Consider the following 57,671-nt stretch of genomic DNA (forward strand, 5'->3'; position numbering starts at 1 on the left):
CGATTTTGACATTTTTTTTCCGTCTTCGGCAAGAACAAGCCCGTTTACTATGCAGTTTTTAAAAGCCGGTTTATCGAACAGGGCTGCGGCTAAAACGGTAAGGGTATAAAACCAGCCTCGAGTTTGGTCCAAACCTTCCGAAATAAAATCTGCCGGAAAATTTTTTTCGAAAATTTCTTTATTTTCAAAAGGATAATGCTGTTGGGCATAAGGCATTGAGCCTGATTCAAACCAGCAATCCAAGACTTCAGGTACCCGTCTCATAGTACCTGAGCATTTTTTACACGGAATTGTAATTTTATCCACAAAGTGCTTGTGCAAATCTTCGGGATAAATACCTGAAAGTTCTTTTAATTCTTCGCGGCTTCCTACGCAAATAGTTTCTCCGCAGTCGGGGCATTTCCAAATCGGAATCGGGTTTCCCCAATAGCGGTTGCGGCTTATTGCCCAATCGCGGGCTCCTTCAAGCCATTTGCCGAATCGTCCGGATTTAATATGTTCGGGCTGCCAAGTTATTTCGGAATTGGCGGAAAGCATTTTATTTTTTATTTTTTCTACGGAAACAAACCAGCTTGCAACCGCTCTGTAAATTAAAGGGCTGTCGCATCGCCAACAATGAGGATAAGAGTGTAGAATTTGCTCTCTTTTAAAAAGTTTTTCTTCGGTTTTAAGACGTTCTATAATTGCTTTATCCGCGTCTTTTACAAAAAGGCCTTTATAATCCGGTACTTCATTTGTGAATTTACATTCGGCATCTACCGGACAAACAGTAGGCACTCCCGTATTTTTAAAGATACGGTTATCATCTTCTCCGAAACCCGGAGCCGTGTGAACAATTCCCGTTCCGTCTTCGGTTGTAACAAAGTCTCCTATCAGAACTCTAAACGCGCCCTGCCCCGCTTCGGTATTTTTTCCGTCTTCGCCGGCTGCAAGATTTTTAAAATAAGGAAAAAGAGGTTCGTATCTTAAACCTTCAAGCTCCGAGCCTTTTTTCGTCCATATCTGTTTATATTCGCCGGCAGTTTTTCCGCAAGAGCACATTTCTTTTTGTTTTGTGTTTTCAGTTTGTTTTGCAAAATATGCCTCTAAGCGGGGAACGGCCATTATATAGTAATCCCCTTCATACTCAATTAAGGCATATTCTATGTCGGCGCCTACTGCAAGTCCCAAATTACTGGGCAGTGTCCACGGTGTGGTAGTCCATGCTAAAAGGTAAGTGTTTTCAGGTAAAGCATTTTCTCCGGTAAAAGTTTTTCCCGCTTGAGAATTTGTTACCGGGCTTAAAACCTTAAAGCGTACTGTAATTGCCGGGTCGTGAACATCTTTATAACCGCCTAAATTAAGCTCGTGGTTTGAAAGCACCGTAGAACATCGGGGACAATAAGGCAGAATATAATAGCCTTCATATAAAAGCCCTTTTTCCCAAAGAGATTTCATAACATACCAGATAGATTCCATATATTCCGGATTCATAGTCTTATAATCGTTTTCAAAATCTACCCAACGGCCCAATCTGGTTATCGTTTCCTTCCATTCTTTTACATAGCGCAAAACGCTTGCACGACATGCTTCGTTAAATTTATCTATACCGTATTTTTCTATATCGGTTTTGGAATTAAGGCCGAGTTCTTTTTCTATCAGATTTTCAACCGGAAGACCGTGACAGTCCCACCCGAAGCGGCGTTCTACGCGGAAACCCTTCATAGTTTTATAACGCGGAATAATGTCTTTTATTGTTCCCGGAACGAAATGTCCGAAATGCGGAAGTCCCGTTGCAAAAGGCGGGCCGTCAAAAAAAACATAATCCGAATTGTTGCTTCGCGCTTCTACCGATTTTTTAAAAATATTATTTTTTTCCCAAAATTTTAAAACTTCTTCTTCCTGTTTTGCAAAATCGGTTTTAGGGTCTACGGGTTTATACATCAATATCTCCAAAATAAAAAAAGATTCTATAAGTGATTATTATAGGAAAATTTAAGGAAATGTGCAAGGCGGATAATTATTTTAAATTGTCGGTAATAAACGGTTATTTTCAGGGCTGTTTTAATAAATAAACCGCATAATAATAGAGATTTTAAGTAAAAAGAAGCTAAAAATTCAATAAAATCGACTAAAATTCCGATAACTTATTTGACATATCTTTTTTATAATGGTATAATACATTGATAAAATAAAGTGTATTGTTATACAAAGGGGTTTTAAAGTGCCTAGAACACGAACATATAAACGTGCCGAAAATAATTTGGTAAGAGCTTTCGGCGAACTTTTTAAACAATGCTGGACAGGTTTTTCCGATGCCGTATTAAAATTTATCGGCGGCGGAAGAAAAAAGCTCACGATAATGGTAGTTCCTCACTCGCAGAAAAAAGTAATTAATTTTCAGACAAGTATTTTTTCCATTGTTTTTACGACAGTTCTTTTTATAGGAGTGATAGCTTCCTTTTTTTGGTTTACCGCCGAGTCTATAGCCGCTGCGGGAAAACTTTCCGCTTTAAAAGAAGAAACACGAAAAACTCAAGCCAGTCTTAATATCTTAAAAGAAGAATCGAATTCTTTGCTTAAAAATGCCAAGAATTTTCAATCCGCATTATCTTCAACTCTTTCTTCGCTCGGACTTCAGTCTATAATGGAAACTGCGAGTGAAGCCGATGAAAGCAGCGACCTTTCACGTTTGTTTAATGTAAAAGAGCAAGCGGAAGGCTCCGTAAAAGAAGCTGCCGAATTGCAAAAACTTTCTTCATACTTGCAGGATTCAGTTCAGCCCGTACAGGAATTGGGAAAATTAATGAGTACTCAAGCAGCTCTCTTTTCGGATATTCCGAGTCTTTGGCCTATCAGGGGCGGTATAGGGCATATTTCTATGGCGTTCGGGCAAAACCGCCACCCGTTTACAGGTCAATGGTACATACATACGGGTATAGACCTTTCTACCGGAAGAAAGGGAGACCCCATTATGGCAACTGCCGACGGACAGATTATTACAGTTGCTTCGGATTCCGGTTGGGGAAATTATATTCTTATTAAGCATAAGCATGGATTTTATACAAGGTATGCACACTTGGATTCATTTAGAGTTACCGTGGGAGAGCAGGTTCAAAAAGGACAGGTTATAGGTTATATCGGAAATACGGGGATTTCTACAGGGCCTCACCTTCATTATGAAGTTCATATAGGCTCCGATGTAGTTGACCCTATGAAATATTTGAATATTAAGCGTACCGGAAGAAATAAATAATATGGCGGGTTTTGTAGACGATGTTTCGGTAAATACGATTATAGGGCCGGGAAGTTTTATAAACGGCAGTTTGCGTGTACCCGGTTTTTTGCGTATTGACGGAGATATTGACGGAGATATTGATACTCCGGGGCGGGTAATAATAGCCGAACATGCCAGAGTACGAGGGAATATACATGCTTCTTCAATAAGCATAGGCGGAATGGTTCAAGGCGATGTAATTGCTCCTAATGGAGTAGTGATTTTGTCTACGGGGCTGGTTTTAGGTTCAATTTTAACAAAAAAAATCCGAGTTGATGAAGACGTTTTTTTGCACGGCTTTTGCTTTGCGGTTAATAATCAGGCCGAATTTGACAGGGTCGAAAAGGAATATAAAAACAAACAGGGGCTTGCAGCATCTGCGCTTCTTAATTCACGGTGAGGCTTAGAGAATGGGTAGCACTATAGATACCGCAAACTATGTTTCCGCATTAAATACTGCTGCGCCTCTTTTAACAAAAGAAACAAAATTATCAAAAAATCAAAATAAAAAACTTGAAGAGACAAGTAAACGCAAACCTAAAAGTTTTTTGAATACAATTTTGGATTCCGCACAAAAAGATTCTTTGGAAACCGATTATGAAGCGCGTCTTAAAGGCTTAAGTTCCGGAGAGCGTAAAGCGGCAATAGATGATATTTTGGCGGATTTGCAGGATAAAGTTTATTCCAGCGGGTCTAATTTAGCGGATAATATAAATACGGATACAATAAGCGAATATAAAAAGGCTGTTAAAACTTTTGTTAATTTTGCCGTTAAGCATTCGCTTGACGTTAAATCGATAATTTCCGGCGGGCTTAATCCCATAAAGCAAAGAAATTATACAATAGTAAAAATCATTGATGAAAAAGTGGAAAGACTTACAAAAGAACTTTTATTTAATCAACTTGAAAAACTCCAAATTTTGGAAAAACTGGACGAAATAAAAGGTCTTTTAATTAACTTGACTATGTAAATTTTGAGAGGAAATTATGACTTATAATGAAGATGAAAATATAGAAGATATAGCGGCTCTTGAAGATTCCGATGTGCCGCCTTTACGTAAAGCGGCTCACCCTGAAGATTTTCCTTCACCTTTGTATCAGCTTAAATTGGAATATTCTCAAGAAACCGTTTATGCGGTACTTCCTGCAGGGCTTGTTGTAAAACCGGGTGAATATGTACTTACTCCGACCCGTTACGGAAACGATATTGCCAAGTTTTGCGGTCAAGTAAAATGTCCTATAAACAGTTCTCCTGATGAGGTTGTTACGGTAATACGCAAGACGACCGCCGAAGACCTTTTTTTGCTTGAAGAAAATAAAAATAAAGAAAAAGAAGCGGGTGTAGTTTTTAAAGAAAAAGTTGCTTTAAATAACTTGGATATGAAATTTATAGGCTGCCATTTTTTATTCGATGAATCTAAGGTGTTATTTTTCTTCAGTGCGGATAACCGTATAGATTTTAGGAAACTTGTTAAAGATTTGGTTTCGGTGTTTAAGGTTAGAGTGGAATTAAGGCAAATCGGTGTCCGTGATGAATCTCGAATTATAGGAGGCTTGGGCTGTTGCGGCAGACCTTATTGCTGCCACGGCGTTACGGATAAGCTTAATCCCGTTTCGATTAAAATGGCGAAAGAACAAAACCTTTCTCTTAATTCCACTAAAATTTCGGGACAGTGCGGCAGACTGTTATGTTGTCTTGCTTATGAACATGAATGGTATTCCGATGTCCGTAAAGCAATGCCGCCTGAAGGTATAAAATTCGGTTACGACGGTACGACATTTAAGATAACGGAATTAAATCCGATAACTCAAATGGTATCGCTTTTAGGAGAAGACGGACGTATTTTGAGTATCCCGTCAAAGCGTATAAAAAACGTCGGCGGGAAGTGGCAAATACGCTGAATTTTTGTGTGCCTATTTTTCTTCCGCAGAACAGTCGGAAATACCGAGTTCTTTAAGATAGGCATAAAGCTTTTCGGCCGTTTTTTTGCTTATGGCATGCTCCATTTCGCAAGCGTCCATATCGGCAGTGTCGTAATCGACTTTTAAAACGTTAACCAAAAAAGAGCGTAAGGCATTATGGCGTGTTCTAACCTCTTTTGCAATTGTTTTGCCTTTTTTGGTAAGCGTAATTGTGCCGTAAGGTTCTTGTTCAATGTAGCCGTCTTCTTTTAGACCTACAAGCGATTTGTTTACACTTGCCCGTGATACGTTTAAAGCGCGGGCAACATCAACGGAGCGCACATGACCGTCATCTTGCTTTTTAGATAAATCATAGATACGCTCTAAGTAATCTTCTTTCGAGGAAGTAATGGTTCCTGCAATATGAGTTCGTTTGTTCATGTTTATATTATACACTATTTTCTTTGACAAAACAAGAACTTTTATGTATCATATTGTAAGAATATTTTGTTTTAATATTTGTAACTTGGTGTTTAAATTATGAAAAAATATTTTATTGCTGCAATTTTCGGTTTACTTTTCTCAACCGTATATGCCCACCCGCATATGTTTTTTACAAGCCGTGTGGAATTTATATTTTCCGGAGAAAAACTGCAAGGGGCATATGTTACATGGACCTTCGACAGGTTTTTTAGTTGCCGACATTATAGACGGGTACGATTTAAATAAGGACGGAGTATTTAATGCCGCGGAAACAAGCGAAGTTTATAATAACGCTTTTATTTATACTCAAAATTACTATTTCTTTATTTTTATGCGGCAGGGAAACGTGAGAACTTCACCTGAACATATTCTTAAATCCAAATTTTCTTTATGGCAAAAAAACGGAATAGTAAGTTACAGGTTTTATGTCGATTTAACGGCATTTAAAGGACGGGAGTTATATTTTGCATGTTATGACTATACTTTTTTTTGCGATATAACTTATCCCGAAAAGCTTGCGGTAAACTTTATTTGCGATAAAACAAAACTGAATCCCGTATATTCGATTGTGGAAAACAAAAATTATCCCGTGTATTATAATCCTACGGGTCCTATAGACGATACAACCGTTTATTATAAATGGGCTCCGGGTCTTCAAACATATTACCCCCGAGAAATTCACATAAAATTTTAAAAAGGGGTATTTATGCAAATTAATTTGAAAAAATACTGTATTTTTATTTTAATTCTTATTTACCTTTTGCCTGTAAGTGCAAACCCCTTTACGGGAACAAAAGATTCGCCAACACCCGTTTATCAGGGAAAACCTTCAGAATCCGTTTTAAAGGGGCAGCGTATTTTAAATCAAAAACTAGGTGACTATATTGCCTTGTGGAAGGAACATAAAAACTTTTCGGTTTTAATTTCCATATTGGGACTTTCATTTTTGTACGGAATAATTCATGCGGCAGGTCCCGGGCACCGTAAAACGGTTGTTTTTTCTTTTTATCTTACACGTAAGGCGTCTTCCATAGAGCCGTTGCTGACGGGGCTTACGCTTGCTGCCGTTCACGGCGGAACGGCCGGCATTATTATGCTGATTTTTAGCGGAGTTTCGGGAGCAATTTCGGCGGCGACCAACGATACCGCAATCTATATGGAAGGGTTTTCGTTTTTTGTTTTGATTATTTTATCATTTTACGGTATAATTGACGGAATTTTAGACCTTAAATCTAAAAAGAGCGGAGAATATAAACCGCTTAAGCTCGGAGCAGTTATTATAAGCGGAATGTATCCTTGTCCGGCTGCAATGTTTATTCTGGTATTATCGGTAAGCCTAAAAGTGCCGGGATTGGGTTTTTTAGCGGTTGCCGCCCTTTCGTTCGGTATGAGTATTCCGATAATCGCCGCGGCATATCTTGCATGGGCGGGAAGAACGGGGCTTTTTTACAAACTTAAAAATAAAGAAAAAACGGTTGCCGTTGCGGGAGCCGTCTTGCAAATTTCAGCCTACATATACCTTTTTATTTTTTCGGTACAAACCGCTATGCCGTTTATAATGGGGCTTTTAAAACAAAGTTAAGGCGGTTTACAAATTATAATAGGTGTGATAGACTTACTTGCACAAATGGAGTTTTTCCGTTTATACTTCGAGATTGCTTTTCGGCAAATACGCATATTGTATGTGCTTGAAAATATTTTTATGGGAGCTGATATGAATATAAAAAGAAATCTGTTTACGGTTTCGGCATTTTTTTTAACCGCACTTTTTACAGCATGTGCTACCGGCCAAAATGTATGGAAAAGCGATGTACATAATATCGAAAAAGACATCGTCTCTTCCAAAAAAGACGGGGTAATAATTTTTACCGTTTCCGATACCAACGAAGCGAGTAAAAAGCTGCTTGATGAGGTTTTTACCGAAGACTTTTTTTCAAAGGCGGGAAAACAATTCGTTTTTTATAATGTAAACATCGTAAAAGATGAAGCTTTAATGTCTAAAAAGGAATTGGAAAAAAACTATATTTTATTTTCCGATTACAATGTTCTTGAAGTTCCGCATATTTGTATGTTTAACAAAGACGGAGACGTCTACTGCTCGGAGCTTATTCCGTCTGAAATAAATAACTCAAACGATTTGATTAAATTTTTAAATGCCCGCCGGCCTAAAGGTGAATCGGTTTCGAATTTACGCGGCAAAATAGATAAAAGCGAAGGCATGGAAAAAATTAAAGCAATAGAGGAATTTTTTAATTCCGTATATTTTGTAGATTCCATAAAATATGTTCCTTTTTTTGAAGAAGGAATAAAAAGCGACCCTGAAAATAAAAGCGGGCTTACGGGTAAATTCCTTTTGGCAAAAAAACAACTTGTTATAGATGACCTTCTTTTGCAAAAAAAATACGGAGAAGCGATTGATGAGTTTAAAGAAACCTTGGGTACGAATATTTTAACCCCTGAAGAAGCTCAAGGGGTTTGGTGCAACATAGCTTATATCGCGGCTCTTTCGAAAAAATATCCGAAAACCGAAATCCTGAGTTTTCTTGAAAACGCCTTAAAATCGGCGCCTTCGGGAAGCAGGGCAGTCGATATAAAACAGGATATAGAATACTTAAAACGGCTTAACTGAGACCTGAAACGGTATTTTATTACGGATAAAATATTTTAAAAAAATGCTCCGTTTTAACCTGCATAAAATCCTCTTGTCCGGTTTGAGAAAAAGCATTATATTTTCCTATAAGATGGGCTCTCTTTAGGGGTACGGCTGTTCGAGCCTCTCAAATAGGACGTATCGAATGTCTCGACTAAGGCGTATTGAGCCTCTCGAACGGCTTTAAGTACAAGTTAGGCTGAGATTTTAAGATTTTAAAGCGGCTTAAATAAAAATTATAATCCGTAATTTAATCTTTATAAATTCATAATATGTTTTAAGCTGAATATGTAAAAACTCTTCGGCTTAAAAAAAATCATCTTAAAGACTTTTTAACAGGAGATACAATGAAACATAGATTTTCAATTAAATTAAAACTGCTCGTAATATTCGGTTTGTTGGCTTCAATTTCGGTTTTTGTTCTCGGATTTTTGGCAATACGGATTGCAGGAAAGGCCGTAACCGAAAAAATTGAAGCTCATTTAATAGACAAGGCAATCGATACCGCTCAAGTGGTTGACGGAAGAGTAAACGCCTTTTTTCAATTTTTGGAAGGCGTTGCCCGCACTCCTATTTTACAGGAAGGCGGGTCTTACGAAGAAAAGTCGCTTTATTTAAAAAAGGAAGCGGCATTTAACGATAAAATAAGAACTCTGGGTATAGCGGACCTTGCGGGTAATTTATACAAGGACGGTGCAAGAGCTACCGATGCAAGCGAAGAGTTATGGCATATACATTCAAAGCAGGGTAAAAATTTTATAGGCGAGCCTATCGTTTCAAAAGTAGACGGAGCTCTTATTATAATATTAAGCGTTCCGATTTACGGAGAAAATAAAAATATTATAGGTATATTAAACGCTACCGTTGACGGGCTTATCCTCTCGCATGATATTCAGGATATTGTTGTAGGTAAGACTGGTTATTGCTATATTTTGGGAAAAACCGGTATAGATATAGCCGATAAAGAGGAAAATATAGCTTGGGTAAAAGAACAAAGAAGTTCTGCGGAAGAAGCAAAGAAAAACGGCGAATATGAGTCATTGGCGGCATTTGATAAAAAGGCTTTGATTTCGGAACATTCCGATGTGGATTTCTTTTGGTTTGAAAAAGTTTATTTTATAGCTTCTTTTGCAAAGATAAAAAGTACGGATTGGACTGCCGTTATTATGGCTCCCGTAGGGGAATTTATGGGAACGGTAGAAACTTTGAAGCGTTCGATGTTTTTTATAGGTATTAGTATTTTAATTTCAGCCCTTGTTGTAGTTTTTTTAATAGCCCACGCGCTTGTAAAGCCCATATCAAAGGTAGTTGCGGCATTAAAAGATATTTCTCAGGGCGAAGGCGATTTAACGGTACGGCTCCCCATTCACGGTAATGACGAAATTACGGACCTTTCCCGATACTTTAACCAAACTATCGAAAAAATAGGGGCTGCCATTAAATCAGTAGGAGGTAATGCTAAAACTATGCAGAGCATAGGGGAAGAGCTTTCCTCCAACATGACCGAAACTGCAAGTTCTATAAATCAAATCGGTAATAATATAGAGGGCGTTAAGGAACAGGTTATGACACAGGCGGCAAGCGTTACGGAAACAGCCGCTACGGTAGAGCAGATTATCCGCACCATAAAACATCTTAATAACAGTATTGAAACGCAAGCCGCTTCGGTAGCTCAATCTTCCGCTTCCGTTGAGCAGATGGTTGCCAATATAGGTTCCATTACTCAAACCTTGGGGAAAAGCGACGGCGTTATTAAAGAGCTTGCGGCAGCTACCGCAGACGGTAAAGAAACTCTCAGTTCTTCAAATGTTATTACTCAAAAAATTGCGGAAGAATCGGGTTCCCTTATGGAAGCCAGCTCCGTTATTCAGCACATAGCAAGTCAAACAAATCTTTTGGCTATGAACGCCGCAATAGAAGCTGCCCATGCGGGAGATGCGGGAAAGGGTTTTGCGGTTGTGGCGGACGAAATCAGAAAGCTTGCAGAAGAATCTTCAGCTCAAGGAAAGAGTATCACATCTACGCTTAAAACATTATCGGGAGAAATTGAAATTCTTTCGGAAGCTTCAAAAACGGTAGAAGAAAAATTTAATGCAATTTTTTCGTTGGCGGAAAATGTCAAAGAGATGAGTAACCGCATTATGGAAGCCATGCATGAGCAGGAAAACGGAAGCAGGGAAGTGTTAAGTGCAATACGCAATATAAATGAGGTAACGGTGGAAGTAAAGGCGGGCTCCGAAGAGATGCTTAAAGGCGGTGAAGGCGTTGCCGATGAGATGAATAAGCTTGACGGGTTAACACGCACTATAACGGACAGTATGAACGAAATGGCTTCGGGGGCAATACAGATAAACAATGCGGTACAGGAAGTAAACGAAATTACTCAAAAGAATAAGATGAGTATCGAAGCCTTAGCTCAAGAAGTCGGCAAATTTAGAGTGTAGTTCTTTTAAATACGGGCCGGTTATCTTAGGTGTTGATTGATTACGGCAATATAAAATCCCTGCATGCCTTATGCTGAATTTTTTAAGGTATGCGGGGTAAGTTTTGCCGTTTTTTATTGTATTACGGAACGGCGGGGGAAACTTTAAGACATTGCCGAATTCTTATCGCTATATCTATTCATTTGCCTTAAATTCAAAAACTTTATCTTATAAGCCAAATGTTTTTTTACGGTGTGTAATAAAAAGAATAATCGAATCCGCAAAATGAGCCTTTAATTTTTCGATAGCCTCTTTTTTCCCGTATTTTGTCAAGACCGGAAAGGGCTTCATATAAAATAATAATTTCAGGTTTTTCTTTAAGCTCAAAAAGACGGAGCGGCACGAGAAAAAAGCTCTAATCGTATAAAATACCTCTTTTGTTTATTTTTTCTCGTGTCTTGTATCTTTTCTCCTGTTTTTAAAAATCATGGAACCGTTGCAACAATCCGAAGAGCGGGTAATCTCATTAAAGTACCGGCCTAAACTATTGCCGAACAGGGGGCTTAGGGGCGTAGCCCCTAAGCGGGTTTTTCGAAGAAGGCGGAGGGAAGAAAACTTTTATCCTGAAAAAAATATCTTCCCTCTCCATAACTCTTAGAAAGGTCTATCGGCCAAGTATTTATATTCTTGCCATCGCCTCTTTGCTCTTGCAACAGCCTTATCCAAGAGCATTTGTGCACGGGCCGGGTCCGCATTCTTTAAGGTTTTAAAGCGTACTTCTTTATAAATAAAGTCCGCAATATTAAAGTCCGGTTCCTTGCTGTCAAGTTGGAACGGATTTTTACCCTGTTCTGCAAGACGCGGGTCAAAGCGGTATAAGGGCCAAAGTCCGCAGGTTACTACTTCTTTTTGGTTTGTCATACCGTTTGTCATATTGATTCCGTGGTTAATACAATGGCTGTATGCAATGATGATTGAAGGTCCGTCATAGCTTTCGGCTTCGCGGAAAGCCTTAATAACCTGACTCATATTTGCTCCCATTGAAATATGGGCAACATATACATAGCCGTAACTCATAGCCATCATACCGAGGTCTTTTTTACCTATTTCCTTACCGGAAGCCGCAAATTTTGCAACGGCTCCGATGGGGGTTGCCTTCGACATTTGTCCGCCCGTATTGGAGTAAACTTCCGTGTCCATAACAAGAACATTGATGTTTTTTCCTGAAGCGAGTACATGGTCAAGACCGCCGTAACCTATATCATAAGCCCAGCCGTCGCCGCCCAAAATCCAAATGGAGCGCTTAATAAAGTGGTCGGTTAAAGAATTAAGCTCTTTTACAAGCTCGTCATTCGATTTGGCCAATTCTTTTTTAAGTTCCGCAACATAGCTTCTTTGGTCTTCAATAGCGTTATCGTCTTCTTGAGTATTTGCCAAAATCTTATCGATTATGTTTGCGGCAATGCCTTTTTCTTTTACCTTAACGGCAACTTCGCGTGCATACACTGCGAGCTTATCGCTTGTAAGCCTCATACCGTAACCGAATTCGGCCGCATCTTCAAACAGGGAGTTGGACCATGCAGGACCTCTTCCGTCGGCACGTTTTGCATAAGGTGTTGTAGGTAAGTTTCCTCCGTAAATTGAAGAACAGCCCGTTGCATTTGCAATAACGGTTCTGTCTCCGAATAATTGCGAAAGAAGTCTTACATACGGAGTTTCGCCGCAGCCCGCACAGGCACCGGAGAATTCGAAAAGCGGTTTTCTCATACAAATTCCCTTAGGCGTGCTTAAATTAAGATTCTTTGTATCCGGGTCCGGAATAGTATTAAAGAAGAAATCCCAATTTTCAACCTCCGCTTTTCGGTTTTCTACGAAGTTTTCCATATTGATTGCTTTAATTTCGGGATTTTCTTTCGACTTTGCAGGACACTGCTTAACGCAAAGTCCGCAGCCCGTACAATCTTCAGGTGAAACCTGAATGGTAAAGTGCGAATTTTCGAATTCCTTGCCCTTATATGCGCAAGATTTAAATGAGGCGGGAGCGGTTTTAAGAAGAGAAGAATCGTAAGCCTTCATTCTTATTGCAGCGTGTGGACAAACCATTGTACACTGACCGCATTGAATACAAATTTCGCTTTTCCAAATCGGAATATTCTCCGCAATACCGCGTTTTTCGTATTGAGTGGTTGCGGTCGGGAACGTTCCGTCTTCGGGGAGCTCGCTTACTCTTAACTCATCACCTTTTTGAACGGCAATTTTTCCGAGAACTTTTTGAACGAATTCGGGGGCATTGCTTGTAATTGCAGGGTGCATTTTAAGAGTGCTTGAAACGGTTTTCGGATAATTAACTTCTTCAACTCCGGCAAGGGCCATATCGATTGTCGTAATATTTTTTTGAACGATTTCAGGTCCTTTTTTGCCGTAAGATTTTTCGATAAATTTTTTAATCAATCCTACCGCTTCCGCTTCGGGCAAGATACCGAAAATCTTAAAGAAGGCGGTTTGCATAACAACATTTATGCGGGTACCCATTCCGGCTTTTTCCGCAATTTTGATAGCGTCGATTACATAAAATTTAGCCTGTTTGTCTATAATTTGCTTTTGAACTTCCGCAGGAATTTTATCCCAAATTTCATCTTTTCCGTAAGGAGCGTTTAAAAGAAAGGTTCCTCCGGTTTTTAAAGTGCTCAGCATATCATAAGTTTCAATATAACTGAATTTATGGCAGGCAACGAAGTCGGCATTGGTAATTAAATAAGGCTTTCGGATTGCGTGTTTTCCGAAGCGCAAGTGTGAAATTGTAAAGCCTCCGGATTTTTTACTGTCGTAAGCAAAATAGGCTTGAGCCTTATTATCCGTAGCTTCACCGATAATTTTTATCGAGTTTTTATTTGCACCTACGGTACCGTCCGACCCCAAACCGAAGAACATAGCTTGGTGCATATCTTTATCTTCAAGTTTAAATGACGGGTCGTATTTTATGCTGGTGTTTGTAACATCGTCTTCAATACCTACGGAGAAATTATTTTTCTTTTCGCCTGTCAGATTATCGAATATACCCTTAACCATTGCAGGGGTGAATTCCTTTGAGCCCAATCCGAAACGTCCGCCGAGAATTACGGGGTAATTTGTAAACGGACATTTTTTTGCAGCTTGCATTTCGCCGATGGCGGTGCGTACGTCTTCATAAAGGGGTTCCCCGAGGGCTCCAGCTTCTTTACAGCGGTCAAGAACGGCAATTCCCTTAACCGTTGCAGGAATTGCTTTTACAAAATGCTCCGCACTGAAGGGGCGGTAAAGTCTTACCTTTAAGACACCGAATTTTCCGCCTTTGGAATTAAGTTCATCAACGGTTTCTTCCACGGTTTCCGCACCGGAACCCATAAGAATTATAATATTTTCCGCGTCGGCGGCTCCGTGATAATCAAATAAATGATATTGTCTTCCCGTTAATTTTGCATACTTATCCATTGTTTTTTTAACAATTTCCGGTGTTGCAAGGTAGTATTTGTTTACTGCTTCGCGTCCCTGAAAGTAAATATCCGGGTTTTGAGCTGTTCCTCTAAGTTCGGGGTTTTCAGGTGTAAGACCTCTTTTTCTGTGTGCGCGTACAAGCTCATCGCTTATCATTTCGCGCATTATGTCGTAAGAAACCTCTTCAATTTTTTGAATTTCATGGCTTGTTCTGAAACCGTCAAAAAAGTGAAGAAACGGAACGCGAGATTCCAAAGTTGCGGCATGCGAAATAACGGCTAAATCCATAACTTCCTGTACGGAATTGGAAGCCAGCATTGCCCAGCCCGTTTGGCGGCAAGCCATAACGTCTTGATGGTCTCCGAAAATTGAAAGAGCGCTGCAAGCTACGGCTCTGGCTGCAATGTGAAAAACGGTGCTGGTTAATTCACCTGCAATTTTGTACATATTCGGAATCATCAAGAGAAGCCCCTGTGATGCGGTAAATGTAGAAGATAAGGCACCCGTCGTCAAAGCGCCATGCACTGCACCCGCAGCACCCGCTTCCGATTGTAACTCTACAACATCGGGAACAGTTCCCCAAATGTTTTCTCTGCCGCGTGCCGAATACTCATCGGCTACTTCTCCCATAGGACTTGACGGCGTAATCGGGTAGATGGCAATAACCTCGCTTAAAGCGTGGGCAACATGACCTGCGGCTGTATTACCGTCGATCATGACAAGTTTTTTTTCTAGGCTCATAAAAACCGTCCTTATATAAAAGTATTAGGATTATTTAAATCAATTATATTTGTAGAAAAAATGTGTGAAACGCATACTGCAGACTATAACGGAAATAAACAGTCCCGACTGTAAGAATATCATAAATTTTATATTTTTTCAAGACTTGGTTTTCGATTTTATTGTAAATATAAATTTTATTTTATAAATAAAATTTTAATCTTTCGGCTGTAAAAAGAATAGAAGAATTTACCGCCGACCGGTAATACAAGCTGAAACACGAAGGAGCTGTTTATTTATAAAGAGTATAGTTAGTCCTTGTCAAATAGGACGAAATTTCAAAATTCCCCCTATTTGTTTGTAGGTTCAAATAGGGGGGGTATTTAAATTATGATGGGCAAGTTAAAAACTGTAAATTCCAAAAATATATTTACTTTGCCGCTTTTATTCTTTCCGCTATGCCGTCTTTGCCGATTTCCTTAAGACTTCCGTCCTGTCTTGCAACGAATAAAATTTTTTTAAAGCGTTTTGCAGTTGAAATATTATTTGTAACAGCAGCGATTGCGGATTTTTTAACAAAAATTAAATTAAGCATTAAGTCTTCTATTTCCGTATTGACATTACGGGAAAATTCGTCTAAAAGCAAGACGGGACAATCGGAGGTCAAAAGCAATATTCTCGCTAAAGCAATTCTGCTGCGCTCCCCGTCCGATACGGTTAAGTTGTTCATATCCATAACAGTATCCAAGCCGTCAGGCAATGTATCTACAAAATGTGCCAATTTAAGCACATTCAGCATTTGCATTATGTCAGCATCGGGAACGGACTTGTCGAATACAAGATTATCGCGTAAGGAGATATTAAAAATATGCGGATGACTCCAAAGACAAGGAATTGTATTTGCACCTAAGGTTTTCAAATTATATGTAAGCGATCCTGAAAACTCCGCTTCGTTCATTGTAAGGAGGCGTAATAAACTTGTTTTTCCGGAACCGTTTTGTCCTACAACGGCAATTTGCTCGCCCTCATGGAGTGTAAAATCGATATTGTTTAATATAGGTTTGCCGTTTTTAAGCAGCGAAATATTTTTTGCATTAATCAAAGCTGCATCGTTATGAATGTTTTTCTTTGTATTATTTTCACATTCTTCAATATACTTAAAATATTTTTCCGCTATGGGAACCGAGCGTCTTATTTGCCTTGCCGCTAAAAAAACACTTGACATATTTTGATTAACCGACGAAATAATAAAGATTATGTATAAAAGATTTACTAAATTTACGCCGGGCAATGCAAAAACACAAAACAGGCTTATTATAATAGGAATAAAGTAATTTTGTCCTTCAAAAAAAATGCTTTTTACAGCTTCCATCATTTTAATTTTATTTTCAATTTTGAGAAGCTTTTCATCTTTTTGTAAAATAGATTTTTTACACTCCGATTTAACCGAGTTATTTAATGTTAAAAAAATTGATTGAAAGGTCGTTTTAATAATACCGCCGTAGCTTATGCTTTCATCGTCAAGTAAACCGTATGTTTCGTTTATTCGTTTATCCAAATAAGTAACTACGATATTAGTCGATATAATTATTGTTAATAAAATAACGGGAAGAAATAAGGATATGGAGAATAAAAAGCCGTTAAGAATAATAACATTAAAACAAGAAGCCAGAAAGCGAAAACAAAAAGGAATAAGAATGTTAATATCTTGAGTATAGGACATTATATAAAAACCTTCTTCTTCCAATTTACGGTTACTGTTTACCAAGCTGTGATGAAAGGAGTTTTTCATCATAGGCGGTAATGCGCAATAAGTAATGGAATTATTTAATATCAGTTCATAAACGGTTTGTAGTATAGTATATACGATAACGGATATTGACATAGCTAAAAGAGATGCAAAAGAAAGATGATTCAATATTCTGTTAAGGCCTTCTTTTCCTAAAACAAGAAATATAGAATTGCACGCATTTAGAACAAGTAAAAAAATAATAGGTAAAGTCAAACCCTTATAGAATTTTTTATATAAAGTATAAACGGTTTTCACAGCACAGCTCCTTTTTGTATATCGGTATACATTGAATCGTAAAAGTCTTTTATAGGCGGGTTCGTTAAAGCATATTTTGCTTTTATATCGACGTGAATATTTCCGGATTTAAAATAAAGCACCCGCTCGAAGTATTGCACATGTTCTTTTTTATGAGAAATCATAATTACGGTACTATCCGTCGACATGAGATATTTCAAAAAACATTCCTCAACTGCGACATCCAGAGAACTGAAAGTTTCATCAAGAAAAAATATATGGGGCTTTTTAATAAGCTCCCTTAAAAGCGAAACCGTAACGACTTCCCCGTCGGATAAGGTATCGGGATCAAGCTGTTTGTCAAGGTCATATAAAAACGGAATAAATTCCGCAACACCTACAGCATGAATAAAAGACTTTAAGGAGTCATCGCTTATTATTTCAGAAACATTTAAAAGAAGGTTGTATCTCAATGTGCCGGGTAAAACCAATCCTTTTAAATCAAGGAAAGAAGTATTTTGCAAAAAAGTTTTATTATCGAATTCTCTTACTTCCATACTGCCGTAGTTTACTTGCCCGCTTTGTTGATAGTCTATACCCATAAGACAGTTTAAAAATACCGATTTCCCCGAGCCGGAATCTCCTATAATTAAAACTTTTTCACACTTTTTAATACTTACATTGATGTCATTAAGAAGATATTGATTGCGTAAGTTTACGAATAATGAATTAACATTGATATCATCATGAATAAATAAAGAATTTCCTCTTTCGGTTTCTTTGCTTTGTAAAACCTCTTCAATGGGTTCAATCATTGTCTTTAAATTTTTGACATGTTCAAATATAGAAATCGCACTCAACGGATTAGGCAATAAAATAAAAAGCATATAAAAAGGCATTATCGCATTACCTACGCTCTTATCTTTAAAAAGAAATAAGGCAATTAGAAGCGACATAAGAGGCAGTACTTTTTGAATAATAAGCTCTAAATTCTTACGCGTTATCGCCAAACCTTCCTTTTTTTTAAAACAATCTTTACAAAGTTTATCCATTTTTGAAAAAATACGTTGCTCAAAATATTTATGCGAGTTTACGGAACGAATATCCAATCGTCCTGAAACGGAGTCTCCAAGATCCTTGTATAATGAGGGGGCCAATTTTATGCGCAGCTTATCTATGCTTCGAACACGGCGTAAAAATAATCTGTCTACTAAAAAGAAGATAATCAATAAACCGAGGGATAATACCGACAGCATTGCACTTACATAAAAAAGTTTTATAAAAATCAAAACGCAAATTACGGCGTTAAAAGAAATCGTATATATTTTTAAAACGTCGTTTATAAAAAATGCGGGATAACTTTGTAACGAGTCTAAAACTTGCGCATAGTTTACATCATAATAGTACGAAAACGGAAGGCTTAAATATTTTTCTACCATATCCTTTTTTATCTGCAATTTTCTGCACCCGAACCGGATAACGGCAAAGCGCGCAAGTATATTTATAAGCAAAAGAGTAATGATTACGACAAGAGTTTCTACGAGAGGTTTTACGCGGATTGTTTTAAGGTTTAATAAATTTTCTTGAAATTCAAATAAGCGCGTGGAATATAAATCTAAAAGAATATATTGAGCTCCGAGTAAAACAAGAAAAACAAAAAACATGTAAAAAGAAAAAACTTTTAACTTTGACTTATTTGACATAAAAACCTCCTTATAAAATAAACAACCGCAAGATTTTTTTTAAATCGAGGATTGTTTATTTTTCGCATTTTTGCAAGCAAAGCTGAAAAATGCATACAATATGCAAGTTTGCAAAGTAACCTCGGCAGCATTTTTAGACAATGCCATCTGCATTGGAAATTTTCCATTCTCCAAATCACAATTTGTTTATATCTATATATTTAACATTATACCGTTTTTAAGACATTTTATCTATAGTTATAACCGTACTAACGGAATAATAGTGTTACAAAAAATAAGTCAATGTGGAAAGTATAAATAATGCGGGTAACAAAAATAATACCGCGCGGATCGGATTTTGCGTTAACAAAACTCAATCCGTGCAGCGATAAAATAAGGTCATTTTTGTACCTCAAAAAAATTACAAAATTGATTTATGCGGGCAAATACCTCTTATAATCTTACATTTAAATGTATATAATATAAATTAAAGAAGTATTTAAGTTGAAATTGGAAAAACGAAATTGTTGATTTTACTAATGGAATTATTGCTTCAAATGTAAGTTTTATATATCCGAGAGCCAATAAGCTGTCGTACACGGCATAAATCTTACAATAAAGCAGGGCGAAACAATTGAAATTGTAGCGGAGAACGGTTCAGGAAAATCTACATTGGTAAGGTTTATTGCCGGTTTATATACGCCCTGTTCCGGTACTGTTGAATTCGGCGTATAAAACACCGCGGAACATACGACCCGATAGTATTTTTAAAAACGTATCCGGTACATTTTAGAACTTTCGAGAGTATAAAATTACTCTTGAAGAAAATGCAGCAATCAGCCGTACCGAAATTCCGCCCGATAAATAAAAATCTATAAAAGTCTTCAAAAAGCGAAATTTAATGGAAGTGCCGCCGCATTAAATACAATGTTTTATCCCGAAGTTGACGGTATCGGTTTATCAAAAGGATAATGAAATAGTTTAAGCTCGGTAAAATTTGCTTACCGTATTGTAGTTATGAATAACGGAAAAATAGAAGCTATAGGCACGAGTGAACAGTTAATTTCCCGCAAAGTACCGATATGTGGAAGGCTAAAGCCTAATGGTATAAAAACGGATCAGTTTAAATTCGCGGCATAAGCTCTTAAGCCCGTTGACATAAACTTGCATTTTTTATATACTCTTTTTTAATATCGAATAAAATCGGAGGCATAAAAATGTTCACTTACCGTAAACCGCACATAAAATTTTTTTATAAACTTCCTTTATTTTTCGATTTTGTTTTTTAACATCGGTTTTGCCGATGTTTTTTTTTGCATTTTCGATTTTATCGGAGGTTAATTATGGCAAACGTTTTTACAGGGAAATCGTTGACCGTCATCGACGACTTATCTATTGAAGAGCGGAAATATCTTTTTGAAAAAACGCGTATTTTAAAAAAAGCGATTCAAGAAGACGATAAACAAACTATGGATAAATTCAGGATTAACGATAAAGATTTCGGAATTTATGAAGTGTTTTTGGAATCCAGTACCCGCACAAAAGAATCTTTTAGAAATGCCGCGAATTTTCATCAAGTTAAGTTAAGCGATTTGGCGGTAGAAACTTCTTCTTTTAATAAAGGAGAAAGCTATGCCGACACCTTTAATACCCTTGCAGGGTACCGCAACGCTATTTTTATCGTTAGAAGTAAAATAGAAGGTGTATGCCGTTGGCTTGAAGACGAAACCCAAGCCTTTGCAAAACGGAATAACTTAAAACGTAAGCCCGCTTTTATAAATGCAGGCGACGGAAAGCACGAACACCCTACTCAAGAATTGTTAGATGAATTTACATTTTTGGAAGAAAACAATTGGTCATTTAAAAATATTCATCTTGCACTTGTAGGCGATTTATATCACGGCAGAACCGTACATTCCAAAGCGGACGGTTTAAAAATTTTCGAATCCGTAACCGTAGATTTAATTGCCCCTCCGGAACTTGCGATGCCCGACTATTACAAAATTAAAATGAAAGAAAACGGATTTAAACTCCGAGAATTTTCCTCAATTGAAGACTATTTAAATCAAGATAACATTGCAAAAATTTGGTACTTTACCCGTCCGCAGCTTGAAAGAATGGGCGAGCAGATTTTAAAAAAACAGGAAGAGCTTAGACGCTCAATAACTTTTAAAAAAGAATTTATCCGAAAGCTGCCGGAAAATACACGTTTTTATCATCCGTTGCCCCGGCACCGGAAACACCCGACTATCCCTTCTTTTTTGGACGGAACGACTCTTAACGGCTGGGAAAGCCAATCGATAAACGGAATGTATGTGCGTATAGTGCTTCTTTCTATGATTGCAGGAAAAATCGGAGAAGATTATTCGGGTTCCGCTTTGCCCGGTTCTTGTAACGAAGGAGAGGAGTACATTGTAGAAGTTCCGGTTCAAACTAAGGGAAAAAGTAAGGTTAAAACCTTTTCGGAAGGAGTGCGTCCCATTCAAAACGGAATAGTAATAGACCATATTTGCCGGGGAGATACGCCCGCCAGTATACGCCGACATATTGCAAAAATTACAAAGGTTATGAAACTGGAAGACGGTAAGGGCGGCGAATGGATTTCCACTTCAACGGAGGGGACAAATATTTTTAAAGGAATTATTTTTCGACCCGGCGAATATAAATTTTCGCGAGCCGATTTAAAAAGGCTTGCAGGAGTTGCGGCAAGTTGTACATTAAATATTATAAAAGACGGAAAAATTGAAGCAAAATACAGAACGCATTTACCTCCGCGTATCTATAATTTTGAAGATTTAATTTGCCGCAATGAGGCTTGCGTTTCGCATCCCGCTCAAGCGGAAGGAGCACCAGCAATGTTTTACCGTACCCCCGATAACCGCTATGCCTGTCAATATTGCGGAACTATTCATTCTTTTAAAGAAATATGGGGAGATAAACCCGAATAAGAGTTGTAAAACTTATTCAATGCCGTTTTTCATACAAATATCGGTTAAAAAACAGTCTCCGCAATTGGGATTACGTGCTTTGCAAATATATCTTCCGTGTAATAATATCCAGTGATGAGCGTTTAATAAATATTTTTTCGGAGTAACTTCAAGTAAATCTTTTTCGACTTCAAGCGGTGTTTTTCCCGACGACATACCTATACGCGGTGCCGTGCGCAAAATATGAGTATCTACCGCAATTGCCGGTTGTCCGAAGCCCATATTTAAAACAACATTTGCGGTTTTTCTGCCTACTCCGGGTAACTTTTCCAAATCTTCACGCTTATCGGGAACATTTCCGCCGTATTCTTCCAATAAGATTTTGCTTAATGCAATAATACGCTTTGCCTTTGTAGGATATAAATTAATTGTTTTTATATATTCTTTTACGCCTTCTTCGCCAAGTTCAAGCATTTTTTCAGGAGTATCTGCTGCTTGAAAAAAAGCCTTGGTCGCCTTATTTACACCTACATCGGTCGCTTGTGCGGAAAGAACTACGGCTATTAAAAGGGTGTAAACATTTGATGAGTAAAGTTCTCCTTTGGGATTGGGGTTATGTTTTTTTAATCTTTTGTATACTTCTTCGATTTGTTCTTTAGGCAACAGTTTTATACTCATTTAATTTTTCCTATAAAAATTAAGTATAACATAAATAAAATAAAGCTGCAATTGAGCTGTACTTTTCTATTTCTTATAAGTTTTTTATAAAAGCCGCTTTACATAAAAATCATTTGAATTATTCGCAATGCAATAATGGTTGGAACTGAGGCTCTAAAATTACAAAAAGTTAAAACCGTTTATTTTAAATGTCTTTAAAAAATTTCGGTGAGGTTTTTAAAGATGGGCATATCTTTTTTATAAAACTTCACGCGGTTTTGAACCGTTTGCAGGGCCTACAACTCCTCTGGCTTCCATTTCTTCCACTATACGGGCGGCTCTGTTATAGCCTATTTTAAGTTTACGCTGAATATATGAAGCCGATGCCTTTCCTTCAGCTAAGACTATTTCCAAAGCTTCGTCATAAAGAGGGTCGCTTTCATCTTCAAATAAGGAGCCCTGTGTATAATCATCATCGTCAATAAAGATTTCATCATCGATATAATCGGGCTCTCCGAAAGTTTTTACGTGTTCTACAACTTGTTCAACCTCATCATCGGAAACAAAGGTTCCTTGAATACGTGCGGGGAATGGAGTTGCGGTGCTTACATAAAGCATATCGCCGCGTCCTAAAAGTTTTTCGGCTCCGTTATTATCTAAAATAATTTGGCTGTCTATGCGGGAAGCAACCATAAAGGCAATACGGCTCGGAATATTCGCTTTAATTAAGCCGGTTATAACATTTGTTGACGGCCGCTGTGTTGCAAGTACCAAGTGAATTCCTACCGCACGGCTCATCGCGCAAAGTCTGGAAACGGTTGCCTCCAACTCCTTGCCGGTAGTTGCCATTAAGTCTGCAAATTCGTCTATTATAATTACAATATAGGGAAGAGTTTCGGCGGCAAGTTTTTCACGGCGGATTTTTCTATTATAGCTTTTTATATCGCGTACGCTCATTCCGTCCAGCATAGCATAGCGTCTTTCCATTTCGCAAATACAATATTGCAAACCCTGCAATGCCTTCTTAGGTTCCGTAATTACGGGTGTAAGCAAATGACCTATTCCGTTATAAAGTTTTAATTCGACAATTTTAGGGTCAACTAAAAGCAATTTAACTTCTTCAGGGCTTTTATTATACAATATGGAAAGAATTATGGAATTTACACAAACGGATTTACCGGAACCGGTAGCTCCTGCAATAAGCAAGTGCGGCGTTTGACAAAGGTCCAAGGTTTGAGGTTCTCCGGTTACATCTTTACCCAACACCACGGGAATACCCATTTTTTTTGTATCGGGAATATCCGTTTCTATTAACTCGCGGAAACCTACAATAGCTCTCATTTTATTAGGCACTTCAATTCCGACTGCCTGCTTACCGGGGATAGGTGCTACAATACGCACGCTTTGTGCCGCAAGTCTTAAAGCGATATTATCCTGAAGGGCGGTAATTTTCCCGAGTTTAATACCCGGCGGAGGCAGCACTTCGAACATTGTTACTACAGGGCCTTTACGTATTCCTGTAATTTCAATATCTATACTGAATTCGGCGAAGGTGTTTTTTAAAGCGATTGCCGCCGCTTTTGTGGAATCGTCTATTATCCAATATTCATTTCCCGGATATTTTGTTAATAAATCATAAGGAATATGATAGCCTTTTACCTTTTCTTCGGCTTTAGGTTTTAAAGGCTGTGCAGCGCTTATTTCTATAGAATCGGGTTCCGAGTTTTCCCCGCTTCCGTTTTCATACCCGCTCTCACAGGAATCCTCTTCTTCATCGGATATATCTTCTTCCGTACCGGAAACTTCAATGCATTCTTCATCGTCATCTTCAGTATCGTCCATATCCGCATGCTCGTTAAAAACGCCTTCCGTATTTTCCGTGTCGCTTCCGTTTAAATCGGCGGCATTTTCCGTACTTGGATTATCTTCTAAGAGTTCGTTATTATCATCGCTTTTCGTCTCTTCTTGAACTTCCAGCTCTTCAATATCGGAGTCAAGTTTTATATCTTCAGTTTCAATTACAACGAGAGAATCGATTAAATCAGGTTTTTTCCCGGGAATAACATTCCCGCCTATATCGACATTTATATCCGCAGCAATTTTTTCAAAAGATTTTATAGATTCATGCTGTTCGGATTCGTTTGCTATTCCCGTTTTTAAAAATTGTTCATGAGTTAAAACAGATGCCGAAGGAAGATAAGAAGGTTTTCCTATAAATCTTTTTAAAAAAATATCGTTTTTATTATACTGTAAATCAATAGTTGTGTTTTGATTTACGGAATGATACCCGTCTCCTACAATGTCTTCCGCAAATTCATCATCATCGTTATCACAATTTTTAATAATTTTATGTCTTGCCTTTTCCGCAATTATAAGTGAAAGAAATACTTCCAGTAAAATTAAAAGCCCCGTACAAAGTACAATTGAAGCATTGGCAAAGTCTTTTATTGCCGTATTTGTAATTTTAGGAATTAAAAAATAAATTAAGTGTTCGCCCAGCACACAAGTAAAAAAATATATCGGCATTCCCGCCAAAACGGCTTTTGAATGTGTACTCCAACCGGGTATGATTAAAAGAATTGCGGAATAAAGTAAGATAAAAGGTATTAAAAGCGAAGAAAATTTATAAGTGGAAAAAAGTATAAAACCGATTCTTGAAAAAGGAGAAATTATTTCGGCAACTCCGAAAATAGGCAGTAATACCGAAAGAGCGATATATACGGATAAGAGAAAAAATACTATTCCCAATATTATAGATAAAATTCTATACTTTGATTCTACATTCAAACCTAACTCCAATTACGAGGCAGCCCTTAGGATTATCGGCAATTATCCTGCAAACCCCCAAAAGTAAATGCTTAATCCTATTCCAAGCGGGATTAGATAAAAAGAAAAATATACAAGTTTTCCTTTTTTTATAAGTCCGAGCAAAAATTTAAGAGAAAAAAATCCTACTATAAAGGCTGAAGTCATTCCTGCAACAAGAGCCGGAATGCTTATCCCAACAAGTAAAGTATCGGCAGATTTTAACTCGAGTATAAATGCTGCAAGTATTGCGGGAACGGAAAGAAGAAATGAAAATTCTCCCGCAGTTTCGCGTGTCAAACCTGAAAATAGAGAGGCTGAAATAGTACTTCCGGAACGCGAAATACCCGGGATAACCCCTATACCCTGCGCAGCGCCGACCGCCAAAGCCGATATAATACAAGGTTCTTTTTTTTGTTTTTTAGGCTTAATAAAAGACGAAAGAATAAGTACAAATCCCGTTACGATGAAAAAAAACGGAACGATTTTGACATCTATATTTTTTACCCAATCTTTTAAAATTATTCCTATTACTCCTGTAACCGAAGTGGCAAGTATAATTGCCCGAATCATTTTAATATCCTCTTTATCTTCGGGTTTTTGTTTTCCGGTAATATATCTTCCCAAGACGCAAAAAAGTCGGGCTATTTTTTTCGCAAAAACCGTACATACGGCGGCAAGAGTTGCAAGATGTAAAAGAATATCGAAAAGAATGGGAAGGCTTTCTTGCTTAAAAAAATACTCCGCAATCGCCAAATGGCCGGAACTTGAAATAGGTAAAAATTCCGCCAAACCCTGAATCGCACCCAAAATAATTGCCTGTAAAATTGTCATAAAAATCACCCTTAGTTTTTAGGATATGAGAGTTTAACATAAATTCTTTAAAATTTCTATAGCTTTTAAAACATAGTGCCGTCCGCCGGCTAATTACCTGCAAAAGCGCCGTATAACAGGGTATACGGGAATATTTTGTAAATATTGCGGAAAATTCAAAAAAAAAGCTACAATTTTAGTAAAAATAACCGATAAATATAGAAAATGGTTAAGTTTCAGGCTTTTGCATTTGACTTTTTTTAAATAAAGGTTATAATGAGGTCTGGAGATACTAGAAATTTTAGTCTAGGACTCGGGAGAAATATGAGCAATAACAGCGTTATAGCAGGATTTGATGACGAAAAAGATGACAGCTTAAAGATTAAGCTGCAAAAAGTAGACGGTCTCGACAAATGTATAGTTGTGTTCCTAAACGGATACATTGACACCTACAACTCCTCTTTTTTTCAAAAACGAATTGCAAAGTTAATAGACGGAGGCTTTGTACAAATTATTTTTAATTGTGCCGCTCTAAATTATGTTTCGTCTACAGGAATCGGTTCGTTTACGGCTTTTTTAAAAACAGTTAAACCTCACGGCGGAGATATCGTTTTATTGGATATACAGCCTAAGGTTTATGAAATATTTCAACTCTTGGGCTTTTCTCAATTTTTTAATATAAAGGACGCACTTTCAGACGCGGTAGCCTTTTTTCAAACGGCATCATCGACGGCAGCTCCATCAGAAATCTTCCCGAAAATTTTTGCTTGTCCGATTTGCTCAAAGAAATTAAAAGCTACAAAGCCCGGAAGATTCAGATGTTCCGAATGTAAAACTATTTTAGCAATAGATAACAACGCCCAAGTTTTTTTGGGATAACAGGTTTTAACCCTAACCTATCGGTATAACCTTATGCCTGCTATAATGATTCAAGGAACAACTTCTTCGGCAGGTAAATCTTTGTTTTGTACCGGACTTTGCCGCATTTTTAAGAATAACGGGTTAAAAACTGTTCCATTTAAATCACAAAATATGTCTTCTCGTTTTTTTGTAACCTCCGAAGGGAAAAAGATAAGTACTGCGCAAGCCTTACAGGCGGAAGCGGCGGGAACGGAACCTTCCGTCTTAATGAATCCTATTCTTCTTATTCCTAAAACCGATACCGGAGCAAGGGTTATTATTTTAGGCGATGAAAAAACCGAAATGAATGCTCGGGAGTATTTTGAATATAAAAAATCTTGCCGTAATATGATTTCGGAAAGTTTTAAAACTCTCGAAAACGAAAACGATATTGTGGTAATTGAAGGAGCCGGAAGTCCTGCGGAAATAAACTTAAACCAAAACGATATTGTAAATATGGGAATGGCGGAAATGGCAAATGCTCCCGTATTGTTAATTGCGGATATTGACCGTGGCGGGGTTTTTGCGCAGCTTTACGGAACCGTTATGTTATTACCGGAAAAAGACAGGCGCCGCATTAAAGGAATGATTATAAATAAATTCCGCGGAGATAAGAGTCTTTTGGATTCCGGCATTAAAATGATTGAAGAATTACTGAATATTCCCGTAATTGCGACAATTCCATATATGCATTTGGAACTTGAAGATGAAGACAGTTTGATAGGCTCGGAAAAAAAATGTAATTACCGAACTCAATCCAAGGCCGAAAAGGAAATAGAGTTTAATAAACTGGCAAAACTGATTGAAGAAAATTCAGATATGGATTTTATATATACAATTGCCGGAATTAAAAAATAATTTTTCTATAAAGACCTAAGGCGTACGGTAAGCAGCATAATATCGGAAGGTCTTATTCCGGGAATTCTTCCCGCCTGCCCTATTGTTTCCGGTCTGACTGCTTTCAGCCTGGAGCATGATTCCGTGGAAAGTCCTGAAATTTCATCATAATTAAAATCGGCAGGTATCCCGGTGTTTTCCATACGTTTTACCTTGTTTATTCTTCTATCCTGTACGGCAATATAATGCTCATATCTGATTTCAAGCTCTGCGGATTCTAAAAGTTCGGGAGAAAATTCGGCCGAAGCCTTGTCTATTTTCGTAATTAATGAAAGCGGAATTTGAGGGTCGTGAAGAACATCGCTTAAGGTTTTGCCCAGATGATTTTTCAGCTCCGGATATTTTTCCGCCGTTTCTCCGGTTATTTTTACGGCGTTCCAGTTTGAAATAATTTCGGCGCGTCGGGAAAGTTTTTCGTTAAGCCTGTCTACGGCTTCTTTTTTTTGTAATCCTATTTTATAAGCCGCTTGAGTAAGTCTTTCATCGGCGGTATCGTGCCTTAATTTTAATCTGTATTCCGCACGGGCGGTAAACATACGGTAAGGTTCATCTACACCTTGGGTAACCAAATCATCAATCATAACTCCGATATATGCTTCGCTGCGTTTTAACACAAACGGAATAAATTTTTCATTTTTAAATTTAAGGGAGCGGGAATAAAGAGCCGCATTTATGCCTGCAATAATACCCTGCCCGCCGGCTTCTTCGTAACCTGAAGTTCCGTTAATTTGTCCGGCTAAAAAAAGGCCTGCAATGCGGCGAGTTTGTAAGTCGGAAGAAAGCTGAATGGGAGAAACAAAGGCGTAATCTACGGCATAAGCGGGGCGTGTAATTACGGCGTTTTCAAAACAGGGAATTGTTCTGAGCATTCTGTCTTGAACATCTTCGGGAAGGGAAGAAGAAAGGCCGTTAATATAAAGCTCTTCCGTGTTAAGCCCTTCAGGTTCAATATAAACGTGATGTCTTTCCCTCTCAGGGAATTTTTTAATTTTATCTTCAATAGAAGGGCAATATCTTGCTCCCGTTCCCTTTATTTTTCCCGAAAAAAGGGGCGCGCGATGTAAATTTTCTGCAATAATTTTATGTGTATTTCCGTTTGTATGAGTAATATAGCATTTTGCATAAGGTCTGTGAATTTCCGCATTTGCAAAGGAAAAGGGGCGCATAACGGCGTCGGCTTCCTGTTCTTCGGTTAAAGAAAAATCTACCGAACTGCGCAAAACGCGCATAGGCGTTCCCGTTTTAAGTCTTCCGACGGTAAAGCCCTTTGCGGCAAGAGCTTTTCCCAAACCGACAGCTGCCCTTTCTCCGAGTCTTCCGTCGGGAGATTCAAATTCGCCTATGTAAATTTTTCCTTCCAAAAAGGTGCCCGTTGCAAGCACAACAGCCTTAGCAGAAAACTCTCTGCCCCGTTCGGTTTTTACATATTGCACCTTTCCATATTCTACATAACCCGATTCTCCCGCGCCGGACGAAACTATATCGCAAACCGTATCTTGAAAAATATGTAGATTTTTTTCAAGCTCAAGCGTATGCTTTGCCAATTGCGAGTAAAGAAATTTATCCGCCTGTACGCGCGGAGCCTGTACTGCAGGCCCTCTGCTTTTATTCAATAAGCGGTATTGAATCATAGAGGCGTCCGCGAGTTTTCCCATTTCTCCGCCCAGGGCGTCAATTTCGCGGACAATGTTTCCTTTAGAAATTCCGCCTATCGAAGGATTACATGAAAGACGACCTATGCTGTCGGCAGTTTGAGTTATCAGTAAGACGTTTTCGCCCATACGGGCTGAAGCTAAGGCGGCTTCGATTCCTGCGTGTCCGCCGCCTACCACTATTACATCATAATCGGAAAATCTATACATCATTTATAAAATTCTTCAAAGGCCTTTGTAATAAATTCCTGGTCTTCAGTTCCGCCCAATTCTCTTACGGAATGCATTGCTAAAATCGGGTTTCCTATATCAACGCTCTTTATGTTTAAGTTTGAAACCGAAATAGGCCCTATCGTTGAGCCGCCTCTCATATCCGAGCGGTTTACAAAATTTTGAAACGGAACCTTTGCCCTCATACAAACATCTTTAAAAATTCCCGCCGAGATACCGTCGGAAGTGTAGCTCATAGAAGCGGCAAGTTTAATTGCGGGGCCTTTATTCATAAGAGGGAAATTGGTTATGTCGTTTTTTTCGGTATAGTTCGGGTGAAGACCGTGAGCTTGGTCCGCCGAAATTAAAAATGAAAAAGCCAAAGCTTTTTGCATTTCTTCAAAAGCATTTCCCTTACAAGTGCTTAACACAATACGCTGAATTGTATCCTGCAAAAAGGGGCTTCCCGCACCTTGTGCCGTGCCCGAGCCCACTTCTTCATTATCGAAGACCGCCGCCATTTGAACAAAAGTCGATGCTCGGGACCGTGCAAGGGCATCAATTGAAGAGTAGGCCATTCCCAAATTATCTATTCGCCCTATAGAAAAAAATTCGTCATTTAAACCTACAAAACAGCCGGGCTGGCGGTCGTATAGATAAAGGTCAAAATCCAAAATTTGTTCTTTTTTTACGTTTAAGTTTTCGGCAATTAGATTAAGCAAAAAGCCTTTTTCTTCAAATTTCTCATTTATAATCGAAAGAACGGGAAGCGTATCTTTTTGTTTATTATAAGAATAACCTTCGTTTACCTCTCTATTCATATGAATTGCAAGATTGGGAATTATCAATATCGGTTTATCGAAATCGATTAATCTTATTTCCGGTTTTAAAAGATTGTCCGTTTTTAAGACTGCACGGCCTGCGGCGGAGAGAGGGCGGTCAAACCAGGTAGATAAAATGGCTCCGCCGTAAACTTCAGTATTTAATTTTAAAAAATGATTATTTACTTTTATTTCGGGATTCGGTTTTATTCTAAAAGTAGGAGAATCGCTGTGACTTCCTATAATCCTAAATCCGTTTTCGGCACCGCCCGTTTTCGGCATTTGCCAGGCAATAACGGCGCTTCCGTTATTCGTAATAAAATATTTTCCGCCTTCTTTTAAATTAAAAGAATCTTTTTGTTCAAGTCGGTTAAATCCGTTGGCTTCCAAAAATTCGCCTAAATTTTTTATTGCATGATAAACCGACGGACTTTTATCAATAAATTTCATTAAGGCTTCGGCATATTGTTTGTTCATCTGTATTCTCCTAAAGTATTTTAAAAGTTTAAACTTTATTACCGTATTTTAAGCATTATATCAAAATTATTAAGGGCAGGCAAGATGAGGAGAGGAGGGTAAACAATGTTATATTAAAGATATAAAAAAAGCTTTGCAGTTTTTACGGAACTTAAAACTGCAAAGCTTATATGTTTTTATAAAGTATTATTTTTCTTGTTTTGCATTTTGAATATCTTTAACGGAAGGAGACTTTACCTTTTCCAAGCTTATAACAGTTCTGGCTATGGTTGGAGGATTAGTTTTTGTATCTACAGTTTCAATTGTAGAGGTTGCCTTATTACCCTTTATCTCGATAACCTCGTCATAGTGACCGGATATTATCAATCTATTTCCGTCCGTAGTAAAACTTTTGCCGGAATCTCTATATAAACCCGGATTATTTCCTCCTATATCTTTTTTTGCCCAATAATACAATCCGCCGCTTGTAAAGCAATAATAAACATGCGTCGTAACGTCTCCCTTTGTTATAGGGTATACCGTAGGCTCTCCTTGTTGTTTACCGTTTATATATTTACCTATACTTTTTACTTCCCATACTCCGCTTATTCTTTGTTTAAGCGAACAGCTTGAAGCTAAAACAATAATGCAGGCTATTAAAACCGATGCTCCGACAATAAGATTCGTTCTTTTTTCTTTCATTTTATACGCTCCCTGTTACAAGTTTTCCTTGTAAACTTTAAAATTTATTTTAGGGGTATAATTATTTTTCGGAAGGTTCCGTCCTTTTTATCTTAAGGCAATCCGTAAATATCTTGATAACCCTAATCTCTTTAAGTATATATACATTTTCTATTCGTGTCAATAACGGCTAACGGCATATTTAACCCTTACAGTCAATAAGCTACTTGAAAAACTATTAAAAATATGTTATTTTCCGTCTATTATAGCGGAAATAACCGCATAATTTACTTTAACGTTGTATTTTTACAACAGGAGGACAAAATGAGTATATCACTCGCATTGTACGCTGTGCTTGGGGGCGGAATTTTAGCCCTGCTTTATGCACTTTTCAGAACCCTTTGGATTTATAAGCAAAAGGTATCAAATCAGGAACTTAAAGAAATCGGCGGGCATATTGCCGACGGTGCTATGGCATTTTTGAAGAGGGAGTATTTGACTCTTCTTCCGTTCATAGCTGTTGTTGCGGTTTTTCTTGCAATAGGAAACTCTGGAGCGTTAAAGTTTCAGTCGCTTTCGTTTCTGCTTGGTGCAATAGCTTCTATGTCTGCCGGTTATATCGGTATGCGCGTTGCTACAAAGGCTAATTCCAGAACAACACAGGCGGCTAACGACCAAGGACTTAACGGCGCTTTAAAAGTTGCTTTCTCAGGCGGAAGCGTTATGGGAATGAGCGTTGTGGGTCTTGCTTTTATCGGACTTTTTGTCGTTCTCATTCTTTCCACTTCATTTTTAGGTGCGGATGAGAATATTTTCGGAAGTACAATTTTACCTTTGGCGACGGCTTTTTCTTTGGGAGCTTCTTCAATTGCCTTATTTTCACGTGTAGGCGGAGGTATTTACACAAAGGCTGCCGACGTAGGTGCCGACCTTGTAGGAAAGGTTGAAGCGGGAATTCCTGAAGATGACCCCAGGAATCCCGCAACAATTGCGGATAACGTAGGAGATAACGTAGGAGATGTTGCAGGTATGGGTGCCGACCTTTTTGAATCTTTTGTCGGTTCTTTGGTAGGTGCTATGATTTTAGGATTAACGGTTGTACCCAGTGCGGCATCATTAAAAGTTCAAATGATGGTACTTCCTCTTTTAATTGCGGTTGCAGGGCTTATTGCTTCTTTAATAGGAACATTATTTGTTCGTGCAAAACCCGATTCAAATCCGCAAACGGCATTAAATATGGGAACTTTCGGAGCGGCTCTTATTGCAACCGTTTTTGTTTTTTTCCTCGTAAAATTTATTATGGGCGATGCAACTTTTGACGGCGGAAGAAATTATTTAAATGTCTTCTTTTCTACAATAATCGGTCTTGCTGCCGGTGTTCTTATAGGTATTATAACCGAATTTTATACCGGTACCGGGAAACGTCCCGTTAAAGCCATTGTTGATGCATGTGAAACAGGCCCCGCTACGACAATTATTTCAGGTCTTGCTGTGGGAATGAGAAGTACATTCCCCGTTATAGTTTTAATCGGAGCTTCCATTTGGGGAAGTTTTGTACTTGCAGGTCTTTACGGAGTAGGTATTGCAGCAGTAGGTATGTTGGTAACCTTAGGTATTCAGCTTGCCGTTGACGCTTACGGTCCCATTGCGGATAATGCGGGAGGTCTTGCGGAAATGTCCAAATTCCCCGAAAATGTAAGAAATATTACGGACAGTCTTGATGCGGTAGGAAATACAACCGCCGCTATAGGAAAAGGTTTTGCAATAGGTTCCGCAGCTCTTACAGCTATTATTTTATTCACTTCGTTTAAAGAGCAGGCCGGTGTTAAAGATGTCGATGTTACGGTAATAAGCGTTCTTGTAGGTATATTGTTGGGAGCCGTCTTCCCGTTCTTATTCTCGGCTCTTACGATGTCCGCCGTGGGAAAGGCTGCCCATAAAATGATTGAAGAAGTTAGAAGGCAGTTTAAACAAAAACCCGGTATTTTACAAAATACGGAAAAACCCGATTACAAACGATGTGTAGATATCAGTACGCAAGCCGCTTTACGCGAAATGATTATACCCGGTTTGGCTGCAATTGCTACACCCATTATTATAGGCTTTACCGGCGGGCCTCAAATGTTGGTAGGTCTTTTAACCGGCGTTACGGTTTCGGGTGTTGTTATGGCTGTATTTATGTCCAATGCGGGCGGTGCTTGGGATAACGCAAAGAAAATGATTGAAGGCGGAGTTGCGGGCGGAAAAGGTTCTCCGTCTCATAAGGCTGCGGTTGTAGGAGATACCGTAGGCGACCCCTTCAAAGACACCTCAGGTCCTTCAATTAATATTTTAATTAAACTTATGTCAATGGTTTCGTTGGTTATTGCTCCGATGCTTAAAGCTTATTGGGGCTAATACGTTAAACGTTTAAAGTAAAAAAGCACAAGCCTTTTAGGTCTTGTGCTTTTTTTAATTAAATCACGATTTTTATAAAATTTTATATTTTTACGAATTTTCCTTGACTTTTCTATAAAATAGCATTAAACTGTTTTATATAGGTTAAGGAGATTCTTATGTTAAGTGAAAAATTGACAAAAGCATTAAACGGGCAAATCAATAAGGAAATGGCTTCAGCTTATTTGTATTTGGGAATGGCAACTCATTTTGAAGCCGAAGGTCTTTTAGGTTTTTCATCATGGATGCACAAACAGGTTAAAGAAGAAATGGACCATGCAATGAAAATCTATAAATTCATTTTTGAAACGGGCGGTAAGCCCGAATTGGAAAAATTGGAAGCTCCTAAAACCGAATACGGTAAACCTGAAGATGTTATCAAACAAGTCTTGGAACACGAAAAATCCGTAACCGAATCGGTCAACGCTCTTTACGCTTTGGCTTCTGCCGAAAATGATTATAAAACTCAAGTATTTTTACAATGGTTTATAACCGAACAAGTTGAAGAAGAAGCGAATGTTCAATCGATATTGGATAAATTTAAATTTGTTGACGGAAGTGCCGCCTTACTTTTTCTTGATAAGGAGTTGGGCTCCAGAGAATAAAATTTTTTAAACGGAAAAAGCTCTTGCAATTTAATATTGCAAGAGCTTTTTTTGTATTGATATCGGGAACCTTTAAAAGTTTCCGTTTTTAAAAATGTCTATTAACCTTTTATATCGGTTCCTGTTTGATAAAAAACAAACGAAAAAATATCGGCGGTTTCTTCAATAATTTTTGCAGTAGGTTTACCCGCACCGTGTCCCGCTTTTTCGGTTATGCGGATTAAAACGGGATTTTTACCCTTATATGTATCATGAAGAGCTTGCGCATATTTAAACGAATGCGCAGGAACAACCCTATCATCATGGTCGCCTGTAGTTATCAAAATCGAAGGATACTTTATTTCAGGTTTTATGTTATGCAGAGGTGAATAAGCATAAAGGTATTCGAACATTTCTTTACTGTCTTCGCTGCTTCCGTATTCATCTACCCAAGCCCAGCCGATTGTAAAGTGCTGATAGCGCAGCATATCCAATACTCCTACTTGCGGAATTGCAACGGCAAAAAGGTCCGGACGTTGATTTGTTACGGCTCCTATTAAAAGGCCGCCGTTTGAACCGCCCTGTATTGCAAGTTTTTCCGGTGAAGTATATTTATTTTTAATTAAATATTCTCCGCCTGAAATAAAATCATCAAATACATTTTGCTTATTTTTCTTTTTTCCCGCTTCATGCCATTTTTCACCGTATTCCAAACCGCCTCGCAAATTAACGCAAGCATATATTCCTCCCGCTTCAAGAAAGGCAATTCTTGCTGCGGAAAACATCGGTGTCAATGAAATTGCAAAACCTCCGTATCCGTACATAATTGTAGGATTGTTTCCGTCCAACTTAATATCGGATTTATAAACAATATGCATAGGAATCTTTGTGCCGTCTTTGCTTGCAAAAAATACTTGTTCGCATTTATATTTTTTATCATCGAAATCAACGGCAGGAGTAAAAAAATCTTTAAGCTCATTTTTTTCTATATCGTATTTTATTATTTTATTCGGAGTTATATACGAAGTGTAAGCAAAGAACAAAAAATTTTCGCTTTTTCTCGCTCCGGAAAAAGTTATACTTCCGTTTTCGGGTAACGCAACCCTCTTTTCATTTTTTCCGTCAATCCCGTAAATATAAACCGTATCTTGAACATCTTTAATATATACGGTAAGAATTTTTCCTCCGCAAATGGTACAGGAAGATAAAAGACATTTTTTTTCAGGTATTACATCTTCAATATTTGTTTCCGACGGATTTGCAAGCGGGGTTTTTACCAATTTGTAAAAAGGAGCATCCTTGTTTGTCATCAAAAATAAATAACCGCCGTCCGTTTCAATAGGATAAACCGTATTTTTAAAATCTTTATTATATTGAACAAAACAATCTTTGGATTGCGGCAAGCCTTTTTGTAAATCGGCAATAAAAACCAAAAAGCCTTCGCTGCCGGCTTCATTGGCATAGATAAAAAGAGTCTTTTCATCTTCGGAAGTACTTGCAGTAAATGACCTGAGCGGATGCTCGGTATCGTTAAATATAAGTTTATCTTCGGTTTCCGGCGTTCCGAGCTTGTGATATTTTATTTTTTGAAATTCGTTTTTTTCAGTTAAAGCTTTTCCTTCGCCTACCGCATCATAACAGCTGTAAAAAAATCCGTCTTTATACCATGCAATATCTGAAAATTTTATCCATTTGATATTATCTTCCGTTAAGGCTTTTTTTTCCGCATCGAAAACAAATATCTCTTCCCAATCGGAACCGCTGCCCGAAACCGAATAGGCCATATATTTTCCGTCTTTGGAAAATCTTAAATTTTTTAATGCAATTGTTCCGTCGTTGCTTAAAGTATTCGGGTCGAAAAAAAGTTCCGGATTTTCTTCCGCTTTTTCGGAATTTTTTTGACGGTACATAACGCTTTGATTTTGTAAACCTTCAGTTCTAAAAAAATAAAAATAATTCCCGGCTTTAAAAAGGCCTGAACGTTTTTCATAATCCCAAACTTCTTCAACTCTTTTTTTTATTTTATTTCTAAAAGGAATTTTAGATAAAAATTCTTCCGTTTTTTTGTTTTCCCGTTTTACCCATTCCTTAACTTCAGGAGCGTTGTCGTCTTCAAGCCATCGGTAGGGGTCGGCGACTTTAATACCGAAATAATCGTCATACACAATTTGTTTTTTGTCTTCCATAAAATAGAAATCTCCTTATGATACCATATTATTTTTTAAGATATAATATGTTAAAAAATAGGTTAATGTCAACACGGACAACATGATTATAAACACATCAATTTTCAGCTTATAAATATAGATGAACCGGAAAAATTATGATATGATTGCAATGTAAGGATAGCATAAAATATGAAAAAAATTATTTTTACTTTATTTTTATTTACGGCGGTAATTTGTACGGCGGAACAATCAACCGGGACGGATATTTTAGAGAAGGTAAGCGGATGTATAAAAAAGAATCATGCCAATCCGTTTACTAAAATTACCGAAGCGGAATTTGATGCGGAAATCAAAACTTTAAAATCCGAATGGAATAAAAAAAACGAAACGGAAAAATATTTTGCCTTGCGCGGACTTATCGCTCTTTTGGGAGACTCTCATACTCAAATTGTAGGACCCCCGTTTCCTCAAGACGTCTTGCCGTTTTTTGTTTTACCGTATGGAGGACATTCCATAATAGTGCAAGCGCAAAATGAATACGGAGAGCTTGCCGGGAAAGAACTTATCGCAATAAACGGAATTGAAATAAAAACGGTTTTAAAAAATTTGATGCCTATAATTTCTTATGATACCGAAGGCTATGCGGAATTAAAAGCTCATTACGAATGCCGCTTATCTTCGAGTTTGAAATTTACGAAAGTTATAAAATCTTCAGAAAAAATTGATATAACGGTAAAAGATGTTTTAACCGGCGAAATAAAAACTTTCAAAATCGGTTTTTTAAAGAGCGGACAACAAATAACAAATCCTGTTTTTGCACGGTTCGCACCGACTTTATTTCAATCGGGTTATTACCGAGCCGATTTTATACGGGACGAGATTTTATTTATTCAATATAATATATGCTCGGATTATTCGGAATTGCCGATGAGTAAATTTGTAAGTATTTTAAAAAATAAATTAAAAGAAAAGGCTCCTAAAAAAATTATCATTGATTTACGGCATAACCAAGGCGGAGACAGTACCGTTATAAAACCTTTAACTGAAATGTTAAAATTATTTTTAAAAAACGGCTCAGCGGTATTTTGCTTAATCGGAGGAGAAACTTTTTCATCGGGAGTAATGGCGGCGGAGGATTTAAAAAATATTGGAGCCGTCTTAATCGGAGAAAAATGCGGTTGGAACGGGCGCTTCGGTGAAGTAAAAGAATTATCGCTTTCGGATAATTTAACTCTTTTATATTCGGTAAAAGATTTTTCCGCTTATTTTAAAAACGGTATCGTACAACCCGATAAAGTAGTTTTACCTGATTTAAAAGATTTGGCAAACGGAATCGATACTTGTATTGAATACATAAAACAAAATTACAATTAAAAAAATGTTTTATAAAATTCAATTAAGTTATAAATCCTTTATTGCATTAAAATGTTTATTCCGCAAATAAATTGAGCTGTTTTTCGCATAGCTATAAAACGGTGTTTACGATTTCCTCCAACTTAATTTTGAGAAAATCCAAGCCCTCTCCGGTTTTTAGGGAAATCTCTACGGCTTCGGGATATCGGGTTTTTAATTGCAAAAGAGATGCAGGGTCAAAAACGCAATCGATTTTATTTATTACAATAATGGCATTTTTTTTACCGCAATTTAATTCCTCTAAAACGGATTGTGTTACGGCAAGACATTCACACATTGCGGGGTGGGAAGCATCGCATAAGATTATTAAAAAATCGGCTAAGGCAGCTTCTTCCAATGTAGAATGGAAAGCGTCAATTAATTGGTGGGGAAGATTACTTACAAACCCGACCGTATCGGTAAGCAAAAATTGAACGCCGCCTGTTTTATTCGGAAAGAAAATTTTACGGGTTTCGGAATCAAGGGTTGCAAAAAGTCTGTTTTCCGCAAAGATATCCGTTCCTGAAAGTTTTTTAAGTAAAGAAGATTTTCCCGCATTTGTATAACCTACGATGGCTCCGATTTTTTTATTGCCTTCCGTTCTGCTCTTACGCTGAACATTCCGCTGTACTCTGACCTTTTCAACTTCTTTACGCAATTTTGAAATTTCCGTACGAAGGCGACGTTTATCGAGTTCCAATTTTTTTTCACCCGCTCCGCGCGAACCTTTAACACCGCCCCGTTGCTGTGAAAGCCCGGTCCATTTACGCGTGAGACGCGGCATGGAATATTCAAGCTGAGCCAGTCGTGCCTGCAAAACAGCTTCGCGTGTTTGCGCTCTATCTGCAAATATTTGAATAATAACTTCGCGTCTATCTATAACGCAAAGTCCCGAAACCTCTTCAAGATTTCTTTGAATGCGCGGACTTAAATCGCAATTAAAAATAATTAAATCCGCATTTTTTTCTTCCGCAACATTTAAAATTTTTTCAAGCTGCCCCGACCCTACAAGCGTTGCAGGATTGGGAGAGCCGATTTTAAACCGGAGAGAGAAAACGGGGTTTACTAAAATCGTTTCCGATAAACTTTTTAATTCACTTTCTTCAATACTTTGCAATGCGGTTAAATTTTTTACATTTGTATGTATTAAAGAATTTTTTACCTGTGAATAAATATCGGTAAAAACTAAAACGGCTTTTTTTTGTTCTTGTTTAAGTTTGATTAAGTTCAATATTTGTTCCTTGTATAAAATTTAAACTTATGGATATGTTATGATTTTTATAAGATTATGTCAATCGTAATTTATACACACATAAACAAAAATACTTATTGCGGTTCGATTTTATCCGGCATTTTATTAAACCGGAGTTTATCGTTCTCTATAACAAAAATATAAGCCCGATAATATTTTATCGGGCAAAAAGTTCTATCGTTTTAATTAAACCCTTTTCTCCATGCCGAAGGATTTCCGGGTCCTACCCATTGATTAAGTTGAAAACCGCTTCTAAGGCTTAATGTAATAAATTTCTTCGCTCTGGTTACCGCTTCGTAAGGCTCAAGCCCTATACCGAGACCGGCTGCAATTGCCGCTGCCGTAGTACAGCCCGCTCCGTGCGTCCATCGCGTTTTTATCAATTCGGCTTCGACTTTTAAAAATTCTTTTCCGTCATAAAAAATGTCTATCGAAGATTGCTCATCTTTTAATTTTGAGCCTCCCTTAATAAACACATAAGGAACTCCCATACCGTGAATAATTTTTGCAGCCTCTTTTATTTCTTCCAAAGTTTCAGGAGTATTTACATTTGCGATTTGTCCCGCTTCGAACAAATTAGGAGTTATTATTTTTGCGAGCGGCAAAAGTTTTTTTATAATTAAATTATTAAGTTCGGGATTAAGCGCAATATTTCCGCCTTTGCAAACCATAACGGGGTCAAGAACATAATTTTTTACATTATATTTTTTTAAATACTCCGCTGAAAGCTCTACCGCATAATTTGTTGCAAGCATTCCCGTTTTAGCCGCATCTACGCCTATACCCTTAAAAACGGTATCGAGCTGCGATTTAATTGTTTTTTCGTCCAGCGGAAAAACTTCGTGCCCCCATTCATTATCCGGATTCATTGTAGCAATTACGGTAACTGCCGCCATACCGTAAACTCCATATTCTTGGAAGGTTTTTAAATCGGCTTCCAAGCCCGCACCGCCGGACGCATCGGAACCGGCAATTGTTGCAAGTTTAATCATAACCAATCTCCTAATTATCTGGATTTTAATTCTTTATAAGGATTAACTTTCTAATTTAACGGAGTGTATCACAAACCGTAAAAGCGGTCAAGTATTTGCCTTAATGATGTAATTGACAGCACAGTATTTAAATGCTACAATTAAAAACAATATTTATGCTATAGAAATTTTATAATAAAGGATATTTTATGATTTTATATTTGGATTGTTTTTCCGGTATAAGCGGAAATATGTTTTTAGGCTCAATGCTTGAATTGGGCATAGATTTTGAGTGGTTAAAAGGAGAATTAAAAAAACTTAATCTTCCAGATGAATATGAAATTACGGCAGAAAAAACGGAGCGATGCGGAATTAGCGGCACTTATGTAAATGTCATTCTTCCGCATGAACATTCACATTGTTCGGAGCACTCCGAAGAAAACAGTCATTGCGATAACGGCGGAGAACATTTTCATAATCATTCGGATGCACATAGCCATTCGCACGAAGACCATTACCATTCACATGAGCACGAGCATAATCATGAACATAACGGTTCACATCATCACATTCACAGGAATTTATACGATATTCATAAAATTATTGATGACAGTACTCTTTCACAAAATGTAAAAGATAAAGCAAAAAATATTTTTCAATTTGTTGCAAATGCCGAAAGTAAAATTCATAATAAACCTTTTGAAGAATTACACTTCCATGAAGTGGGAGCAACCGATTCTATAATCGATATTGTAGGAGCGGCAATCTGTTTGGAAAAACTTAAACCTGAAAAAATATATGCAAGCTCCGTTGCGCTGGGGTCCGGTTTTGTTCATTGTGCACACGGAAAAATCCCGGTGCCGGCTCCCGCAACATTGGAAATTTTAAAAGCGGGAAAAATTCCCGGTTATACTTCCGATATAAAATCGGAACTGGTAACACCGACAGGAGCCGCCATTCTGGCAACTATTGTAGATGAATTCCGCTGCTGTCCTGAAATGATTTTACATTCCACAGCTTACGGTGCCGGTACGCGCGATAATCCCGTTCCCAATATGCTTCGTATTCTTATGGGCGAAACGCTCAATTCGGCAAAAACACAAAATACCGGCTCCGTTACGGAAGCGGTGTTCCAAGTTGACGATATGACAGGCGAAGCTCTGGGATTTTTAATGGAAAAACTTTTTACGGCAGGTGCTGTTGATGTTTATTTTTCTTCGATATATATGAAAAAAAAACAGGCCGGCAGTTAAAGTAACCGTTTTATATAAAAAAGAATTACACGAGAAAATTACACATATTATTTTTAAACACTCTTCCACTTTAGGTTTTAGGTTTTGCGAAAAAGAGCGGATAGAAATGTCCCGCAAAATTGAAACGATAAAGTCTTCAGACGGAAACTTGGGTGAAGTTAAAATAAAAACTGCAGAATATAAAGATATAAAAAAAGAAAGCATAGAATATGAAGCTCTTAAAAAAACTGCCGATGCTTTAGGTTTAAGCCTTGATGAGTTAAGTAAAAAATTTTTTAAAGAAAGATAAAAAAGATTTATCATCGTTATTATACTCCGGGATTTCTTAAAATACCGTTTTGACCGTATCGTATTCGGGCGGGTTAATTTAAAGTAAGGACTTCTCTTGTTCAAGATTTTATTTTATGATAAACTAACAAGTATAAATTTATACGTTATTTTGGAGTTTTATTATGAATAAAATTATTGAGTGTGTTCCGAATTTCAGTAACGGACGGGATTCTGAAGTTTTAGAAAAAATTATTGAACCCTTTCGGGGTAAAACCGATTTAAAACTATTGGATTATGAATCCGATAAAGACCATAACCGGTCCGTTGTAACTGTAATAGGAGAACCGGAAGAGTTAAAAAAAGCCGTTGTCGAGGCTGTAGGAATTGCAGCTCAGCTTATCGATTTGCGTAAACATGAAGGGGCTCACCCCAGAATGGGAGCAACCGATGTTGTTCCTTTTATTCCGATTAAAAATTCTTCAATGGAAGAATGTATCGCCATTTCAAATGATGTAGGTAAGATGATTTGGGAACAGCATAAAATCCCCGTATTTTTGTATGAAAAATCGGCTACATCTCCCGCAAGAGAAAATCTCTCCACTATACGTAAGGGGCAATTTGAAGGTATGTCGGAAAAAGTTAAACAACCCGAATGGAAACCGGATTTCGGCGGTACCGAAATACATCAATCGGCGGGAGTTACCGCAGTAGGCTGCCGAATGCCGCTGGTTGCTTTTAATGTCAACCTTGCAACAAACGACCTTTCCATTGCAGATAAGATTGCAAAAAAAGTACGTTTTATCGGCGGAGGGCTGCGGTTTGTAAAAGCTATGGGTGTAGATTTGGCGGAACGCGGGATTGTCCAAGTTTCTATGAATATGACCGATTACACTAAAACCTCGCTTTACCAATCTTACGAAATGGTAAAAATGGAAGCGAAGCGTTACGGTGTAAGCGTTGTAGGTACCGAAATTGTAGGGCTTACTCCTATGGAAGCTCTTATGGATGTTGCTTCTTATTATCTCCAAATAGAAAATTTTGAATTTAATCAAATTATAGAAGCCCGTTTGCTTGAATAGCTTTAACCCGGTAAATGTATTTTTAAGCTCATCGATTTTTTGATGAGCTTTTATTTTTAAATCAAAGTCTCGATAAATTTTCTGTTATCTTCTTTCGATTTTACCGCAATCCTTATATGATTGTCGTTTAAAATTTTAAAACTTGAACACGTACGCACAAGGATTCCCTTTTTTTCAAAAAAATTTTGAGCTTGTATATCGGTACAGTTTAAAAGTTTTAACAAAATAAAATTGCAATCCGAAGGATAAGGCTCAAATTTAATATTTCCTAAGGTTCCATGTTTATTCAATTCCGCAAAAAATTCGGAATAAGCGGCTCTTATATAGGTACGGCTTTTATTTATAAACTCCGTGTCGGCGAAAATAATTTGTGCGGCGGCTTCCGCAAAAGCATTTATGTGCCACGGTTGTTCAAATTGCGAAATAGATTCTGCAACGGACGGAGATGTACAGGCATAAGCCAAACGGAGACCGGGTAAGGCAAAAAATTTTGTCGCCGCACGTATTATACAGATATTTTTAAATTCTTCTTTTTTAAAAATGTCTATACTGTTGTAATCTATTGCACAAAATTCAAAAAAAGCTTCATCTAAAAGTAAAAAAGCTTTTTTTGAATTTATAATTTCATAAATTTTTAAAAGCTCCGTTTGTGCCGTTCTTAACCCGGTAGGATTGTTGGGATTACCCAAAATCAATAAATCGTTTTCTTTTATATTTTCGTTAAGAACTTCGATATTAAGAACAAAATCGCTTCTATAAGGAATTTCTAAAGTTTCTTTGTTTCTAATCTTTGCACGCAATTTATATTCCGAAAAACAGGGCGGGCAAATTATAACACGGCTAAAATTTGCAGCACAAAAATTATCTATAATTTCAACCGCTCCGTTGCCGAGTAAAATATTTTCAGGCAAACAGTTTAAATACTTCGCTGCGGCTTTTTTTAAATTTCTATAATTTATATCGGGATAAACTTTTAAATTTTGAAAAGCTCCGTTTAAAGCAGCTTTAAGCCCATGAGGCATTCCGAGAGGATTTATATTGCTGCTGAAATCCGTTAAATTGTTATTTTCGGGTTGACGGGATAAAAGCCCGCCGTGCGTCATTACAATATCCATTGCGGGGTAAGTGTATCACAGTTTACGGGATTTGTCCTATAGGTCGGGTTTAAAGTAAACTTAGGCTTATTTACATAATATTTAAAATATAGTAAAGTCAAAAATAATTTGAGGTTAAAACGATACGGTATGAAAATTATAAAGTATTTATGGATTTTTTTAGGCTCTGTGTTTATGGCATTGGGAATTTTTAGGTATATTTTTACCTATGCTGCCTACAACTCCGTTTTTTATCGGAACTCTTTTTTGTTTTACGAAAGGCTCTGAAAAACTAAAAAATCGGTTTTTAAAATCGCGGATTTATAAAAGACATTTACGGGATTTTGCCGAACATAAAGGAATGTCGCTAAAAAATAAAATAATTATTTTACTTTTTGCTTCAGCGGTATTAAGTACGGCTTTTTATTTTTCAAACAACTTATATGCCCGCATTATGATAACTTGTATTGCGGCTCTAAAATATTATGTATTTATTTTTAAAATTAAAACAATCTCTTTAAAACCGGACGAGCGGCAATTATTAGATTAAAACCCGAAAGCATCAAGAATTTTATCGGCAGTTGCATCTAAAACCTTGTCCATATAAGCAGGGTCTTCAAATTTCTTCATAATTTCCGCTATTTTTTCCTGTCTTACATCGGGTGCAGCTTTTACGGCTTCCATGGCAATATAAATTTCCGATAGTTTTTGCGCTTCGGGCGATAAACTGATAGAATCGGACGATTCTTTTTTTTCCGCGCGCTGCGTTTTTTGAGTGTTTTGCAAGTTTTTAATCGGATCAATACCATGTAATTTTTCTATCATCATATTTTCCTGCCTTCTTAACCGATTATCGGCTAAAATGATTAAAAAGTTAAGGTTTTATAGAAATAAAACGCAATTTATTCCGTTAAAAATGATTTTCCTGTAACAAAAACCGCAAATTCTCCTTTTATTGAAGACCGTTGTTTAAAATTTTGTAAGACCTCGCTTGCAGAACCTTTAACAACCTCTTCATGAAGCTTTGTCAGTTCCCGTCCGATAACAACCTCTCTTATGCTATCTATTTCGGCAATATCAGTCAAAAGCTTTACAATTCTGTACGGAGACTCGTATAATACAAACCCTGCCCCGAAATCGAAAAGCTCTTGCAGTCTTTTTTTTCTTTTTCCGCCCTTGGGCGATAAAAATCCTTCAAAAACGACCGTTTTATCATAAGCTCCGGCAACACTTATAATAGCCCCGAATGCGGATGCTCCGGGAATAGGCACTATTTTATGACCGGCTTCTCTTGCAGTTCTTACTAAAATTGAGCCCGGGTCGCTTACGGCGGGAGTTCCGGCATCGCTTGAATAAGCAATATTGTTTCCTTCATCTAAGAGCTTGACGATTTTTTCCGCAGCGGAACCTTCGTTGACGGCTCTACAGGAAAGAAGCGGCTTACTTATTTCATAATGAGTAAGAAGAGCCCTCGTACGGCGCGTATCTTCGCAGGCTATATAATCAACGTCTTTAAAAGTCTGCAAAGCTCTAAAACTTATATCGCCTAAATTGCCTATAGGCGTGGCAACAATAAATAAAACTCCCACACTTTATTATAACATACAATGTTATATAAAATCAAGAGGTTTTTTCTTTCCATAACAATATTACCCCTTTTCTACTTATAAAAAAAATATTATAATTGCTATATGAATTCAGGAATTTTTATTGCGGACAATAGGTTAAAATTTTCTTTAGAGCTTGCGGGGGTTTTGCGAGACAGAGGTATTAAAGTGTGCTTAAGTGCGGAAAATAAGCCTGAAGGAGATGCGGGAATTACTACTGAAATTGAATGGAACCGTTCGTCTCTTTTTTCACTCCAAGCCTTACCGCTCCAGTTGAAAAATATAAATATTTCACCGGATACATCTATTATTATTTTTGACGGAGCCGCTTATTTAAGGCTTTATTCCAACACCGATGCCGTTTCGATAGATAAAACTATCGGCGACTTGGTTTCTGCAAATGCGGCGCTGGCCCTTGTTTTAAAAAATTATTATGTCAAAAAAGGACAGGGCAGGCTGATTTTTATTCACCGTGATGTAGACTCGCCTTGCGGAAATCAAAGTGTGTCGGCGGCGTCAGCCGCATTTACGCGTATTGCGGAAGAAACGGTTGATGCCGTAAGAAAAACGGAATTACCCGGTATTCAAACCTTGCTCGTAAAATTGGAAGGTTTTGAAGATGAAGTTTTTGCCGAATGGATTGCCGCTCAGTTGGAACTTCCGGTTTTAACCCGTAATCCGGGGCGTTGGGTAAAAGCCGGTCAACGCAGTTTTTTCGGAAAATAATCAAGTAAAAACATTTCCTTAGCACTAGGGGAAAAGACCGATATTAACATTTGTTTATAAGGATAGGTTAATGAAAAAAGCGGGAATACTTGTTGCCGTAGAGATGAAAGCTATAATAAAAAAATACGGTAAGGCTAAAAAAACAGTAAACATACGTAATTTTACGGTTCCTGTGTATGAAATAGGAAATTATGAGCTTTTTGTTTTATCTTCGGGAGCCGGAGAAATTGCAGCCGCTGCGGGAACTCAATTTTTAATAAGCGAATGCAAGGTTGAAGTTGTTTTTAATTTCGGCATTGTCGGCGGTTTGACGGAAAGTATTTCCGAACACAGGGTCTGTATAGTAAAAAATGTAGTGCATTATGATTTTGATACTTCACAGGCGGATACTGCGGAAACGGGAAAATATGAAATTTATCCGTCCATTTATATCCCCGCAACACCTGCTCTCATAGAAAAAGCGGTTAAAATTATGCCCGATTTAATTCCCGTAACTTGTGCCTCGGGGGATAAATTTATCGCAAATCCCGAACAAAAACAATTGCTGCATAAACAATTTAATGCCGATATATGTGAAATGGAAGCGGCGGGAATAATTCTTACCTGTAATATGAATAAAATTCCGTGTATGCTTATAAAAATGGTTTCCGACGGAATTAACGGCGGTGCGGAAGAATTTTATAGAGAATTTGATAATGCTTCTATGCATTGCCTTGATATAATAGATACGATTATCAGAAGTTTGGACGATTAGATTTTTTCGTTCACTTTACACTAAATATTAAACGGGTAATAATTAGGATATTCTCCAATTGCAAATTACCCGAACTTTTGTTAAAATAATCTTATGCTTATTTCCGAAATTACCGCTTCCGTAACAAACATTGCCGGAGTGGGCAGTGCCGTAGCAGCCCGGCTAAAAAAATTGGGTGTTGAAAACATAGGTGAATTATTGCGTCTTTTCCCGCGTGATTGGGAAGACCGCACCAAGATTCATTTTTTTTCGGACTGGAAAAAAGTGCAAAAAATAAATGTTCCCGTAATGATTATAGGCCATCAATGGTTCGGTTTTGGAAAAATGCGTACGCTTAAACTGATTGTTGCCGATAAGGACGGAGCTAAGGCAAGTTTAATTTGTTTTAACCGTCCTTTTATGGAAAAAAACTTTCCTGTAGGAACGGACGGAATTGTTTACGGCAGTTTTTATTATAAATACGGAGAACTGCAATCATCTTCTTTTGAGCTTGAAAAAAACGAAAATGCGCCTGCAAAAATTCTTCCGGTTTATCCTCTAACGGCGGGATTGGGGCAGTCAAAACTGAGAAAAATCATAAATTCGGCATTAAAAATTTATGCACGCGGAATAAACTCCGAATTGCCCGAAGAGATTATACAAAAATACAACTTGCCTTCTAAACAGGAAATTTTATTTTTACTTCATACACCGCAAACGCTTCAAGACACGGAGCGCGGAAAATACGCTTTAATTTTTGAAGAATTTTTTATTCTTCAATATGCAGTAGGAAAGCGTTCTCTTGAGCGGCGCGGGAGATTGCCCAGCCTTGAAGAAGAAAAAAAGTTTGAACAAAATATAAAAAAAATCCCGAGTTTTACCGTCTTACAAACACAGTTTTTAGATAGGCTTCCTTTTAAACTTACCGAAGACCAGCTTACCGTAACTGCCGAAGTTAATTCGGATTTGGACGGTATAAACCCTATGGCTCGTCTTATTCAGGGCGATGTAGGCTCCGGTAAAACTCTTGCGGCGTTTTTAGCCTGTATAAAAATTATCGAGCAGGGCGGACAGGCTGCGTTTCTTGCTCCCACTGAGTTGCTTGCGCGACAACATGCGGAAAATGCGGCCCGTCTTTTAGAGCCCTTAGGTATAAGGCTCGCCTTTTTAACCGGTAATGTAAAAGCAAGGGGGCGGAGTAATTTATTGCGGGAGCTCGAAAACGGAAATATTGATTTAATTATCGGAACACATTCTCTTTTTTCCGCAGGTGTAAATTATAAAAATTTGCGGCTTGCGGTAATTGATGAACAGCACCGCTTCGGAGTTTTGCAGCGTTCCGCAATTATTCAAAAAGGAATTGAAAGCAGGGACAATGCCGAAAGGGGAAGCGGTATTGAAAAAAAATCTCCGCATATTTTAATGATGAGCGCCACGCCGATTCCCCGTACGCTTGCGCTTTCGGTTTTCGGCGATTTGGATATTTCTACAATCCGTACAATGCCGCAAGGCAGAAAGCCGGTTATAACATACATTGCAGGAGCCGGAAAGGCGGAACGGGTGTATTCATTTATAGGCGGCGAAATTTTAAAAGGAAGGCAGGCTTACTTTGTATATCCTTTGATTGAAGAAAATGAAGAGCTTTCCTTAAAATCGGCGGAACGTATGTTTGAGGAGCTGAAACAAAGTTTTCCTTCTCACAAGGTTGCGTTAATTCATTCTAAAATAGCCGAAGAAGAACAGCGCCGCATAATGGAAGAATTTCGGTCCGGGGCAATAAGCATTTTAACGGCAACCTCGGTTGTAGAAGTCGGAGTTGACGTTCCCAATGCAACTTGCATAGTTATAGAACATGCGGACAGATTCGGTCTTTCCGCCTTACACCAAATGAGGGGAAGAGTAGGACGAGGCTCGGAGCAGGCCTATTGTTTTTTGCTTTACGGAAAAAATTTAACCGAAAACGGAAGATGCCGTCTTACTATAATGAAGGAAACAACCGACGGATTTAAGATTGCCGAAGAAGATTTAAAACTTCGCGGCCCCGGCGACATAGGAGGCGTTGAGCAATCGGGATATTTAGGGTTTAAATACGCCGACCCCATACGCGATTATAAAATTCTTCAAACGGCAAGGGAAGCAGCCTTTGAATTACTTCAAAGACGATAGATTTTTTATTCGTGCGGAGAGTTTAATCCGTTACCGGACTTGTAAACAGTACTCCGATACTTTTAAGCAAAGCAAACGGGCTTAAACCCTACCTGCGATTCATTTTAAAATCAACAACCTCGCAAACTTTTAAGGTGAAATTATTGATTTTAAATATAATCCTTCGGAGTTAAAAATTCTTTTAATTCTTCTTTTTTTAAAGCTTTTCCTATAAAGACTGCCTTTGCTTCCGGCATAGGGCTGCAAGTTTCTATATTGTATTCGGTATTTACTATATCGAACCTTGCCCACTGCCCGTTTATCGGGACATATCCTTTTGCCCTATAGACAATTCCGAAGTGTTTATGTAAAACCGTAACTAATTTTCCCATAAGTTCCTCAACCGAATGTATACTGATACCTCTAAGCGTTATGTTTTCCAAATCCGGAAGTTCCGTTTGTACTGGATTTTCAATTTTTATATTACTTTTTGTATAAAACGAATGTAAAAGACTTCTCATCAATTCATCATATTTTCCCGAATACGGCTCTAAAATAATTTTTGCAGCCGGGTTTATATTACCGAGAACCGCACAGGCGCGCTCCGTTTCCTCCTTTGTTTTTCCTTCGGTTTTTGAAAGAATAAGGTAAAAAGCATTTTTAATTTGGTCGGTATAAATTTCATTAAATACTTTAAGATATTCATCGATACAATTTATATCGATTACGGTAACGGGTTCAAGCAGTCTAATTCTATCGTACTCTATTTTTGCAATGTTTGAAATTACCGAACTTAACATTCCGATTCCGGTAGGCTCCACAATGAGATATTCGGGATTTACGGTATTTGCAATCGTCAAAATAGATGAAGCGAAGTCCGATTTTAATGAGCAGCAAATGCAGCCGTCGGTTAATTCCCAAACTTTTAAACGGTCGTTTTTTAAAATATCACCGTCAATGCCCGCTTCTCCGTATTCGTTTTCCATAACGGCAAATTCGGTTTTCGTTCTTTGCGAAAGCTCTCTTATAAAGGTCGTTTTTCCGGCACCTAAAAAGCCTGACACGATAAGTATTTTCATGGTACGTGTTTGTTTAAAATTTTGCAGGTGTAAAACACCTGCAAAATTTTATATGGGATTAGATAATGACAACCGGTTTAATCAGGTCGGCGGGCTTATCCTTCATTAAATAAAGGGCTTTTTCGACATTTTCAAATCCGTTAAATTTATGGGTAATCAATTTTGAAAGGTCTAATTTTCCGATAGCAACAAGACTGCTTAATTTTTCCATTCTCAGTCTTCCGCCCGGCATAAGACCGCCGTTAATTTGTTTGTGCCCCATTCCGACACCCCATTCGACACGCGGAATTTTTACGGAAACACCGGAGCCGAGGTAGTTTACGTTTCCGATTTTTCCGCCCGCTTTTAAAGCTTTTACCGCTTCTTCAAACGTATCGACGGTGCCTCCTGCAATAATAACCTTGTCCACACCCTTTCCGTGAGTCAGGTCTAAAATCTGCTTATCTATGGGGCCGTTTTTATAGCTTATAATATCGGTTGCTCCGTAAAATTTTGCGGCTTCAACACAATTCGGACGTGTTCCTACGGCATAGATTCGCGAAGCTCCTCGTAAATTTGCACCTGCAACGGCCATAAGTCCTACAGGGCCTATACCGATAACCAAAACCGAATCTCCGTATTGAACATCGGCCAATTCCGCTCCGTGAAAGCCCGTAGGAACCATATCCGAAAGCATAGGAGCATGTTCGATTTTTATCCCGTCGGGAATGAGGGCAAGGTTTCCGTCCGCATCGTTTACGTGAAAAAATTCACCGAAAACGCCGTCTTTAAAATTGGAAAATTTCCAGCCTGCAAGCATTCCGCCCGAGTGCATGGAATATCCGCCTTGTGCTTCAAGCGAATTCCAATCCGGCGTAATCGCCGGTACCAAAACCTTATCGCCGACTTTAAAGTCCTTTACCAAAGAGCCTACTTCAACAATTTCACCGCAGCCTTCATGTCCTAAAATCATATTGCGGCGGTCTCCGATTGCACCCTCCCACACAGTGTGAATATCCGATGTACACGGCGCAAGGGCCAAGGGTTTACAAATCGCATCTAAGGGGCCGCAGGCGGGCGCCGGTTTTTCAATCCAACCTGTTTCTCCCAATTTAATCATAGCAAAACCTTTCATAAAAACCTCCTGATTATTATTTTATTATACAATAAGTAATTCTGTCAATATAAAAATTTTTACATATATAAGTTGCAGGCAACAAAATGCCCTGAAGAAATTTCTTTAAGAACCGGATTTTTAATTTTACATTCTTTAAGAGCTTTGGGACACCTCAGAAAAAAGCGGCAGCCTTCGGGTTTCGTGTTTCCCCTTTCGAACTTATCGAAGATAAATTTTTCGGAATTTAGAGAATCTTCTTTAAAATGAATACGTCTTGCCATCATCGGGTTTTCAATATCGGTGCTCGGAATTGCCGAAATTAAAATTTGAGAATAGGGGTGAAGCGGATTTTTATAAAGCTCCGTACTTTGAGCGAACTCGGCAATTTTTCCCAAATACATAACTCCTACCTTATCTGAAATATATTTTACAATCGATAAATCATGAGCAATAAAAAGATATGTCATATTAAATTCTTTTTGCAATTTTACAAGCAAATTTATAATCTGAGCTTGAATCGAAACGTCAAGAGAAGAAATAGGTTCATCGCAAACAACAAAATCGGGTTTTACAGCTAATGCACGGGCAATCCCTATCCGCTGTCTTTGTCCTCCTGAAAATTCATGAGGAAATCTGTCGGCGTGTCCGGCGGAAAGACCTACCGTTTCCAAAAGAGAGTAAACGGCGCTTTCTTTTTCTTCTTTTGTTTTATACATTTTATGAGCTTCCATTCCTTCGGAAATAATTTGTGAAATCGTCATTCTGGGATTAAAAGAAGAATACGGGTCCTGCAAAATAATTTGAGCTCTCTTTTTAAATTCATGCAATTCTTTTTTTGAAGCTTTAACTATATCCGTTCCGTCAAACAAAATACTTCCGCCGTCAGGCTTGTATAAGCCTAAAATAGTTCTTCCAAGTGTTGTTTTTCCGCAGCCCGATTCTCCTACAATCCCGACCGTTTCTCCGCGGTTAATTTTAAAACTTATATCATCGACGGCATAGACACATTCGCGTTTTCCGGTGTTAAAATATTTTTTTAAACCGTATACTTCCAAAAGAGCGTTATTCATTTTTCGAAGTCCTTTCGATATTTTCGTTTATATGCGTTATTTTTTCGGAGGTTTTAGTCCGTTTCGGGCTGTAAAAAGTATTTCCATGCTCTGCGGCGAGGGTGTTTATTGTTTTTGCCGCAGGGTGCTCAAGCCAACATGCCGCGAAATGTTCTTTATTTATTTTAATTTCTAAGGGTTTCCGCTCAAGACAAATTTTCATACATTTATTACAGCGGGGAGCAAAGGCGCACCCCCTTATTTTTTCCAACATATCCGGATGACCGCCTTCCGGTGCATATAGCTTTTTTTCTTTTAACTGTTCAATTGAAGGGACGGAGGCGAGCAGGGCTTCGGTATAAGGATGTTTATGATTTTTAAAAATATCGGAAGTTTTTCCGCGCTCAATTATTTCTCCTGCATACATAACTTGAATTCTGTCTGCAATTTCAGCGGCAACACCTAGGTCGTGCGTAATTAATACAACGGCGGTTTTTGTTTCTTTTTGAATTTTTTTAATAAGCTCCAGTATTTCCGCCTGAATTGTTACATCAAGGGCTGTTGTAGGTTCATCGGCAATTAAGATTTTCGGGTTACATACCAATGCAATTGCAATCATAACTCGCTGACGCATTCCTCCGGAAAATTCATAGGGATATTGTTTTAAGCGTTTTTCCGCATTAGGAATTTGTACAAGTTCTAAAATTTTAACGGCTCTTTCTTTAGCTTTACTTTTGCAGATTTTTTCATGAATTAAAATACTTTCAATTATTTGATTGCCTATTGTCATTGTGGGGTTAAGATAGCTTAAAGGGTCTTGAAAAATCATTGAAATTTCGCCGCCTCGTATTTTTTCCATATCTTTTTCCGAACATTCAAGTAAATTTTTTCCTTCAAAAATAATTTTGGAATTTTCAGAAATGCGGGTTTTCTTACCGGGAAGGAGCCTTAAAATGGAATGAGCGGTAACGCTTTTTCCGCAGCCGGATTCACCTACTATAACCAAGGTTTCGTTTTTATTTACGGTAAATGAAACTCCGTTTACGGCGTAAATTGTACCTGCATAAGTTTTAAAAGTAACCGCTAAATTTTCAACATTTAATAAACTCATTATTTATATTTCCTTAAATGCGGGTCCATCGCGTCGCGTAAGGCATCTCCGATAATTTGTAAAGATAAAATCGTTAAGCTGATAAAAAGACCCGGAAAAAATAATTGATACGGATAGAATAACATTGAATTTTTTGCATTTGAAGCCAGCACTCCCCAACTTGTATGCGGCGGCTGAACTCCCAAACCTATATATGACAAAAAGGCTTCACCGAAAATAAAGGACGGAATATTAAAAGTTACGGCTACAATCATAATGCTTATCGTGTTCGGAAGTAAATGTTTTATAATTATCTTAAAAGAACTTGTGCCTAAAGCTTTAGCTGCTAAAACGAAATCCTGATTCTTAATTTGCAAAACCTGTCCGCGTACAAGCCGTGCGGTAAAGCACCAACCGGTAATTGTCATTGCAAGGATAATCGAAATAATTCCTTTTCCGAAAACAAGAGAAATAAGAACGGACACTATTAAATACGGAATACTCGAAAGGATTTCCACTATGCGCATCATAATTATATCGGTTTTACCTCCCGCATAAGCCGAAATACCTCCGTAAATAAGTCCTATAGTCATATCTATTGCAGCTCCTATTACGGCAATAAAAAGTGAAATTCTTCCTCCGGCACATATTCGTGTAAATAAATCTCTGCCTAATTCGTCCGTACCGAACCAAAATTGCAAAGACGGGCTTAAATTTTTGTTTTTTAAATTTCCCTCGTTTACGGAATATCCGCTTATAGACGGCCCTGCAAGACAAAGTAAAACTATCAGTCCTAAAACCGCACAGGAAAAAAGAGCGCTTTTACTGCGTTTAAACCGCCGTCTTACATCTTCCCAAAAGCCTATGCTAACTCTTACGGATTGAATTTCTTTTTTGCAGGGAGTTACAAATTCAAAATCGGCGGTAGAAAATTCTTCGTTGTTCATTTTACATTTCTTTTTTCAGTTGAGCTTTAATACGCGGGTCGATTAAGGCATAAGCAATATCGACAATAATAAGAGAGATGATATATAAAAAAGAAATAAAAACAGTTTGTCCCATTACCATTGTATAGTCGCGCTCGGAAATTGAATGTACAAAATAGGAGCCCAAGCCGGGAACGGAAAATATATTTTCAACGATAAAGGTTCCGGTAAAGGTAAATGCAATTTGAGGGCCGAGCATTGTTATAACGGGCAAAGATGCATTCCGTAAAATATGACTTCGGATAATTTTATTTTTTGAAGCGCCCTTTGCACGTGCGGTTAAAATATATTCTTTGTTAATAATATCCAAATAGTTTGAACGCATATAACGGGAATACTTTGCAATGGGGCCTACAGTAAGGGCGATTGAAGGAAGAACGGTATATTTAAAACTTCCCCAGCCCGTAATCGGCAAGAGGTTGTATTTAATGCCGAAATAATACTGAAGTAATTGAGCGATAACAAAACTCGGAATGGAGATACCTGCAACCGCAATTAAAATAACCGCATAGTCAAATTTTTTTCCCCTGTTTGCAGCAGCTGAAATACCGAAACTTAAACCTATTGTAACGCCCAACAACAGGGCTTGAAGTCCCAGTAAGGCTGAAACCGGAGCATGTGTTTTAATAACATCTGTAACCTTTCTGCCGCGGTAATATAAAGAAGTTCCCAAATCGCCGCGTGTAAATAAATTTTTCCAAAATATAAAATATTGAGCGGTAAGAGGTTTATCGAAACCGTACTCGGAATATAATTCCGCACGGCGCGTTTCCGGCAGGTTTTCGGCTATTGTTTCTATAGGATTTCCAGGAATGATACGGACAAGAAAAAAAGTAATACTTGCAGTTATAAACATTGTAAGTATACCGTATAAAATACGCTTAATTATAAATTTCAGCATAGTAAGGTTTATTGAATTTAAATATATAAGCAGGGCAAAACGGTAAGGGGATAAACCCCTTACCCGATTTTATTTTATGTTATAGAAGCTTCGTAAATACCTTTAACGGTTGTTTCCAATATCTTATCAAATTCGCTGTCGCTTTGTTTTGCATACAAGCCTTCTGCAAGAGCTCTGGAAAAACTTGCAATTATACCGCGGTTTTTAGCCAAAAGCTCATTTGCCTCTTCTCTGGAATAGCCTCCCGAAAGAGCGACAACTCTTACAACTTGGGGGTGTTTTGTAAATTCTTCATAAAGATTTGCTTTTGTAGGAATTGAAAGTTTAAACATAACGAGTAAATCTTTAGGTAATGTTTTAAGATGTTCCGACAATTCCTTTTTTAAAATTTCTTCACATTCCGCCTTATCGGGAGATTTTATATCTACTTCCGGTTCGATAATGGGAACAAGACCGGCTTTTGCAATTTGAATGCCGAGTTCAAACTGTTGATTTACAACGGCTTTGATACTTGCAGGATTTGCCTTTTTAATAACCGAACGCATTTTTGTTCCGAATATATGTTTTTCTACGGCATGTTTTAATAATGCATCGAAATTCGGTATCGGTTTCATAAGCTGAACTCCGTCTTTTTCTTCGGCAAGTCCCTTATCCACTTTTAAAAACGGCAAAATTCTCTTTTTTTCCCATAAAAAATCGGCAGTAGGTATTCCTTCAATTTCGCGTTCCATTGTTTGCTCAAATAAAATAGCTCCTAAAATTTTATCGGAATTAAAAGCCTTACTTGTGATAATCCGCGTTCTCATCTTATGAACTAAATCAAACATTTGTTCTTCATTGGAATATTCCGTTTCCGCAACTCCGTAAGCAGCTAATGCTTTTGGAGTGCTTCCTCCGCTTTGGTCTAAGGCTGCAATAAAACCCTTATCGTTTTTCATACGTTCCAATTTTACGGTATCCATAAATAACTCCTGAAAATAAATTAAAATCATAATTTAATTTTATGACGGTTATAATTATAACACATCTTTTTTGTTACGCCTAGCAGGTATAAAAAAAGGGGCTTAAGCCCCCTTTTTTTTATTTAGCTGTAATAGCCGCCATTGTGATATAGTTATACGGTTTATTAAAATGCGGTAAAAAGAAAATATCCAAAAGTTTCAGTTTATCGATAGTTACTTTTTCCTGAATTGCAAGCGAGAACATATGAATACCCATAGACATATCGTAAGTGGAAGCCATTTGCGCTCCTACAACCGCACGGGTTTTCCTGTTGTACACAATTCTTAATTTTACGGGAGGATTATCGGTTTCCATAAATTCCGGCCTTTGTAAATCGGTAAAATCGGTAAATTCCACATCAATACCCAGTTTTTTCGCACGTTCTGCGGTAATGCCGGTTGAAACCATTTTTAAATCGTAAATATTTATTCCGTTGGAACCTTGAACGCCGATACTGTCTAAGGCAATACCCGAAGCATTATGTGCAGCAACCACGCCGCTTCTAACTGCATTCGTTGCAAGAGCAATATAGGATTTTTCACCGATAGAATTGTCCAAAACTGTTGCGCAATCTCCTATTGCATATACGTCTTTAATGCTTGTTTCCTGCTTTGTATTAACTAAATAAGCGCCGTTTTTAAAGGTTTCAATATCGTTTTTGCCTAACTCGGTATTGGGGCGGAAACCTATACAGACTACTACCATATCGGCAGGATATTCTTTTTTATCGGTAACTACGGCTTCTACCTTGCCCGTACCCTTTAGTTCTTTGACGGTTTGATTATAAGCGAGTTCAATTCCGTGTTCTTTTAAATTCTTATCCATCATTTCGGTAAACGGTGTATCATAATAATTTGAAAGACTTGTGGGCATAGAATCGATAAGCACTACATTTTTATTGTGTCTTTTAAATGCTTCCGCCAATTCTACACCGATATATCCTGCACCGATAACCGCTACATTTTTAATGGCGGGATTTTTAAGTTTTTCTATAACGGTTTGCGCATTTTGGAAGATTTTAACTTGTTGAACATTTTCCAAATCCATTCCTTTAATGTTGGGAAGAATGGGGAGAGAGCCCGTTGCAAGAATTAACTTATCGTAAGATTCTTCAATTGAGGCTCCGCCTTTTACCGCGCCGTACACAACTTTTTTCTTAAAGTCGATTTTGGTAATTTCGGCTTCCATTGTAACCTTTGCACCCTTTGCTTCAAGTTTTTCTTTACTTGAATAAAAAAGTCCTTCGGAACCCCTAATTTGTCCGCCAATCCAAAGAGCCATTCCGCAGCCTAAAAAGCTGATATTGGTATTCCTATCGAATAC

The 57,671-nt window shown here is 37.9% G+C and carries 48 protein-coding genes (2 of these 48 running past the window's edge); 23 read left to right on the forward strand and 25 right to left on the reverse strand.

All coding sequences use genetic code 11. The annotated features are described in order from the left end of the window. On the reverse strand, window positions 1-1,923 hold the 5' portion of the coding sequence (ileS, locus tag DYQ05_RS03745; protein WP_206183868.1) for an isoleucine--tRNA ligase. Its footprint begins 1,401 nt before the window's first position; only the first 1,923 of its 3,324 coding nucleotides appear in the window; it begins with the start codon at window positions 1,921-1,923; its stop codon lies off the left edge, out of view. Between the two features lie 280 nt (window positions 1,924-2,203). Here ileS and DYQ05_RS03750 point away from each other — a divergent pair, with 280 nt between their 5' ends. Genes DYQ05_RS03750 through DYQ05_RS03765 form a run of 4 tightly spaced genes read left to right on the forward strand, consistent with a single transcriptional unit; the run spans window position 2,204 to window position 5,158 of the window. Continuing rightward, window positions 2,204-3,235, forward strand: a complete 1,032-nt coding sequence (locus DYQ05_RS03750; protein WP_024466011.1) for a M23 family metallopeptidase — start codon at window positions 2,204-2,206, stop codon at window positions 3,233-3,235. Window position 3,236: 1 nt separating this feature from the next. After that, window positions 3,237-3,656, forward strand: a complete 420-nt coding sequence (locus DYQ05_RS03755; RefSeq protein WP_024467128.1) for a bactofilin family protein — start codon at window positions 3,237-3,239, stop codon at window positions 3,654-3,656. A 10-nt stretch (window positions 3,657-3,666) separates the two neighbouring features. Beyond that, a complete protein-coding gene (locus DYQ05_RS03760) occupies window positions 3,667-4,227 on the forward strand; it encodes a YaaR family protein (protein ID WP_024467129.1) in 561 nt (186 codons plus the stop codon). A 16-nt stretch (window positions 4,228-4,243) separates the two neighbouring features. Next, window positions 4,244-5,158 (forward strand): PSP1 domain-containing protein, encoded by a 915-nt coding sequence (locus tag DYQ05_RS03765; RefSeq protein WP_020964592.1) that lies wholly within the window; start codon window positions 4,244-4,246, stop codon window positions 5,156-5,158. A gap of 12 nt (window positions 5,159-5,170) precedes the next feature. Here DYQ05_RS03765 and DYQ05_RS03770 read toward each other — a convergent pair whose 3' ends face one another. After that, window positions 5,171-5,599 carry a metal-dependent transcriptional regulator gene (locus DYQ05_RS03770; protein WP_020964593.1) on the reverse strand — a complete coding sequence of 143 codons (429 nt, stop codon included), beginning with the start codon at window positions 5,597-5,599 and terminating at the stop codon, window positions 5,171-5,173. Between the two features lie 99 nt (window positions 5,600-5,698). Between DYQ05_RS03770 and DYQ05_RS14455 the strand changes: the two genes are divergently transcribed. From DYQ05_RS14455 to DYQ05_RS03790, 5 genes are all read left to right on the forward strand, one after another. Continuing rightward, window positions 5,699-5,887 (forward strand): DUF1007 family protein, encoded by a 189-nt coding sequence (locus tag DYQ05_RS14455; protein ID WP_353934588.1) that lies wholly within the window; start codon window positions 5,699-5,701, stop codon window positions 5,885-5,887. Next, window positions 5,823-6,335 (forward strand): DUF1007 family protein, encoded by a 513-nt coding sequence (locus tag DYQ05_RS03775; protein WP_252723498.1) that lies wholly within the window; start codon window positions 5,823-5,825, stop codon window positions 6,333-6,335. The genes DYQ05_RS14455 and DYQ05_RS03775 overlap by 65 nt, the downstream gene beginning before the upstream one ends. A gap of 12 nt (window positions 6,336-6,347) precedes the next feature. Further along, window positions 6,348-7,223, forward strand: a complete 876-nt coding sequence (locus DYQ05_RS03780; RefSeq protein ID WP_206183869.1) for a HoxN/HupN/NixA family nickel/cobalt transporter — start codon at window positions 6,348-6,350, stop codon at window positions 7,221-7,223. A gap of 132 nt (window positions 7,224-7,355) precedes the next feature. Next, window positions 7,356-8,270: a hypothetical protein gene (locus DYQ05_RS03785; protein WP_206183870.1), complete on the forward strand. Its 915-nt coding sequence runs from the start codon at window positions 7,356-7,358 to the stop codon at window positions 8,268-8,270. Between the two features lie 368 nt (window positions 8,271-8,638). Then, on the forward strand, window positions 8,639-10,735 hold the full coding sequence (locus DYQ05_RS03790) for a methyl-accepting chemotaxis protein (RefSeq protein WP_206183871.1): 2,097 nt from the start codon (window positions 8,639-8,641) through the stop codon (window positions 10,733-10,735). 633 nt (window positions 10,736-11,368) lie between these two features. Here DYQ05_RS03790 and nifJ read toward each other — a convergent pair. The 3 genes from nifJ to DYQ05_RS03805 form a co-directional block, all read right to left on the reverse strand. Next, window positions 11,369-14,929 carry a pyruvate:ferredoxin (flavodoxin) oxidoreductase gene (nifJ, locus tag DYQ05_RS03795; protein ID WP_206183872.1) on the reverse strand — a complete coding sequence of 1,187 codons (3,561 nt, stop codon included), beginning with the start codon at window positions 14,927-14,929 and terminating at the stop codon, window positions 11,369-11,371. Window positions 14,930-15,338: 409 nt separating this feature from the next. Beyond that, window positions 15,339-16,955 (reverse strand): ATP-binding cassette domain-containing protein, encoded by a 1,617-nt coding sequence (locus DYQ05_RS03800; protein WP_020964601.1) that lies wholly within the window; start codon window positions 16,953-16,955, stop codon window positions 15,339-15,341. Further along, complete coding sequence (locus DYQ05_RS03805) at window positions 16,952-18,637, reverse strand: ATP-binding cassette domain-containing protein (RefSeq protein WP_029408967.1); 1,686 nt, start codon at window positions 18,635-18,637, stop codon at window positions 16,952-16,954. The genes DYQ05_RS03800 and DYQ05_RS03805 overlap by 4 nt, the downstream gene beginning before the upstream one ends. 582 nt (window positions 18,638-19,219) lie before the next feature. Here DYQ05_RS03805 and DYQ05_RS03810 point away from each other — a divergent pair. Both DYQ05_RS03810 and DYQ05_RS03815 read left to right on the forward strand, forming a co-directional pair. After that, window positions 19,220-19,351, forward strand: coding sequence for an ATP-binding cassette domain-containing protein (locus tag DYQ05_RS03810; RefSeq protein ID WP_080653143.1), 132 nt, complete (start codon window positions 19,220-19,222; stop codon window positions 19,349-19,351). 608 nt (window positions 19,352-19,959) lie between these two features. After that, the gene (locus DYQ05_RS03815) at window positions 19,960-21,564 is read left to right on the forward strand and encodes a bifunctional aspartate carbamoyltransferase catalytic subunit/aspartate carbamoyltransferase regulatory subunit (protein WP_206183873.1); all 1,605 of its coding nucleotides are present in this window, start codon (window positions 19,960-19,962) and stop codon (window positions 21,562-21,564) included. A gap of 12 nt (window positions 21,565-21,576) precedes the next feature. Here DYQ05_RS03815 and nth read toward each other — a convergent pair whose 3' ends face one another. The 3 genes from nth to DYQ05_RS03830 all read right to left on the reverse strand — a co-directional run bounded on the left by nth (window position 21,577) and on the right by DYQ05_RS03830 (window position 25,839). Next, on the reverse strand, window positions 21,577-22,215 hold the full coding sequence (nth, locus tag DYQ05_RS03820) for an endonuclease III (RefSeq protein WP_024466319.1): 639 nt from the start codon (window positions 22,213-22,215) through the stop codon (window positions 21,577-21,579). A 243-nt stretch (window positions 22,216-22,458) separates the two neighbouring features. Further along, window positions 22,459-24,987: a DNA translocase FtsK gene (locus tag DYQ05_RS03825; RefSeq protein WP_206183874.1), complete on the reverse strand. Its 2,529-nt coding sequence runs from the start codon at window positions 24,985-24,987 to the stop codon at window positions 22,459-22,461. Window positions 24,988-25,029: 42 nt separating this feature from the next. After that, complete coding sequence (locus DYQ05_RS03830) at window positions 25,030-25,839, reverse strand: undecaprenyl-diphosphate phosphatase (RefSeq protein ID WP_206183875.1); 810 nt, start codon at window positions 25,837-25,839, stop codon at window positions 25,030-25,032. Between the two features lie 303 nt (window positions 25,840-26,142). Between DYQ05_RS03830 and DYQ05_RS03835 the strand changes: the two genes are divergently transcribed. Both DYQ05_RS03835 and DYQ05_RS03840 read left to right on the forward strand, forming a co-directional pair. Further along, window positions 26,143-26,697 carry an STAS domain-containing protein gene (locus DYQ05_RS03835; protein WP_020964611.1) on the forward strand — a complete coding sequence of 185 codons (555 nt, stop codon included), beginning with the start codon at window positions 26,143-26,145 and terminating at the stop codon, window positions 26,695-26,697. Between the two features lie 33 nt (window positions 26,698-26,730). Next, a complete protein-coding gene (locus tag DYQ05_RS03840) occupies window positions 26,731-27,576 on the forward strand; it encodes a cobyric acid synthase (protein ID WP_206183876.1) in 846 nt (281 codons plus the stop codon). 5 nt (window positions 27,577-27,581) lie between these two features. On the opposite strand, the gene mnmG is transcribed toward DYQ05_RS03840, so the two are convergent. The 3 genes from mnmG to DYQ05_RS03855 all read right to left on the reverse strand — a co-directional run bounded on the left by mnmG (window position 27,582) and on the right by DYQ05_RS03855 (window position 31,456). Continuing rightward, on the reverse strand, window positions 27,582-29,480 hold the full coding sequence (gene mnmG, locus DYQ05_RS03845; RefSeq protein ID WP_429615252.1) for a tRNA uridine-5-carboxymethylaminomethyl(34) synthesis enzyme MnmG: 1,899 nt from the start codon (window positions 29,478-29,480) through the stop codon (window positions 27,582-27,584). Then, complete coding sequence (locus DYQ05_RS03850) at window positions 29,477-30,775, reverse strand: M18 family aminopeptidase (protein ID WP_020964614.1); 1,299 nt, start codon at window positions 30,773-30,775, stop codon at window positions 29,477-29,479. The genes mnmG and DYQ05_RS03850 overlap by 4 nt, the downstream gene beginning before the upstream one ends. A 186-nt stretch (window positions 30,776-30,961) precedes the next feature. Then, window positions 30,962-31,456, reverse strand: coding sequence for an FHA domain-containing protein (locus DYQ05_RS03855; RefSeq protein WP_024468745.1), 495 nt, complete (start codon window positions 31,454-31,456; stop codon window positions 30,962-30,964). Between the two features lie 303 nt (window positions 31,457-31,759). On the opposite strand from DYQ05_RS03855, the gene DYQ05_RS03860 reads away from it, so the two are divergent. Then, window positions 31,760-33,832: a sodium-translocating pyrophosphatase gene (locus tag DYQ05_RS03860; protein WP_024466326.1), complete on the forward strand. Its 2,073-nt coding sequence runs from the start codon at window positions 31,760-31,762 to the stop codon at window positions 33,830-33,832. Window positions 33,833-33,990: 158 nt separating this feature from the next. Beyond that, the gene (locus tag DYQ05_RS03865; protein ID WP_024468920.1) at window positions 33,991-34,476 is read left to right on the forward strand and encodes a ferritin; all 486 of its coding nucleotides are present in this window, start codon (window positions 33,991-33,993) and stop codon (window positions 34,474-34,476) included. A 101-nt stretch (window positions 34,477-34,577) separates the two neighbouring features. Here DYQ05_RS03865 and DYQ05_RS03870 read toward each other — a convergent pair whose 3' ends face one another. Further along, a complete protein-coding gene (locus DYQ05_RS03870) occupies window positions 34,578-36,641 on the reverse strand; it encodes a prolyl oligopeptidase family serine peptidase (RefSeq protein WP_206183877.1) in 2,064 nt (687 codons plus the stop codon). A gap of 171 nt (window positions 36,642-36,812) precedes the next feature. On the opposite strand from DYQ05_RS03870, the gene DYQ05_RS03875 reads away from it, so the two are divergent. Next, the gene (locus tag DYQ05_RS03875; RefSeq protein ID WP_206183878.1) at window positions 36,813-37,997 is read left to right on the forward strand and encodes a S41 family peptidase; all 1,185 of its coding nucleotides are present in this window, start codon (window positions 36,813-36,815) and stop codon (window positions 37,995-37,997) included. Window positions 37,998-38,088: 91 nt separating this feature from the next. On the opposite strand, the gene hflX is transcribed toward DYQ05_RS03875, so the two are convergent. Both hflX and thiD read right to left on the reverse strand, forming a co-directional pair. After that, entirely contained in the window at window positions 38,089-39,246 is a 1,158-nt protein-coding gene (gene hflX / locus DYQ05_RS03880) for a GTPase HflX (RefSeq protein ID WP_206183879.1), read from the reverse strand. Window positions 39,247-39,449: 203 nt separating this feature from the next. After that, on the reverse strand, window positions 39,450-40,259 hold the full coding sequence (gene thiD, locus DYQ05_RS03885) for a bifunctional hydroxymethylpyrimidine kinase/phosphomethylpyrimidine kinase (protein WP_020964621.1): 810 nt from the start codon (window positions 40,257-40,259) through the stop codon (window positions 39,450-39,452). A 188-nt stretch (window positions 40,260-40,447) separates the two neighbouring features. On the opposite strand from thiD, the gene larC (DYQ05_RS03890) reads away from it, so the two are divergent. From larC (DYQ05_RS03890) to ftcD, 3 genes are all read left to right on the forward strand, one after another. Continuing rightward, window positions 40,448-41,491 carry a nickel pincer cofactor biosynthesis protein LarC gene (larC, locus tag DYQ05_RS03890; protein WP_206183880.1) on the forward strand — a complete coding sequence of 348 codons (1,044 nt, stop codon included), beginning with the start codon at window positions 40,448-40,450 and terminating at the stop codon, window positions 41,489-41,491. A 37-nt stretch (window positions 41,492-41,528) separates the two neighbouring features. Further along, window positions 41,529-41,780, forward strand: a complete 252-nt coding sequence (gene larC, locus DYQ05_RS03895) for a nickel insertion protein (RefSeq protein ID WP_252723543.1) — start codon at window positions 41,529-41,531, stop codon at window positions 41,778-41,780. Between the two features lie 160 nt (window positions 41,781-41,940). After that, window positions 41,941-42,840, forward strand: a complete 900-nt coding sequence (gene ftcD / locus DYQ05_RS03900) for a glutamate formimidoyltransferase (protein WP_206184093.1) — start codon at window positions 41,941-41,943, stop codon at window positions 42,838-42,840. A 56-nt stretch (window positions 42,841-42,896) separates the two neighbouring features. Here ftcD and DYQ05_RS03905 read toward each other — a convergent pair whose 3' ends face one another. Beyond that, complete coding sequence (locus DYQ05_RS03905) at window positions 42,897-43,955, reverse strand: pyridoxal phosphate-dependent aminotransferase (protein WP_252723500.1); 1,059 nt, start codon at window positions 43,953-43,955, stop codon at window positions 42,897-42,899. Between the two features lie 208 nt (window positions 43,956-44,163). Between DYQ05_RS03905 and DYQ05_RS03910 the strand changes: the two genes are divergently transcribed. Then, the gene (locus DYQ05_RS03910) at window positions 44,164-44,484 is read left to right on the forward strand and encodes a YbaN family protein (protein ID WP_252723501.1); all 321 of its coding nucleotides are present in this window, start codon (window positions 44,164-44,166) and stop codon (window positions 44,482-44,484) included. Here DYQ05_RS03910 and DYQ05_RS03915 read toward each other — a convergent pair. Both DYQ05_RS03915 and rsmI read right to left on the reverse strand, forming a co-directional pair. Then, complete coding sequence (locus tag DYQ05_RS03915) at window positions 44,481-44,762, reverse strand: flagellar biosynthesis anti-sigma factor FlgM (RefSeq protein ID WP_024465360.1); 282 nt, start codon at window positions 44,760-44,762, stop codon at window positions 44,481-44,483. The genes DYQ05_RS03910 and DYQ05_RS03915 overlap by 4 nt on opposite strands. A 74-nt stretch (window positions 44,763-44,836) precedes the next feature. Further along, window positions 44,837-45,508 (reverse strand): 16S rRNA (cytidine(1402)-2'-O)-methyltransferase, encoded by a 672-nt coding sequence (gene rsmI / locus DYQ05_RS03920; protein WP_024469065.1) that lies wholly within the window; start codon window positions 45,506-45,508, stop codon window positions 44,837-44,839. A 117-nt stretch (window positions 45,509-45,625) separates the two neighbouring features. Here rsmI and DYQ05_RS03925 point away from each other — a divergent pair, with 117 nt between their 5' ends. From DYQ05_RS03925 to recG, 3 genes are all read left to right on the forward strand, one after another. After that, entirely contained in the window at window positions 45,626-46,267 is a 642-nt protein-coding gene (locus DYQ05_RS03925; protein WP_206183881.1) for a hypothetical protein, read from the forward strand. 70 nt (window positions 46,268-46,337) lie between these two features. Further along, window positions 46,338-47,021, forward strand: a complete 684-nt coding sequence (locus DYQ05_RS03930) for a 5'-methylthioadenosine/S-adenosylhomocysteine nucleosidase family protein (RefSeq protein WP_206183882.1) — start codon at window positions 46,338-46,340, stop codon at window positions 47,019-47,021. 93 nt (window positions 47,022-47,114) lie between these two features. Further along, the gene (gene recG / locus DYQ05_RS03935; protein ID WP_206183883.1) at window positions 47,115-49,166 is read left to right on the forward strand and encodes an ATP-dependent DNA helicase RecG; all 2,052 of its coding nucleotides are present in this window, start codon (window positions 47,115-47,117) and stop codon (window positions 49,164-49,166) included. A 149-nt stretch (window positions 49,167-49,315) separates the two neighbouring features. On the opposite strand, the gene DYQ05_RS03940 is transcribed toward recG, so the two are convergent. The 8 genes from DYQ05_RS03940 to nox all read right to left on the reverse strand — a co-directional run. Further along, window positions 49,316-50,224: a GTP-binding protein gene (locus DYQ05_RS03940; protein ID WP_024465365.1), complete on the reverse strand. Its 909-nt coding sequence runs from the start codon at window positions 50,222-50,224 to the stop codon at window positions 49,316-49,318. 58 nt (window positions 50,225-50,282) lie between these two features. Beyond that, window positions 50,283-51,338 (reverse strand): NAD(P)-dependent alcohol dehydrogenase, encoded by a 1,056-nt coding sequence (locus DYQ05_RS03945; protein WP_020964632.1) that lies wholly within the window; start codon window positions 51,336-51,338, stop codon window positions 50,283-50,285. A gap of 59 nt (window positions 51,339-51,397) precedes the next feature. Then, window positions 51,398-52,390 carry an ABC transporter ATP-binding protein gene (locus DYQ05_RS03950; RefSeq protein ID WP_206183884.1) on the reverse strand — a complete coding sequence of 331 codons (993 nt, stop codon included), beginning with the start codon at window positions 52,388-52,390 and terminating at the stop codon, window positions 51,398-51,400. Further along, the gene (locus DYQ05_RS03955) at window positions 52,383-53,480 is read right to left on the reverse strand and encodes an ABC transporter ATP-binding protein (protein ID WP_252723502.1); all 1,098 of its coding nucleotides are present in this window, start codon (window positions 53,478-53,480) and stop codon (window positions 52,383-52,385) included. Before DYQ05_RS03955 ends, DYQ05_RS03950 begins: the two co-directional genes overlap by 8 nt. Then, a complete protein-coding gene (locus DYQ05_RS03960) occupies window positions 53,480-54,406 on the reverse strand; it encodes an ABC transporter permease (RefSeq protein ID WP_206183885.1) in 927 nt (308 codons plus the stop codon). Before DYQ05_RS03960 ends, DYQ05_RS03955 begins: the two co-directional genes overlap by 1 nt. A gap of 1 nt (window position 54,407) precedes the next feature. Next, window positions 54,408-55,346, reverse strand: a complete 939-nt coding sequence (locus tag DYQ05_RS03965) for an ABC transporter permease (protein ID WP_206183886.1) — start codon at window positions 55,344-55,346, stop codon at window positions 54,408-54,410. A 74-nt stretch (window positions 55,347-55,420) separates the two neighbouring features. Beyond that, window positions 55,421-56,308, reverse strand: a complete 888-nt coding sequence (locus DYQ05_RS03970) for a fructose bisphosphate aldolase (RefSeq protein ID WP_194076257.1) — start codon at window positions 56,306-56,308, stop codon at window positions 55,421-55,423. Window positions 56,309-56,426: 118 nt separating this feature from the next. Further along, on the reverse strand, window positions 56,427-57,671 hold the 3' portion of the coding sequence (nox, locus tag DYQ05_RS03975; RefSeq protein WP_041610121.1) for a H2O-forming NADH oxidase. It continues 90 nt past the right edge of the window; 1,245 of the gene's 1,335 nt are visible here — the last part of the coding sequence; the start codon falls outside the window, past its right edge; it ends in the stop codon at window positions 56,427-56,429.

This window comes from Treponema pedis (genome assembly GCF_017161325.1).
Classification (GTDB): Bacteria; Spirochaetota; Spirochaetia; order Treponematales; family Treponemataceae; genus Treponema_B; species Treponema_B pedis.

What these genes read in the sequence shown, in the direction of transcription:
- DYQ05_RS03755 (WP_024467128.1), top strand. Translation starts at nt 3,237, where the DNA reads ATGGCGGGTTTTGTAGACGATGTTTCGGTAAATACGATTATAGGGCCG.
- DYQ05_RS03760 (WP_024467129.1), top strand. Translation starts at nt 3,667, where the DNA reads ATGGGTAGCACTATAGATACCGCAAACTATGTTTCCGCATTAAATACT.
- DYQ05_RS03765 (WP_020964592.1), top strand. Translation starts at nt 4,244, where the DNA reads ATGACTTATAATGAAGATGAAAATATAGAAGATATAGCGGCTCTTGAA.
- DYQ05_RS03770 (WP_020964593.1), bottom strand. Translation starts at nt 5,599, where the DNA reads ATGAACAAACGAACTCATATTGCAGGAACCATTACTTCCTCGAAAGAA.
- DYQ05_RS14455 (WP_353934588.1), top strand. Translation starts at nt 5,699, where the DNA reads ATGAAAAAATATTTTATTGCTGCAATTTTCGGTTTACTTTTCTCAACC.
- DYQ05_RS03775 (WP_252723498.1), top strand. Translation starts at nt 5,823, where the DNA reads ATGTTACATGGACCTTCGACAGGTTTTTTAGTTGCCGACATTATAGAC.
- DYQ05_RS03780 (WP_206183869.1), top strand. Translation starts at nt 6,348, where the DNA reads ATGCAAATTAATTTGAAAAAATACTGTATTTTTATTTTAATTCTTATT.
- DYQ05_RS03785 (WP_206183870.1), top strand. Translation starts at nt 7,356, where the DNA reads ATGAATATAAAAAGAAATCTGTTTACGGTTTCGGCATTTTTTTTAACC.
- DYQ05_RS03790 (WP_206183871.1), top strand. Translation starts at nt 8,639, where the DNA reads ATGAAACATAGATTTTCAATTAAATTAAAACTGCTCGTAATATTCGGT.
- nifJ (WP_206183872.1), bottom strand. Translation starts at nt 14,929, where the DNA reads ATGAGCCTAGAAAAAAAACTTGTCATGATCGACGGTAATACAGCCGCA.
- DYQ05_RS03805 (WP_029408967.1), bottom strand. Translation starts at nt 18,637, where the DNA reads ATGTCAAATAAGTCAAAGTTAAAAGTTTTTTCTTTTTACATGTTTTTT.
- DYQ05_RS03815 (WP_206183873.1), top strand. Translation starts at nt 19,960, where the DNA reads ATGGCAAACGTTTTTACAGGGAAATCGTTGACCGTCATCGACGACTTA.
- DYQ05_RS03830 (WP_206183875.1), bottom strand. Translation starts at nt 25,839, where the DNA reads ATGACAATTTTACAGGCAATTATTTTGGGTGCGATTCAGGGTTTGGCG.
- DYQ05_RS03835 (WP_020964611.1), top strand. Translation starts at nt 26,143, where the DNA reads ATGAGCAATAACAGCGTTATAGCAGGATTTGATGACGAAAAAGATGAC.
- DYQ05_RS03840 (WP_206183876.1), top strand. Translation starts at nt 26,731, where the DNA reads ATGCCTGCTATAATGATTCAAGGAACAACTTCTTCGGCAGGTAAATCT.
- mnmG (WP_429615252.1), bottom strand. Translation starts at nt 29,480, where the DNA reads ATGATGTATAGATTTTCCGATTATGATGTAATAGTGGTAGGCGGCGGA.
- DYQ05_RS03850 (WP_020964614.1), bottom strand. Translation starts at nt 30,775, where the DNA reads ATGAACAAACAATATGCCGAAGCCTTAATGAAATTTATTGATAAAAGT.
- DYQ05_RS03855 (WP_024468745.1), bottom strand. Translation starts at nt 31,456, where the DNA reads ATGAAAGAAAAAAGAACGAATCTTATTGTCGGAGCATCGGTTTTAATA.
- DYQ05_RS03860 (WP_024466326.1), top strand. Translation starts at nt 31,760, where the DNA reads ATGAGTATATCACTCGCATTGTACGCTGTGCTTGGGGGCGGAATTTTA.
- DYQ05_RS03865 (WP_024468920.1), top strand. Translation starts at nt 33,991, where the DNA reads ATGTTAAGTGAAAAATTGACAAAAGCATTAAACGGGCAAATCAATAAG.
- DYQ05_RS03870 (WP_206183877.1), bottom strand. Translation starts at nt 36,641, where the DNA reads ATGGAAGACAAAAAACAAATTGTGTATGACGATTATTTCGGTATTAAA.
- DYQ05_RS03875 (WP_206183878.1), top strand. Translation starts at nt 36,813, where the DNA reads ATGAAAAAAATTATTTTTACTTTATTTTTATTTACGGCGGTAATTTGT.
- thiD (WP_020964621.1), bottom strand. Translation starts at nt 40,259, where the DNA reads ATGATTAAACTTGCAACAATTGCCGGTTCCGATGCGTCCGGCGGTGCG.
- larC (WP_206183880.1), top strand. Translation starts at nt 40,448, where the DNA reads ATGATTTTATATTTGGATTGTTTTTCCGGTATAAGCGGAAATATGTTT.
- DYQ05_RS03905 (WP_252723500.1), bottom strand. Translation starts at nt 43,955, where the DNA reads ATGGATATTGTAATGACGCACGGCGGGCTTTTATCCCGTCAACCCGAA.
- DYQ05_RS03910 (WP_252723501.1), top strand. Translation starts at nt 44,164, where the DNA reads ATGCTGCCTACAACTCCGTTTTTTATCGGAACTCTTTTTTGTTTTACG.
- DYQ05_RS03915 (WP_024465360.1), bottom strand. Translation starts at nt 44,762, where the DNA reads ATGATGATAGAAAAATTACATGGTATTGATCCGATTAAAAACTTGCAA.
- DYQ05_RS03925 (WP_206183881.1), top strand. Translation starts at nt 45,626, where the DNA reads ATGAATTCAGGAATTTTTATTGCGGACAATAGGTTAAAATTTTCTTTA.
- DYQ05_RS03930 (WP_206183882.1), top strand. Translation starts at nt 46,338, where the DNA reads ATGAAAAAAGCGGGAATACTTGTTGCCGTAGAGATGAAAGCTATAATA.
- recG (WP_206183883.1), top strand. Translation starts at nt 47,115, where the DNA reads ATGCTTATTTCCGAAATTACCGCTTCCGTAACAAACATTGCCGGAGTG.
- DYQ05_RS03940 (WP_024465365.1), bottom strand. Translation starts at nt 50,224, where the DNA reads ATGAAAATACTTATCGTGTCAGGCTTTTTAGGTGCCGGAAAAACGACC.
- DYQ05_RS03945 (WP_020964632.1), bottom strand. Translation starts at nt 51,338, where the DNA reads ATGAAAGGTTTTGCTATGATTAAATTGGGAGAAACAGGTTGGATTGAA.
- DYQ05_RS03950 (WP_206183884.1), bottom strand. Translation starts at nt 52,390, where the DNA reads ATGAATAACGCTCTTTTGGAAGTATACGGTTTAAAAAAATATTTTAAC.
- DYQ05_RS03955 (WP_252723502.1), bottom strand. Translation starts at nt 53,480, where the DNA reads ATGAGTTTATTAAATGTTGAAAATTTAGCGGTTACTTTTAAAACTTAT.
- DYQ05_RS03960 (WP_206183885.1), bottom strand. Translation starts at nt 54,406, where the DNA reads ATGAACAACGAAGAATTTTCTACCGCCGATTTTGAATTTGTAACTCCC.
- DYQ05_RS03965 (WP_206183886.1), bottom strand. Translation starts at nt 55,346, where the DNA reads ATGCTGAAATTTATAATTAAGCGTATTTTATACGGTATACTTACAATG.
- DYQ05_RS03970 (WP_194076257.1), bottom strand. Translation starts at nt 56,308, where the DNA reads ATGGATACCGTAAAATTGGAACGTATGAAAAACGATAAGGGTTTTATT.